Source organism: Amycolatopsis bartoniae (genome assembly GCF_014191255.1).
Taxonomy (GTDB): domain Bacteria; phylum Actinomycetota; class Actinomycetes; order Mycobacteriales; family Pseudonocardiaceae; genus Amycolatopsis_E; species Amycolatopsis_E bartoniae.
In genome coordinates, this window is sequence record NZ_JACHWH010000001.1 from 786707 (window position 1) to 844377 (window position 57671).

The window sequence follows — 57671 nt, forward strand, 5'->3', positions numbered from 1 at the left end:
CACCAACTACTCGGCCGTGGACCTCGACCTGATCGACGAGCTGTACCGGCGGGTGTACCGCGAAAAACTGCAGGGCAGGCAGCGGTTGCGGATCTTCAACACGTCCCGGCCGGTGGACGTCACCGAGGACGAGCGGGTGCGCGTCACGGTGGAGTCGCTGACCACAGGCGAGAAGACGGTGCTGGACGCGGACCTGCTCGTCTACGCGACCGGTTACCGCCCCGCGGACCCGACGGACCTGCTCGGCGAGCTGGCGCAGCAGGTGCGCCGCGACGAGCACGGGCGGCTGCGCGTCGAGCGGGACTACCGGCTCGTCGCCCCCTCGGTGGCCGGCGGGATCTACCTGCAGGGCGGCACCGAGCACACGCACGGGATCACGTCGTCGCTGCTGTCGAACACCGCGGTGCGCGTCGGCGAGATCCTCGCCTCGATCCTGGAACGCCGTCCGGCACGGGACTGGACGGCCGAGTACGCCGTGAAGGAGTGGGCGTGAGGGAGCTTGCGACCGAACCATCAAGCACCACGCCTGCCGACGTCATGACACAGCCGCGGCTTGCCGCGTCCGGAGAGGAGGCCGCGTGAGGGAGCTTGCCCTGGTCACGGCGCTGGCGCGCGCCGGGTTCGAGGACTACGTGGTGTACGAGCGGGACGGTGCCTGGACGTTCGCGGGCGGTGCGCTGGCCACGGTCACCCTGGACGCGACGCACGTGCGGGTGCGCGGGGTGATCGAGTCGGACACCGAGTGGAGTGGCTCGCCGGGCGCGGCGCTGCAGAGTGCGCTGGATTCGTTGCCGCTGACCGCGTGGCGGGCGTACGGAACTGTCCACTTCGGATTCTCGAACCTGCTGACGGGACTGAGCCTGCGTGGCGCGGCGGCACCGGCGGGCGAGCTGGTGCGGCTGATCGTGCCCCGCACGGAGGTCCGGATCGCCCCCGGCGAGGTCACCATGCGCGGCGAGGAGCAGGAGCGGGTGCGGGAAATCCTGGCCGCGCCGGTGACCCACGGGACGCCCGAGCCGCAGCCGATCGACGTGCGGGTGGACGGGGCGAGCTACCGCGAGCGGGTCGCGCAGGCGGTGAAGGAGATCCGGCAGGGGCAGTATCAGAAGGTGATCCTGTCGCGGACGGTGCGCGTCCCGTACGAGGCCGATCTGGTGGCGACGTACGAGGTCGGGCGCAGGGCGAACACCCCGGCGCGCTCGTTCGTGCTGCGGCTCGGGGGCGCGGCGGCGGCGGGGTTCAGCCCGGAGATCGTGGCGACGGTGGACACCGCGGGCGAGGTGACGACGCAGCCGCTGGCGGGCACGCGGGCGTTCGGCCGCGGCGCGGCGCAGGACGCGGCGGCGCGCGCGGAGCTGGAGTCGAACCCGAAGGAGGTCTTCGAGCACGCCGTTTCGGTGCGCACGTCACAGGCCGAGCTGCGGCGCGTGTGCCGCCCGGGTTCGGTGCGGGTCGGGGACTTCATGGGGATCAAGGAGCGGGGGAGCGTGCAGCACCTGGCTTCACTGGTGAGCGGCACGCTCGCGGAGGGCCGCACGGCGTGGGACGCGCTGGAGGCGGTGTTCCCGGCGGTGACGGCGTCGGGCATCCCGAAGCGCGAGTCGCTGGACGCGATCGCGCGCATGGACGAGGCGCGGGGCCTGTACTCGGGCGCGGTGGTGACGGCCGCGAGCGACGGCTCCCTGGACGCGGCGCTCGTGCTGCGGGCGGTGTACCAGGAGGACGGCGTGACGTGGCTCCGCGCGGGGGCGGGCATCGTCGCGGACTCCACGCCGGAGCGTGAGCTGGAGGAGACCTGCGAAAAGCTCAGCAGCGTGGCGCCGTACGTGGTACCGGCGTGAGAGACCCTGGCTCCCATCAGAGAGCCAGCTCCTCCAGCACACCCCGCAGCTCCTCCGGCTGTGCGAAGGATCCGGTGAAGCTGTTGCGTGCCAGCGTCTTCACCTCGGCTTCGGTCAGGCCGAGCGCGTCGGTCACGGCCGCGTAGTTCTCGTTGACGTAGCCGCCGAAGTAGGACGGGTCGTCGGAGTTGACCGTCACCGGGACGCCGGCGTCCATCAGCGCCTTCAGCGGGTACTCCGTGAGGTCGTCGGTGACGTGCAGGCGCAGGTTGGACAGTGGGCACATCGTCAGCGTCACCTGTTCCTCCGCCAGGCGGGTGACGAGGTCGGGGACTTCGGCCGCGGCGTAGCCGTGGTCGATCCGCTCCACCTGGCACACGTCCAGTGCCTCCCGGACGTAGGAGGCGGGGCCTTCCTCACCCGCGTGGCAAGTCGTGCGGTAGCCCTCACCGCGCGCGGCGGCGAAATAGCGCGCGAACTTCGACGGCGGATTCCCGCGCTCGGCGCTGCCAAGGCCGACGCCGAGGATCCGGTCCCGCCACGGCCGGACCAGGTCGAGCAGCTCCAGTGCGTCGGCCTCGGTGCGGTGGCGGTGCGCGCTGACCAGCAGGGCGCCCTCGATGTCCCGCGATTCACGGGCCTCGTCGATCGCGTCGGTGATCCCACCGAGCTGGTCGTCGATCGGGACACCGTGGTCGAGGAACGCCTGCGGTCCGAACAACATCTCCGCGCGTCGCACGCCCTGCGCGGCGGCGCGGTGGAGGTACGCGGTGGTCAGATCGTGGAAGTCCGCGCGTGTGCGCAGCACGCGGCAACCCTGGAAATACACCGAGAGGAAGTTCTCCAACCCGGTGAACGCGTACGCAGCCCGCAGCTCGTCGGGGCTCCGCCACGGGAGCTCCAGGCCGTTGCGGGCGGCGAAGCGCATCATGTCCTCGGGCTCCAGCGTGCCTTCGAGGTGGACGTGCAGTTCTGCCTTGGGCAGCGTGGTCATGAGAATCCTTTCAGCGGCGCGTCCGGCGGAGCAGCCACGCCAGGTACGCCCCGCCCAAGGCGGCAGTCGCCACCCCGACCGGCAAGGTCCCGCTTCCCGCGACGCGTTGCGCCACGAAGTCCGCCGCCAGCACGAGCAGCGCGCCCATCCACGCCGACGGCAGCAGGCCCGCCCCCGGGGCTCGCGTCAGGCGCTTCGCCAGTTGCGGCGCCGTCAGGGACACGAACGCGATCGGGCCCGCTACTGCCGTCGCCGCGGCGCAGGCCGCCGTTCCCACGATCACCAGGTACAGCCGGCTGCGCTCGACCCGCACCCCCAGCGCTGCCGCGGCGTCGTCGCCCATCTCCAGGATGTTCAGCCACCGCACGCCCGCCAGCAGCAGCGGCCCCACCACCGCCAGCGCGACCACCACCGGCCACACGTGCTCCCAGCCGAGGTTGTTCAGGCTCCCCGTCAACCACACCGTCGCGCGCGCGACGTCGGCCAGCTTCGCGTTCACGATGAGGTAGAAGTTCACCGCCTGCAGCACCGCGCTGACCCCGATCCCCACCAGCACCAGCCGCGACCCGCGCACCCCGCGTTGCCACGCCAGCAGGTACACCGCGAGCGCCGTCACCACGCCGCCCCCGAGCGCGCCCAGCGACACGCCCAGCAGGCTCCCGCCGCCGACGAGGATCACCAACAGGCCGCCGGTCGTCGCACCGTAGTTGAAGCCGATGATGTCCGGACTGCCCAACGGGTTGCGTGACAGGCTCTGGAACACCGCGCCGCTCATCCCGAGCGCCGCTCCGACGCACACGGCGATCAGCACCCGCGGCAACCGCAGGTCGAGCACCGCGAAGTTGGTCAGCCTGCTGCCGTTGCCCAGCAGCGTGCGCACGACGTCCAGCGGCGCCACGGAAATCGAGCCCACGCCCAGCGCGATCACCGCGAGCACGACGATGACCACGACTAGCGCGGCGGACACCGAGAAAGACCGCCGCGTGATCACGCCGTCGCCGCCTTGTTCCGCCGCACCAGCCAGATGAACACCGGTGCTCCCAGCAACGCCGTCACCACGCCCACGTCGATCTCCTCGCGTGCGATCACCCGCCCCACGATGTCCGCCGCCAGCAGCAACGCCGGCGCCAGCACCGCGCAGTACGGCAGCACCCACCGCTGGTCCGGCCCGGTCAGCGCTCGCACCATGTGCGGCACCGCGAGCCCCACGAACACCAGCGGCCCCACCGCCGCCGTCGCCGCGCCCGCCAGCAACGTCACCGCCAGCAGCGACAACAGGCGTGTCCGCCCCAGGTGCGCGCCGAGCGACTTTCCGGCGTCGTCCCCAAGCGCCAGCGCGTTCAGCGGCCGCGCGAGCAGCAACGCCAGCACCAGGCCCACCGCGAGGAACGGCAGCACACGCACGAGCGTCGCGCCGTCGGCCCGCGACAGCGAACCGACCGTCCAGAATCGCATCTGGTCCAGGGTCTGCTGGTTCAGCAAGGTCAGGCCCTGCGTGACCCCGGTCAGCGCGGCCGAAACCGCGGTGCCGGCGAGCGCCAGTCGCACCGGCGTGGCACCGCCCCGGCCCGCGATCACGTACAGCACCGTGCCGGCGATCGCCGCGCCCGCGAACGCGAACCACACGAATGCCCGCAGATCGGTCAACCCCAGCACGGTCACCGACAACGCCGCCGCGGCCGAAGCACCCGCGTTGACGCCGAGCAGCCCCGGATCGGCCAGCGGGTTGCGGGTCAGGGCCTGCATGACCGCGCCCGCCACCCCGAGCGACGCGCCCACCGCGACGCCGATCAACGTGCGTGGAATCCTCAAGTCCCACACCACGAACGACGCATCCGACCCGTCGCGGCCGGACAACAGGTGGACCACAGTGGACAGTGGGATCGACCGGGCGCCGATGGCGACGCTCAGCAGCGCGAGAACGACCAGCGCCACGAAGGCGGCGAGCAGACCGAGGGCACGCGACCTCACTCCGCTTCACCGGCGAGGCGCCGGGCGAGCTCGGTCTTGCTGACCTTGCCGACCTTCGTGAGCGGGAAGGCGTCGAGCACCTCGATCCGGTCCGGCAGCTTGTACTCGGCGACCCCGCGCTCACGCAGGAACGCCGCGATCTCCCGCAGTTTCGGCGCTTCGCCCCGGACCACGAGGAAGGCGCACGTCCGCTCGCCCATCACCGGATCCGCCATGCCGACCACCGCCGCGTCGTGCACGGCGGGGTGCGCCAGCAGGTGGTTCTCCAGCTCCTCGGCGGGAATCTTCTCGCCGCCGCGGTTGATCTGGTCCTTGACGCGTCCCTCGACGATCAGGTGCCCGGTCGGCAGCTGCCGCACCACATCCCCGCTGCGGTAGAAGCCGTCCTCGGTGAACGAGCGCGCGTTGTGCTCCTCCGCCCGGTAGTAGCCGCGCAGCGTGTACGGGCCGCGGGTCAGCAGCTCGCCGTTCTCCAGCACGCGCACCTCGTCGGCCGGTGCCAGTGGGCGGCCCTGCGTCGTCACGATCAGCTCTTCGGGGTCGTCGAGGCGCGTGAAGTTCAGCAGCCCTTCGGCCATCCCGAACACCTGCTGCAGCCCACACCCCAGCGCCTCCCGCACGCGGCCCGCGGGTTCCGCGCTCAGTTTCGCGCCGCCGACCTGCAGCAACTCCAGGCTCGACAGGTCCTCGTCGGCGAACTCCGCCGCGTCCATCCACAGCAGGACGACCGGCGGCACGGCCGCGGTGACCGTGACCTTCTCGCGCTCGATCAACGCGAACGCGGTGTCCGGACTGGGGTCCGGGGCGAGCACGACGGTGCCGCCCGCGGCGAAGGCGCCGAGCAGACCCGGCGAGGCGAGCGCGAAGTTGTGGGACGCGGGCAGCACCACCAGGTACACAGTGGACTCGTCGAAGCCGGAGACCTCGGCGCTGGCGCGCGCGTTGTAGAGGTAGTCGTTGTGGGTGCGCGGAATCAGCTTCGGCGTGCCCGTCGTGCCGCCGGAGAGCAGGAACAACGCGACGTCACCTGGGTCCGGCTCGGGCAGCTCGACCGGGTCCGCGGTGGGCAGGTCCTCCACCGCGATCACGTGCCGCAGGCCGGGCACGGCCTTGGTGACCACGCGCGACAGCTCGCGGTAGTCCTCGGTGATGAAGTACGCGACCGCTTCGGACAGCTCGCACAGCGGGACGATCTCGGCCTCGCGATGGGCGGGCAGCGCGAGCACGGGCAGCGCGCCGACCCGCAGCAACGCGAACAGCAGCACGACGAACTCGGGCACGTTCGGCAGCTGCACCACGACGCGTTCCCGCGGCGAGAGCAGCGTCGAGAGCCCCGCCGCCACGCGCGCGGTCCACGCGTCCAGCTCCGCGTACGTCCACCGCCGCCCGTCGCCGCTCACCAGCGCGACCCGGTCCGGATGCCGCTCGACGCCGTTCCGCAGCAGCTGGTCGAGCGGTTCCCCCGTCCAGTAACCCTCCGCCCGATAGCGTTCGGCCAGGTCTTCCGGCCAGGGCACACACCCGTCCAGCATCCGCAGCTCCTTGGGTCCGGCAACGAACTTAGGTTAGGCTAGCCGAGGTTCTGGAAGGGATGGTGCTCGTGCGGCTGGGTGAGCTGGTCATCGACGTCACACCGCTCCGCACCAGCCCGGGCTACCGGCGTGTGTTCACCGCGCAGACGCTGACGGTGCTCACCACGGCGCTGACGAACGTCGCCATCAACGTGCACGTCTACCAGGTCACGGGATCCTCGGTCCAGGTCGGGCTCGTCAGCCTCGCGTTCGGCCTCGCCCTGCTGGCCGGGTTGCTCGTGGGCGGCGTGCTGGCCGACCGGCTCGACCGGCGGCGACTGATCCTCGGCACCCGCGCGCTCGTCAGCCTCGTCCTCGCCGGGCTGGCGGTCAACGCGGCGATGCCGCATCCGGTGCTGGCCGTCGTGTACGTCGCGGCAGTGCTGGCGGGCGCGATCAACGGGCTCGGCGGTTCGGCGCTGATGGCCGCGGTGCCCGCGCTCGTCGAACCCGCGCAGCTCGCCGCCGCGGGTGCGTTGTTCACGGTGACCAGCCAGTTCGGCGCGATGGTCGGGCCGACGGTGGCGGGTTTCCTCGCCGCCGGTCCCGGTGTCGCGGCCTGCTTCGCGATCGACGCCGTCGGCTATCTCGTCGGGGTCGCGCTCATGTGGACGATCCCGCCGCTGCCGTCGGAGCAGGAGCCGCAGCACCCGTTGCGCGCGCTCGCCGAAGGCTTCCGCTTCGTGCGGCGTGACCAGATCGTCGGCGGCCTGCTGCTGATCGACGTGTGGGCCATGCTGTTCGCGATGCCCTACTCGCTGTTCCCGCAGTTCGCCGACGAGGAGTTCGGCGGCGGCCCGGCCACCGTCGGGATCCTCTACACGGCGCCCGCAGTGGGCGCGTTCCTCGGCGCGCTGGCGAGCGGCTGGACCGGCCACTTCCGGCACAGCGGCCGCGCGCTGATCGCGTCGGTCCTGTTGTGGGGCTTGGCGATCACCGCCTTCGGCCTGTCCGGGCACCTGTGGCTCGGCCTGCTGTGCCTGGCGGTCGCGGGCCTCGCCGACACCAGTTCGGAGATCCTGCGGCGCGCGCTGCTGCAGCACTACACACCGGACCACCTGCAGGGCCGCGTGTCCAGCCTGTGGCTGGCGCAGGCCACGAGCGGGACCGCCGTCGGCAACGCCGAGGCCGGGCTCGCCGCCCGCCTGTTCGGTGGTTCCACCGCGGTCGTCGGTGGTGGCATCGTGTGCGTGCTGGGCGTGTGCCTGGTCGCGGTCACCCTGCCCGGTCTGCGCCGGGCGAGTTTGCAAGGAGAACGATGCCGCCCCTCGCAGCCGTCAACGGCGTGAAGATTCCCTACCAGGACACCGGTTCCGGCGAACCCGTCGTGCTCGTGATGGGCACCGGGGCGACGGGTCGCGTGTGGCACCTGCACCAGGTGCCCGCGCTCGTCGACGCCGGCTACCGCGTGATCACGTTCGACAACCGGGGAACTTCCGGCGACGACACGGACTTCACGATCGACGACCTGGTGGCCGACACCGCGGCGCTCATCGAGCACCTGGAGCTGGGGCCGTGCCGCCTCGTCGGCACCTCGATGGGCGCCCAGGTGGTCACGGAGCTGGCGCTGGCCAGGCCGGAACTGGTCACGCAGGCGGTGCTGATGGCCACCCGCGGCCGGTCCGACGTGATGCGGCGGACGATGAACGAGGCGGAGCGCGAGCTGCGCGACACCGGCCTGGAGCTGCCGCCGAAGTACGAGGCCGTCTCCCGCGCGCTGCAGAACCTCTCGCCGCGCACGCTCAACGACGATGTGGCGGTGCGGGACTGGCTCGAACTGTTCACGATGTCGCCGACGATCTGGACGCCCGGCCTGCGAGCGCAGTTGCGGCTGAGCATCGAGGGAAACCGCTTGCCGGCGTACCGCGCCATCGACGTGCCGTGCCTGGTGATCGGGTTCGCCGACGACGTGCGCCTGCCCGCGTACCTGGCGAAGGAGGTCGCGGACGCGATCCCGTCCGCGCGTTACGTGGAGCTGCCGGACTGCGGGCACTACGGCTACCTGGAACGGCCGGACGCGGTCAACGCCGCGATCGTCACCTTTTTCGCCGCTGGACACTCGTAGCTTCTCGACTAAGGTAAGCCTCAGCTAACAAGGATCGGGAGGCTTACGTGACGAACCCCTTCGACGACGACAGCGGCCGCTTCTACGCCCTGGTCAACGACGAGGGCCAGTACTCCCTGTGGCCCACGTTCGCCGAGGTCCCGTCGGGCTGGACCGTCGTGTTCGGCGAGGACACCCGGCAGGCGTGCCTCGACCACATCGAGGCGAACTGGACGGACATGCGGCCGCTGAGCCTGGTCCGGGCGATGGATGCCGAGTCCTGACGGTGGCTTCGAGCGTCGAGGACGTCCTCCCGCTCACCCCGTTGCAGCAGGGCATGGTGTTCCACGCCCTGCTCGGCGACCGGGTGGACGTCTACACCGTCCAGACCGTCCTGTGCCTCACCGAGGACGTCGAACCCGAGCGGCTCAGGCAGGCGGCCGAGGCGCTCGTGCGCCGGCACGCCAACCTCCGCGTCGCGTTCCGCACGCAGGCTTCGGGCCAGTTCGTGCAGGTCGTCCGACGTGCGGTCGAGGTGCCGTTCCGGGTGGTCGAGGAGCTGGACCTCGACGCCGAGCGGGCGGCACCGTTCGACCTCGCGCGCCCGCCGCTGCTGCGCTTCACGCTGGTGGGCAGGCGGCAGCTGGTTCTGACGGCGCACCACCTGCTGTGGGACGGCTGGTCCGCGCCGATCCTGATCCGCGAGCTGCTGGCGTTGTACCGGGGTGAGCCGCTGCCCGCGGTGCGGCCGTTCCGCGACCACCTGGCGTGGCTGTCCAAACAGGACACTGCGGCCGCGGAGCGGGCATGGGCGGAGGCGCTGGCCGACCTGGACGGGCCGACGCTGGTGGGCGCCCCGGCTCGGGGTTTTCCGCGCCGGAGCGAGTTCCGGGTGCCGGGGGCGCCGCTGGAGGAGGCCGCGCGGCGGCACGGCGTAACCGTGAACGCCGTGGTGCAGGGCGCGTGGGCGCTCACGCTGTCGACGCTGACCGGCCGCGACGACCTGGTGTTCGGCGCGACGGTGTCCGGCCGCAGCGCCGACGTGCCGGGTGCCGAGTCGATGGTCGGCATGTTCATCAACACCGTGCCCGTGCGGGTGCGGCTGTCGCCGCGCGAGACGCTCGCGCAGCTGTTCGCGCGCCTGCAGGCCGAGCAGGCGCGGTTGCTGGAGCACCAGCACCTCGGGCTCGCCGACATCCAGCGCGCGAGCGGGCACGCGAACCTGTTCGACACGCTCGTCGTCTTCGAAAGCTATCCGATGGACGGCGAGATTCCGTTGCTGGCGGACGTTTCCGTGCGCGACGCCACGCACTACCCGCTCACGCTGCTGGTCGTGCCGGGCGAGAGTTTCACGCTGCGGATCGATCACGACGTGCGGCAGTTCCCGGACGTTTCGGTGCTCGCGGACCGGTTCCTCGACGTGCTGGGCCGGTTCGCCGCCACGCCGGAGACGCCGGTGGCGCGGCTCGACCTGCTCGCGGAGGAGCTGCCGTTCTTCCCGGCGGAGGTGCCGGAGACCACGCTGGCGGAGCTGTTCGAGGCGCAGGTCGCCCGCACGCCGGACGCGACGGCGGTGGTGTTCGAGGGTGTCTCGCTCACCTACGCCGAGTTGGAGGCCCGTGCTTCGGGCCTCGCGCGGCAGCTGGCGGCGGCAGGCGTCGGCCCGGATCGCGTGGTGGGTATCCGGTTGGACCGGTCGCTGGAGCTGGTCGTTTCGCTGCTGGCGGTGCTCAAAGCCGGTGGCGCGTACCTGCCGCTCGACCCCTCCTATCCGGAGGAACGGCTGGAGTTCATGATCTCCGACGCCCAACCGGCGGTGGTCCTTCCGGCGCGGCTCGATGGCACCGCGGAGGTTCGCCCGGCGGGTCCGGACAACGCGGCGTACGTGATCTACACGTCGGGCTCGACCGGTCGTCCGAAGGGTGTGGTGGTTTCCCACCGGGCGATCGTGAACCGTCTACTGTGGATGCAGCACGAGTATCGGCTGACGGCCGAGGACGCGGTGTTGCAGAAGACTCCGTCGAGTTTCGACGTGTCGGTGTGGGAGTTCTTCTGGCCGCTGATCACTGGCGCGAAGCTGGTGGTCGCGAAGCCGGAGGGGCATAAGGACCCGGACTACCTGGCGTCGCTGATGCCGCAGGTCACGACTGTCCATTTCGTCCCGTCGATGCTGCGCGCGTACGGTGACCGGCCGTTGCCGAAGCGGGTGATCACTTCTGGGGAAGCGCTCTCTGCGGACATCGCGAAGCCGGGGGTCCACAACCTGTACGGCCCGACCGAGGCCGCGGTGGACGTCACGCATTTCACGGTGACCGATGAGGTCGCCATTGGCCGCCCGGTGTGGAACACGAGTGTGCACGTGCTCGATCGGTTCCTGCGTCCGGCGGACGTGGGCGAGCTGTACCTCGGGGGTGTGCAGCTCGCCCGCGGTTACCTCAACCGGCCCGGGCTCACGGCGTCCAGGTTCGTCGCGGGTCCGGACGGGCAGCGGTTGTATCGCACCGGGGATCTCGTGCGCCAGAAGGACGGGGTGCTGTACTACCTCGGCCGCACCGACGACCAGGTCAAGATCCGGGGCTTCCGCGTTGAGCTGGGCGAGGTGGAGGCGGTCCTGCGCGCGCTGCCCGGCGTCCGGGCGGCCGCCGTCGCCGTGCGGGCCGAGCAGCAGCAGCTCATCGGCTACGTCGTGCCGGAAACCGGGGCGCACGTGGACACCTCGGCGCTCCGCCTGCCCGAGCACCTCACGCCGTCGGTGATCGTTCCCCTCGACGAGCTGCCGCTGACGCCGAGCGGCAAGCTCGACCGCAAGGCCCTGCCCGAACCGGTCGCGGTGACCGGCAAAGCACCCGCGGCCGACCCGCGCGAGCAAATCCTGTGCGAGCTGTTCGCTGACGTTCTCGGGCTCGACGCAGTCGGGCCGCACGACGACTTCTTCGCGCTGGGCGGGCATTCGCTGCTCGCGACCAAGCTCGTCAGCCGCGTCCGCCGGACGTTCGGCGCCGACCTGTCGCTGCGTGCCGTGTTCGACGCGCCGACCGCCGCACGCCTGGCCCGGCTCGTCGACTCGGGAACCCGTCGCCCGGCGTTGACCCCGCGTGAGCGTCCCGCCGAGATACCGCTTTCTCCCGCGCAGCGCAGCCTGTGGTTCCTCTACCGGCTGGAAGGCCCGAACCCGACCTACAACATCCCGTTCGCCGCCCGCCTGCGTGGTCCGCTCGACCCCGATGCGCTCGACGTGGCGCTCCGGGATGTCGTGGCACGGCACGAATCCCTGCGCACGATCTTCCCCGGCGCCGAGCCACGGCAGGAGATCCTCGAACCCGGCCCGATCGCGCGAGGCACGGCCGAGCACTCCTTCCGCCTCGACGAGGAACTGCCGATCCGCTACGACCTGCGCCGGATCGGGCCCGAGGAGTACGAGTTCTCCCTGGTCGTGCACCACATCGCAGCGGACGAGTGGTCCGCGCGGCCGCTGCTGGCCGACCTCGCCACCGCCTACGCTGCCCGCGTGGAGGGCCGCGCGCCGGAGTGGCCGCCGCTGCCCGTGCAGTACGCGGACTACACCCTCTGGCAGCTGGAGAACGCCGACGACGACACCGAGTACTGGCGCGAAAAGCTCGCGGGCCTGCCCGAGGAGCTGCCGCTGCCGACCGACCGGCCGCGCCCGCAGTTCCCGACCCACCGCGGCGGCAGCGTCCGCCTCGACCTGCCCGACGTCCGCCCGCTCGCGCGGAAGCTCGGCGTCACCGACCTGATGGTGGGGCAGGCCGCGGTCGCCGTGCTGCTGCACCGGCTCGGCGCCGGTGAGGACATCCCGCTCGGCACGCCGACCGCGGGGCGCACCGACGAGGTGCTCGAAGACCTGGTCGGCTACTTCGTCAACAGCCTGGTGCTGCGCACGGACCTGTCCGGCAACCCGACGTTCCGCGAGCTGCTGGCGCGCGTCCGCGAGACGAACCTCGACGCCTACGCCCACCAGGACCTGCCGTTCGAGCGGGTGGTCGAGGCGGTGAACCCGCCGCGCTCGCCCGCCCGGCACCCGCTGTTCCAGACGATGGTGTCCTATCAGGACTCGGACGCGGCGCTGACGCTGCCCGGCATCGAGGCGACTCCCGTCGAGACAGCGGACACCGGGGCGAAGTTCGACCTCGCGTTCCGCTTCGCGCCTGGTGAGTGCTCGATCTCCTACAGTGCGGACCTGTTCGACGAGTCCACTGTGGAGCGCTTCGGGCAGCGGCTCGCCCTGCTGCTGAACGCCTTCGTGGCTGATCCGAACCGCCCGGTCGGGCTGGTCGACGTGCTTTCCGAAGCCGAGCACGCGCAGCTGCGCGCCTTCAACGACACCGCCGAGACCCGTCCGGTCACGACGTTGACCGCGATGGTCGAGGAGCAGGTCGCGCGGACGCCGGACGGCATCGCCGTCGAGTTCCACGACGTGCAGCTCACCTACGCCGAGCTGGACGCGCGGGCCAACCACATTGCCCACACGCTGCGAAACCTCGGCGTCGGGCCGGAGCAGACCGTCGGGATGCACTGGGAGCGCTCGATCGAGCTGGTCGCCGGGCTGCTGGGCGTGGAGAAGGCCGGGGCGGCGTTCGTGCCGCTGGAGCCGTCGTGGCCGCAGCGCCGAATCGCCGACGTGTGCGCGAGCGCGGGCCTGGCCGCGATCCTGTCCGGGCCGGAGCACGACGAACCGGTGCGGGACCTCGGCGTTCCGGTCGTACACGTCGGCGAAGGGTCCACTCCGGACAAGCCGGACGTCCACATCGAGCCGGAAAGCCTGGCCTACGTCATCTACACCTCCGGCTCCACCGGCACCCCGAAGGGTGCGATGATCCGGCACCGTGCGATCACGCACCGGATGCTGTGGCAGCGCGAGATGCTCGGCTTCGGGCCCGGCGACGCAACGCTGTTCAAGGCGCCGCTCGGGTTCGACATCTCGATCAACGAGATCTTCCTGGCGCTGGTCACCGGCGCGAAGCTCGTCATCGCCGAACCCGGCGGCGAGCGCGACATCGACTACCTGCTCGGCCTGATCGAGCGGCACGAGGTCACGTTCACCTACCTGCCGTCGTCGATCCTGGACCTCCTGCTGCAGCTGGACGACTTCGAGCAGCGGGGCCGGTCGCTCCGGCACGTGTGGTGCGGCGGCGAGGTGCTCACGCCGGAGCTGTTCCAGCGGTTCCGCCGCGCCAGTGACGCGATCATGTACCACGGTTACGGGCCCGCCGAGGCGACCATCGGCGTCAGCCACGTCGTGTACCGGGACGCGGTGCGCACCGCGGTGTCCATCGGGAAGCCGAACGGCAACACCCAGCTGCATGTGCTGGACACCAACCTGCTGCCGGTGCCCGTCGGCGTGGCGGGCGAGCTGTACGCGGGCGGCGTCTACCTCGGCCGTGGCTACCTCAACGACCCCAAGCGCACGGCCGACCACTTCGTCGCCGACCCGTTCGGCCCGCCCGGCTCCCGCCTGTATCGCACCGGCGACCTCGCGCGCTGGCAGGAGGACGGCAGCCTCGAATTTCTCGGCCGCGCTGACAACCAGGTCAAGATCCGCGGGATGCGCGTCGAGCTGGAGGAGATCGAGGCGGTACTGGAACAACACGAGCAGGTCCGCCGAGCCGTCGTGCTGCTGCGTGACGACCGGCCGGGGCTGACCGGCTACTGCGTCGGCCCGCGGGTCGAGGACCTCGGCGACTGGCTGCGGCGCAGGCTGCCGGAGTACATGGTGCCGTCGCGGTTCGTGTTCCTCGACGAGTTCCCGCTCCTGCCCTCGGGCAAGGTGAACCGGCGCGCGCTGCCGGCCCCGCCGGAGGAGGAGAAGACCACCCGGAAACCGGTCACCGAGACCGAGAAGATCCTTTGCAGACTGATGGCCGAGCTGCTGCGGTTACCCGAGGTCGGCGCGGACGACAACTTCTTCGCCCTCGGCGGCGACAGCATCCTGTCGATCCGGTTCGTGAGCAAGGCACGCGCGGCGGGGCTCCAGCTCTCGCCGCGGCAGGTGTTCGAGCACCAGACCGCCGCCGCCCTCGCGCGGACGGTCGACGCGGCCACCGTCGTCCGGCACGACGACGGCGTGGGCGAGGTGCCGTTCACGCCGATCATGCGCTGGTGGGCGGGCACCGGGGACGAGCGGATGCACCAGGCCGCGCTGCTGCGGGTGCCCGAGCCGTTCGCGCCGGACGCGTTCGAGCAGGTCCTGCAGGACCTGCTCGACCACCACGACGTGCTGCGTGCGCGGCTGGGCGACGGGGCGTTGCACGTGCCCCCGCCCGGTTCCGTGTGCGCGGAAGTGGAGCACGTCGAAGGCCCGTACCGGCCGGAGAAGTACGCCGAAGCGGTCGCCGCGCTCGACCCGGCCGAGGGCATGGTCCGCGCCGTGGCCTTCGACGGCAGGCTGCTGCTCGTCCTGCACCACCTCGTGGTCGACGGCGTGTCGTGGCGGATCCTCGCCGAGGACCTGGCCGAGGCGTGGGACGCGCGCGCCGCCGGCCGCGCGCCCGAGCTGGCTCCCGTGCCGACGTCGTTCCGCAGCTGGGCGCTCGCCACCGCGCGGCCCACGCCCGTGCACCCGCGCAAGGCCGAGCCCGTCGAGGGCCGGTTGACCGTCGAGCTGACCGTGGCCGAGACCCGCAAGGTGCTCGAAGGGCAGCGTGCACGGGTCAACGAGGTGCTGGTGGCGGCGCTGGGCAGCGCGCTCGGTCCGGCGACCGTGGCGCTGGAAGGGCACGGCCGCGAGGAACACCTGGTGCCCGGCGCGGACCTGTCGCGGACCATCGGCTGGTTCACCACCGTGTTCCCGTTCGAGCTGGCGAAGGAACCGTTGGCGCGGACCAAGGAACGGCTGCGCGCGATTCCGGACTCCGGCTTCGGCCTGGAAATCCCGGACGCGGAAATCGGCTTCAACTACCTCGGCCGGTTCGACCTGACCGACGCGTACTGGACGCCCGGGCCGGAGAAGCTGCCGGAACCCGAGCTGCAGGACCGGCCGCTGCAGGTCAACGCGCTCACCGAGGACGGCGCCGCCGGCCCGGTGCTCAAGGCGACGTGGTCGTGGACCGGAAAGCACACCGAGGCCGAGGTGCGCGGGTTCGCTCGGGCCTGGCGGCAGGTGCTGGTGGCGGACCAGGACGCGGGCCTCACCCCGTCCGACGTGCCGCTGGTATCGCTGAACCAGGGCCAGCTCGACCGGTTGGCCGCGAAGTGGGGGAAGAAGTGATCGAGGACATCCTGCCGCTTTCCCCGCTCCAGCAGGGAATGCTGTTCCACGCGTTGTTCGACGCCGGAGCCGAGGACGTCTACACCGTCCAGTTCGTGCTGGGCCTCGAAGGCGCCGTGGACGGGAAGCGCTTACAAACGGCGGCGGAACGCGTGCTGGCGCGGCACGCGAACCTGCGGGCCGCCTTCGTACACGAGGAAGTCGACGATCCGGTGCAGGTGGTGCTGGACGAGGTCGAGCTGCCGTGGGCGGAGTCCGACGGGGACCTCGACGGCGTGCTCGCGCGCGACCGCGCCGCCCGGTTCGACCTGTCCGAGCCGCCGCTGCTGCGGATGACGCTGGTGAAGCTGGGGGAGACCGACTTCCGGCTCGTGTTGACCAATCACCACATCCTGCTCGACGGCTGGTCCCTGCCGTTGCTGATCGGCGAGCTGCTCGCGTTGTACGGCGGCACCGAGCCGCCCCGCCCGCGCCCGTACCGGGACTACCTGTCGTGGCTGTCCACAAGGGACGTTGCCGCCTCCACCGACGCATGGCTGCGTGAACTCGACGGTGCCGAGCCCACGTTGCTCGCGCCGCAGGCTTCCCGCGTGCCGACGCGTCCGGGGAAGCTCCGCATCGACCTGCCCGCCGAGCGGCTCTACGCCCGCGCCCGCGAACAGGGGCTGACGGTGAACACCGTGGTGCAGGCGCTGTGGGGGCAGGTGCTCGGGCGCCTGACCGGCCGCGAGGACGTGGTGTTCGGCGCGACGGTTTCCGGACGCCCGGCGGACCTGCCGGGTGTGGACTCGATGATCGGGCTGTTCATCAACACCGTGCCCGTGCGCGTGCGGACCGAGGAGCCGTTGTCCGCGTTGCAAGCCGCGCAGTCCGGGCTGCTCGACCACCAGTACCTCGGGCTCACCGAGATCCAGCGCGCCGCGGGCGGGGGAGACCTGTTCGACACGCTCGTCGTGTTCGAGAACTACCCGATCGACTCGGCCGCCGTCGGCGAGAGCGAGCGGCACGCGGGCCTGCGAATCACGCAGGTCGACGTCGACGACGCCACGCACTATCCGCTGACGCTGGCGGTCGCGGCCGAGGAAGCGCTTTCCGTCACCTTCGAGTACCGGCCGGACGTGTTCGACCGGGCGTGGATCGAGTCGGTCGCGAGCTACTTCACCCGTGCCGCCGAAGCCTTCGCCGAGGGCTGTCCGCTCGACCTGCTGTCCTCGGCCGAAAAGCAGCAGCTGGCGGACTTCGGCACCGGCAAACGGCTCGACGTGCCCGCGCGGACGATGTCCGAGGTCTTCGAGGAGCAGGCCCGCCGCACGCCCGACGCGACCGCGATCGTCGACGGGCACCGCACGCTGACCTTCGTCCAGGTCAACCGGCGTGCGAACCACGTCGCCCGGCTACTCGTGGCCGAGGGCGCCGGGCCGGAACGGATCGTCGCGCTCAAGCTGCCCGCGGGCGCGGACATGATCATCGCGTTGCTCGCGGTGTTCAAGGCCGGTGCCGCGTACCTGCCGCTGGACCCGGACTGGCCCGCGGCGCGGCTCGACGTCATGCTGGCCGACGCGCGGCCGGTCGCGGTGCTGACCGAGGTGCCGGAGGGCGAGGCCGCCGACCTGCCACCGCGCGCCCGGCCAGAACACCCGGCGTACGTCATCTACACCTCCGGCTCGACGGGCACCCCGAAGGCCGTCGTGGTGCCGCACCGGGCGATCACGAACCTGCTGGTCAGCCACCGCACCGACCTGTTCGACCCGGCCCGCGAGCGCGTCGGGCGCCCGCTGCGGGTGGCACACGCCTGGCCGATGGCCTTCGACGCGTCGTGGCAGCCGATGCTGTGGCTGTTCGCCGGGCACGAGCTGCACCTCGTGCCGCCGGACGTCCGCCGCGACGCCGATCTGCTGCGTACTTTCCTTGCCGGACACCGGATCGAGTTCGTCGAGCTGTCGCCGTCGCTGTTGGCGCAGGTGGCGACCGAGCCGTGGCGCGGCGAGCTCAAGGTGCTCGGCGTCGGCGGCGAAGCGGTGCCGGGGGAACTGTGGCGGATGCTGCGCGCGGAGACCGACCTCGCCGTCTACAACCTCTACGGCCCGACCGAGTGCACTGTGGACTCGGTGGCGACCAACTTTGCCGACAGCGACACGCCTTCGATTGGTTCGCCCGTGGGCAACGCCCGCGCGTACATCCTCGACCAGCGGCTGCGACCCTGCCCGGTCGGCGTGGAGGGTGAGCTGTACCTCGCCGGCGCCGGGCTCGCCCGCGGTTACCTCGGCCGCCCCGGCACGACCGCCGAGCGGTTCGTCGCCGACCCGTTCCACCCTGGCCGCATGTACCGCACCGGCGATGTCGCGCGCTGGACCGCCGACGGCCGGATCGAAAGCCTCGGGCGCGTCGACGACCAGGTCAAGATCCGCGGCTACCGCATCGAGCCCGGTGAGATCGAGGCCGTGCTCGCGCGGGAGGAGTGCGTGGAGCGGGTGGTCGTGGTGCCGCGCGAGGACACCCCGGGCGTGCGACGGCTGGTCGCCTACGTCGTCCTGCGGCACGGTGGTGTCGAAGGGCTGCGGGAGCGCGTCGCGGCGAGCCTGCCCGACTACCTGGTGCCCGCCGCGGTCGTGGCTGTCGACAGCTTCCCGTTGACCCGCAACGACAAGCTCGACGTGAAAGCGCTTCCCGCGCCCGACTACCGAGGCACCACGCGCGCGCCCCGCACGGACACCGAGGTGCGGCTCGCGGAGCTGTTCGCCGAGGTCCTCGGGGTGCGGCAGGTCGGCGCGGACGACAGCTTCTTCGCGCTCGGCGGGGACAGCATCGTGTCGATGCGCCTGGTCAGCAAGGCCCGCGCGGCCGGTTTCGGTTTCAGCCCGCGAGACGTGTTCGAGCGCCGCACGGTCGCGGAACTCGCCCAGGTGGCCGGAGAGGCGAAGGCCGCCACGGACCCGGACGCCGGTATCGGCGAGGTGCCGCTGACCCCGATGCTGCACTGGCTGACCCGCAACAAACCGTACGACCGGCTCAGCCAGGCACGACTGCTGTGCACGCCCGCCGGGCTCGACCTCGACCGGCTCACCGGCATGCTGCGGACACTGCTCGACCGGCACGACGTGCTTCGGTCCACTTTCGACAGGGCCTTGGTCGTGCACCCCCGCGGTGCCGAACCCGCCGTGCGCCGAGTCGAGCTGACCGATGTGGCGGCCCAGCTGCCGGACGTGCTGGAGGAGGAGCTGCGCGAGCTGTCCCCGGCGGACGGGAAGATGGCTCGCTTCGTCTGGTTCGACCGGCCCGGCGGAGACGGGCGGCTGCTGATCCTGTTGCACCACCTGGTCGTTGACGGCGCATCTTGGGGCGTGCTGGTGCCGGAGCTGGCCGACCTGTGGGCCGGCCGCGAACTACCGCCTGTTGGCACGTCCTTCCGCGAGTGGGCGAAAGCGCTTCCCGAGGTGGCGCAAGCGAAGGCGCCCGAGCTGGACCTGTGGCGCGACATCCTGTCCGGCCCCGATCCCGTGTTGGGCAGGCGGCGGCTCGATCCGGCCGTCGACACCCGCTCGACCATGCGAGCCGAGCGGACGTTCCTCGACGCGGACCTCACGCGGGCGCTGCTCACGACCGTGCCCGAACGGCTCGGCGTGACGGTCAACGACGTGCTGCTCACCGCGTTCGCCCGCGCGGTCGCGCGCTGGCGCGGCGAGGAAGGCTCGGTGCTGATCGCGCTGGAGGGGCACGGCCGCGAGGAGCAGCTGGTGCCCGGCGCGGACCTGTCCGGCACCGTCGGCTGGTTCACCGACGTGCACCCGGTCCGCATCGACCCCACCGACGTGCGGAAGGTGTCGCAGCAGCTCGCCCTGCCCGACAGCGGCCTGGGTTACGGCCTGCTGCGCTACCTCAACCCGGACACCGCGCCCGAGCTCGCGCGGCTGCCCGAACCGCAGGTCGAGTTCAACTACCTCGGCAGGCTCACGGTCGGCGAGACCGACGGCGAGCCGTGGTCCGGCGCGCCCGAGGTCGGCGCGATGGGTGGTGGCGTCGACGACGCCATGCCGGCGCCGTACTGCCTGGTGCTCAACGCGCTCGTCCGCGGCTCGGTGCTGGAGGCCGACTGGCAGTGGGCCGAGGGCGTCTTCCCGGGCGACCGCATCCACGACCTGTCGCGCGAGTGGTTCGCCGCGCTGAAGGAGATCTCCGATGAGTGACCTGGCCGCCCGCAAGCGCGAGCTGTTGCGCCGCCGCCTCGCGCAGGCCGGGCTCGCGCGCACCGACCAGATCCCGAAGCGGGACCGCGAGGACGACCTGCCGCTGTCGTACGCGCAGTCGCGCATGTGGTTCCTGCAGCAGCTCGAACCGGACAGCCCGGCGTACAACGTGTGCCTGGCGATCAGCCTGCGCGGCGACCTCGATACCGCGGCGTTGCAGCGCTCCTTCCAGCGGCTTGTCGACCGGCACGAGGTCCTGCGCACCCGTTACGTGCCCGGGCCGGACGGCGAGCCGCGGCAGGTGGTCGACCGGTTCGCCGTCGTGCGGATGCCGGAGTCGGACCTGCGGGGCCTGCCCGAGGACGAACGCGACCGGACGGTGGAAGCGCTTTCCCGGGAGGAGTCGGCGCACGCCTTCGACCTCGAACGCGAGCACTCGCTGCGGTTGCGGCTGCTGCGCCGCGCGGACGACGACCACGTACTCGTGCTGACCGTGCACCACATCGCGTGGGACGGCTTCACCTTCAACGCGCTGTCGCACGAGATCAGCGCGCTCTACCGCGAGGACACCACCGGCCGCCCGGCCGCGCTGGAACCGTTGCCGGTGCAGTACGCGGACTTCGCGCTGTGGCAACGGAAGACGCTCACGGACGAACGGCTGTCCGGTGACCTCGACTACTGGCGCCGGGAACTCGACCCGATGCCCGAGCACCTGCCGCTACCAACGGACTTCCCCCGTGCGGCAACCCGGTCGAGCCGCGGCGACCGTCGCTTTCGGACGTTCGACGTCGCGCTCACCGAACGTGCGACGGCGTTCGCCCAGTCCCGTGGCGTCACGCCGTTCATGGTCGTGTTCGCGGCCTACGCGGCCCTGCTGCACCGCTACACCGGTGCCACCGACGTGCCGATCGGGTCGGCGTCGATGAACCGCGACGCGGGCGAGGTCGAGCGGCTCATCGGCAACTTCGGCAACACCCTCGTGCTGCGGGCCGACCTCACCGGGAACCCGTCGTTCGCCGAGCTGGTGGCCCGCGTCCAGCGCGTGTGCACCGACGGCTACGCCCACCAGGACCTGCCGTTCGACCTGCTCGTCGAGCGGCTGCGGCCGCCACGGGTGGCCGGGCGGTCGGTGTTGTTCGACGTGATGCTGCTGTTCCTGACCCAGGGGCTGCGGGGCTTCGACCTGCCCGGCGTGACCGCGAGCTGGGAGACGGTGCACAACGACACCACGCAGTTCGACCTCGCGCTGGAGGCGTTCCTGACCGACGGCCGGATGCGGATCGAGGCCACGTACTCGACCGACCTGTTCGCGCCCGCCACGGTGGACCGGTTCCTCGCACACCTGGAGTCGCTGCTGGAAAGCGCTCTCAACGCGCCGGAGCAGAGCATCTCTCAGCTGGAGTACCACTCGGCCGCGTTGCCCGCGGGCTCGGCGGTCGAGGTCCCCGAAACGACCCTGCCCGAGCTGTTCGCCGCGCAGGTCGCCCGCACGCCCGGCGCCACCGCGGTCGTCTTCGAGGGCGAGCGGCTGACGTACGCCGAGCTGGACACCCGTGCGTCGAAGCTGGCCCGGCAGCTGGCGGCGGCGGGCGTGGGGCCGGACCGGATCGTCGGCATCCGGCACGACCGCTCACTGGACCTGGTGGTGTCACTGCTGGCGGTGCACAAGGCGGGCGGCGCGTACCTGCCGCTCGATCCGTCCTATCCGGACGAACGCCTGGAGTTCATGATCTCCGACGCCGGGCCGACGGTGGTGCTGCCTGCCGCGCTCGCCGGAGAAGCCGAGCCTCGCCCGGCGAGCCCGGACAATGCCGCGTACGTGATCTACACGTCGGGCTCTACCGGCCGCCCCAAAGGGGTCGTGGTTTCCCATCGGGCGATCGTCAACCGTCTACTATGGATGCAGCACGAGTACGGCCTGACCGCCGAGGACGCCGTGCTACAGAAGACGCCCTCCAGCTTCGACGTGTCGGTGTGGGAGTTCTTCTGGCCGCTGATCACCGGCGCCACGCTGGTGCTGGCGAAGCCGGGCGGGCACAAGGACCCCGACTACCTGGCCTCACTCATGCCGCAGGTCACCACGGTCCACTTCGTCCCCTCGATGCTGCGGGCGTACGGTGACCGGCCGTTGCCGAAGCGCGTGATCTGCAGTGGTGAAGCACTGCCATCGGATCTTGCGCGCCCGCAGGTGCACAACCTGTACGGCCCGACCGAGGCCGCGGTCGACGTCACCTACTGGCCCGCCGCGGAGGACGCCGGAAACGGCAGCGTCCCTATTGGACGTCCGGTGTGGAACACCCAGGTGCACGTCCTCGACCGCTTCCTGCGGCCCGTACCGCCCGGCGTGCCGGGGGAGCTGTACCTCGGCGGCGTGCAACTGGCCCGGGGGTACCTCGACCGGCCCGGCCTGACGGCGTCGCGGTTCGTGGCCGCTCCGGACGGAGGCAGGCTCTACCGCACCGGCGATCTCGTGCGCTGGAACGAGGACGGCGTGCTCGAATTCCTCGGCCGCGCCGACGACCAGGTCAAGATCCGCGGCTTCCGCGTCGAGCTGGGCGAGATCGAGGCGGCGCTGACGGCACTGCCCGGCGTGCGGGAAGCCGCCGTGGTCGTGCGGCCGGAACAGCAGCAGCTCGTCGGTTACGTCGTCGGCGACGTATCGGACGTCAAGCGGCAGCTGGCCCGGACCCTGCCCGAGCACCTGGTGCCGTCGGTGCTCGTCGAGCTGGCCGCGCTTCCGTTGTCGCCCAGCGGGAAGCTCGACCGCAGGGCGCTGCCGGAACCCGAAGTGACCGTCAGCGACGCCGAACCGGCCACCGAACGGGAGCGCACGCTGGCCGCGTTGTTCGCCGACCTGCTCGGCCTCGACCGCGTCGGCGTGTGCGACGACTTCTTCGCCCTCGGCGGGCATTCCCTGCTGGCGACCCGGCTCGTCGGCAGGATCCGCGCGGAACTGGGCGTGGAGCTGACCATCGGCACGGTCTTCGACGCGCCCACGGTGTCGCGCCTGGCCGCCGCGCTCGACGGGGGCGGGCAGAAGCGGCCCGCCCTCACACCGATGCCGAAGCCGCGCCGCGTGCCGTTGTCGTTCGCACAGCAGCGGTTGTGGTTCCTCTACCGGCTCGAAGGCCCGAGCCCGACGTACAACGTCCCGCTCGCGGTGCGGCTCGATGGACCGGTCGATCTCGACGCCCTGCGTGCCGCACTGTCCGATGTGGTCGGTCGGCACGAGGTCCTGCGCACGGTGTACCCGGAGTCCGAAGGGCGGCCGTACCAGCGGGTGCTGGAGTGGGCGCCCACGCTGCACCTCGGCGGTACTCCCGAAGAGGCCGCGCGGCGGGCGTTCGAGCTGGACCGCGAACCGCCGTTCGAGGCGCGACTGTGCGACGGGCAGGTGTTGTCGCTGCTGACGCACCACATCGCGAGCGACGGCTGGTCCGGCGAACGCCTCATCGCCGACCTCAGCACCGCGTACGCCGCGCGCGCCCGAGGTCGTCGGCCGGACTGGGCTCCACTGCCGGTGCAGTACGCGGACTACGCGCTCTGGCAACGTGACCTGCTCGGCAACGACGCGGATCCGGACAGCCTGGCCGCGACGCAGCTGGAGTACTGGCGCAACCAGCTCGCCGAGTTGCCCGAGCAGCTGTCCCTGCCGACCGACCGGCCCCGGCCCGCGACGCCGACCTTCGAGGGCGACGCCGTGAAGTTCCGGCTCGACGCCTCGACGCGGGAAGCGCTTGCGGCGCTGGCCCGCGAGACCGGCTCGACGGTGTTCATGACCGTGCAGGCCGCGCTCGCCGCGTTGCTCGACCACCTCGGCGCGGGCACGGACATCCCGCTCGGCACGCCGGTCGCCGGCCGGACCGACGCCGCGCTCGACGGGCTCGTCGGGTTCTTCGTCAACACCCTTGTGCTGCGCACCGACGTCTCCGGCAACCCGACGTTCCGGCAGCTCGTCGACCGGGTCCGGCGGACGGACCTCGACGCGTTCGCGCACCAGGACCTGCCGTTCGAGCGGCTCGTGGACGCGGTGAACCCGGCGCGGTCCCTGGGGCGGCACCCGCTGTGCCAGGTGATGCTGGCCTACCAGCAGGCGCCCGCGGCGGCGACACCGTTCGGAGCGGCGTCACTGCGGGAGCAGCACGTCGAGTTCTACGCGGCGCGGCTGGATCTGTCGTTCCACCTCTTCGAGGACGAGACGGGCATCGACTGCTGGCTCGTCTACAGCAAGGACCTGTTCGATCGGTCCACGGTGGACTCGGTCGTGGCGCGCTTCGTCCGGCTCGCGAACGAGTTGGCCATGCACCCGGACCGCCCGTTGGCAGCGCTACCGGCCCTGGCCGGTGAGTTGCCGTACTTCCCGGCGGAGGTGCCGGAAACGACGCTGGCGGAGCTGTTCGAATCGCAGGTCACCCGCACGCCCGACGCCACGGCGGTGGTGTTCGAGGGTACGGGGTTGACCTACGCCGAGCTGGACGCGAGGGCTGCGGAGCTGGCCCACCACCTGGCAGCGGCAGGCGTCGGCCCCGACCGCGTGGTGGGCATCCGGCAGGACAGGTCGCTGGAGCTGGTCGTCTCGCTGCTGGCGGTGCTCAAGGCGGGCGGCGCGTATCTGCCGCTCGACCCGTCGTATCCCGCGGACCGCCTCGACTTCATGATCGAGGACGCCCAGCCGGTGACCGTGCTTCCCGCCGACCTGACCGGCGAGGCCGAGATCCGCCCGGCAGGCCCGGACAACGCGGCCTACGTGATCTACACCTCGGGCTCCACCGGCCGCCCGAAGGGTGTCGTGGTCTCCCACCGGGCGATCGTCAACCGTCTACTGTGGATGCAGCACGAGTACCGGCTGACCGCCGAAGACGCGGTGTTGCAGAAGACTCCGTCGAGTTTCGACGTGTCGGTGTGGGAGTTCTTCTGGCCCCTCATCACCGGCGCCAAGCTGGTGGTCGCCAAGCCGGAGGGCCACAAGGACCCGGACCACCTGGCGTCGCTCATGCCCCAGGTCACAACCGTCCACTTCGTCCCGTCGATGCTCCGTGCGTACGGCGACCGTCCGCTGCCGAAGCGAGTGATCACGTCCGGGGAAGCGCTTTCTGCGGACATCGCCAAGCCGGGGATACACAACCTGTACGGCCCCACCGAAGCCGCCGTGGACGTCACGCATTTCACCGTCACCGATGAAGTCGCCATCGGCCGCCCGGTGTGGAACACCAGCGTGCACGTCCTCGACCGCCTCCTGCGTCCGGCCGACGTGGGCGAGCTGTACCTCGGCGGCGTCCAGCTGGCCCGTGGCTACCTCAACCGCCCCGGGCTGACGGCCTCGCGGTTCGTCGCGGGACCCCACGGCGAACGCCTGTACCGCACCGGTGACCTCGTGCGCCAGAAGGACGGGGTGCTCTATTACCTCGGCCGCGCCGACGACCAGGTCAAGATCCGCGGCTTCCGCGTCGAGCTGGGCGAGATCGAAGCCGCCATCGGGCAGCAGGCCGTCGTCGTCGTGCGGGACCAGCGGCTCGTCGCCTATGTCGTGGGAAAGGCCGACGGCGTCCGGGAGAGAGTGGCCGCGTCGCTGCCCGAGCACATGGTGCCCGCGGCCGTCGTCGAACTGCCCGAGCTGCCGCTGACCCCCAGCGGAAAGCTGGACCGGAAAGCGCTTCCCGACCCGGACTTCGGCGCGCTCGCGGGCGACGCGAAACCCCGTGACGAGCGGGAACGCGTGCTGTGCCGGCTCTTCGCGGGGATCCTCAAGCTCCCCGAGGTCGGCGTGCACGACAGCTTCTTCGCGCTCGGCGGCGACAGCATCGTCTCGGTGCAGCTGGTCAGCCGCGCCCGCAAGGCCGGCATCACGCTGACCCCGCGGCAGATCTTCGAGCTCCGCACACCCGCCGCCCTCACCGCGGCCGGCGAGTTCACCGTGGACCCCGACGATGTTCCGTTCGGCCGCGTCGAGCCCACGCCGATCATGCGTTACCGCGGCCTGTTCCAGGCGATGCTGCTGGTCGCCCCACCCGGCCTCACCGACGCCGAGCTGGAGCGCACGCTGCAAGCGGTGCTCGACCGGCACGAACTGCTGCGCGCGCGGTGGGACGGCAGCGGTCTCGTAGTGCCCGAAAAGTCGTTTCCCGCGAGGGAAATCCTCCGGGAAGCGACCGGCTCCCTCGACGACGAGCTGCTCGCCGCGCGCGACCGGATCACCGCCGAGCGGCTGCTGCAGGTCGTGCGGTTCCCGGACCGGGTGCTGATCGTCGCCGACCACCTCGTCGTCGACGGCGTCTCGTGGCGGATCCTGCTCGACGACCTGGCCGAGGCGTGGCAGGGACACGAGCTGTTCCGCCGCGGCACGTCGTTTCGCCGGTGGAGCGAGCTGCTCCGGCAGCAGGACCGCAGCGGCGAGGAGGAGCTGTGGCGCGGCATCCTCGACGGCCCGGTGCTCTCGCTGACCACTGCCGAGCACATGACCAGCGACTTCACCGTCCCGCTGCCCGGCGGTGACGTGCAGCAGGCGCTGCAGAACGCCCTGGGCAAGGTGCTCGGTGACGTGGTGCTCGCGGTGGAGGGGCACGGCCGGGAGGAGCAGATCGCGCCGGGTGTGGACCTGTCCGCCACCATCGGCTGGTTCACGACGATCTTCCCGCTGCGCCCGGGCATGCGCGTGCAGGACCTGCCCGATTCCGGGCTGGGCTACGGCCTGTTGCCACCGCTGGGCCTGCCCGAGCCGACCGTGGTGCTCAACTACCTCGGCCGCGTCGACACCGGCGACGGTTCGCCGTGGTCGGTGGCCCCGGAGGCGCCGATGCTGCGCGTGCCACCGCGGCCCGGTAGGCGCCCGGACTGGGCGCTGGAAGTGAACGCCGCCGCGGTCGGCGACGAGCTGCGGGTGAGCGTGACCACGCAGGACCCCGCGCTGGCCGAGCGGCTGCGGCGGGCACTGGAGGGGACCGGCCCGGCGCCGGACCTCGTGGACATCAGCCAGGACGAGATCGACGAGTTCGAAGAGGAGCTGGGCACGTGGTGAGTCAGCAACCGACGGCGGGGGAACTGCTGCGGGAGGTCACCGACCTGCTGGGCCCCGACGCCGCTGAACTGTCCGAAGAGGACAGTCTCATCGAGTGGGGGCTGGACTCGATCCAGCTCATGCAGGTCGCCAACAAGTGGCGCCGCCGCGGGATCAAGGTCGGCTTCGCACAGCTGGCGAAGCGCCCGACGCTCGCGGGCTGGCGTGAGGTGCTGGCCGAGGCGGCCGGAGTCGCGCCCGAGCCGGCGGTGACTGTGAAGGTCGACGAGACCGAGCCGTTCCCGCTCGCGCTCATGCAGCACGCGTACTGGATCGGCCGTGACGAGGAGACCAACCTCGGTTCCGTCGCCGCGCACCTGTACGTCGAGTTCGACGGCCGCGACGTCGACCCGGCCCGGCTGCAGCGCGCCGTCCAGGCCCTCGTCGAGCGGCACGGGATGTTGCGCGCGAAGTTCACCGACGACGGCCGTCAGCAGATCCTGCCCGCGCGCACCCAGCCCGCGCTCGTCGTGCACGACATCGCCGACGAGCAGGAGCTGGAGCGCATCCGCGACCGGTCTTCACACGCGCGCCTCGACGTCGCCGAGGGCGAGGTGTTCTGGATCCAGCTCAGCCGCCTGCCCGACGGCCGCACCCGGTTGCACGTGGACGTCGACATGCTCGCCGCCGACGCGCTGAGCTACCGGATCCTGCTGTCGGACCTCGCGCGCTTCTACGACAACCCCGAGTTCGAGCCGATCGGCTACAGCTACCCGCGTTACCTGGCCGAACACGAGCTGACGCGCAAGGTCGACCGCGAGCGCGCCCGCGAGTGGTGGCAGCAGCGGGTTCCCGAGCTGCCTGCCGCCCCGGACCTGCCGCTGGTGCCCGAGAGCGAGCGCGGCGACGCCACCCGCGTCACCCGGCGGCACCACTGGCTCGCGCCCGAAGACCGCAAGCGCCTCGGCGCCCGCGCCCACGAGCACGGGCTCACCCCGGCGATGGTGGTGGCGACCGCGTTCGCGGAGTCGCTCGCGGCGTGGAGCGCGCAGCCGCGGTTCCTGCTCAACCTGCCGATGTTCGATCGCGAGACCACGCACCCGGAGGTGGAGAAGCTCGTCGGCGACTTCACCAGCTCCGTGCTGCTGGAGGTCGATTTCACCGAGGAAGCGTCCTTTGTGGACCACGCCCGTGCGTTGCAGGACCGGATGCACGCCGATGCCGCGCACGCCGCGTACTCCGGCGTCGAGGTGCTGCGGGACCTCTCGCGCCACCAGGGCGAACAGGTGCTCGCGCCGGTCGTGTTCACCAGCGCGCTCAACCTCGGCGAGCTGTTCGACGCCGAGGTCCGCCGCTGCTTCGGCGAGGCGGTGTGGATCATCTCGCAGGGCCCGCAGGTGCTGCTCGACGCGCAGGTCACCGAGGTCAACGAGGGCCTGCTGATCAACTGGGACGTGCGTGAAAACGCTTTCCCAGCCGGGATGATCGACGAGATGTTCGCGGCCTTCCACCGGCTGATCACGCGGCTCGGCCAGGAGGACGACGCGTGGGACCAGCCGGTCGGCGGTCTCCTGCCCGCCGCGCAGGCCGCGGTGCGCGCCAAGGCCAACGACACCGCGGGCCCGCGCAGCGGCAAGCTCCTGCACGACGGGTTCTTCGAGCACGCGCGGCAGAACCCGGAGGCGACCGCGCTCGTCTGGTCCGAGGGCTCGATGAGTTACGGCGAGCTGGCCGACAAGGCGCTGCGCATCGCGGCGACGTTGAAGCCGCACGACATCGTCGGCGTGAGCCTGCCGAAGGGGCCGGACCAGATCGCCGCCGTGCTCGGTGTGCTCGCGGCCGGGGGCACGTACGTGCCGATCGGCATCGACCAGCCGCGGGCGCGGGCCGAGCGCATCCGCCGTATCGCGGGCATCGAACACACCCTGACCAGCGCGGACGTGGCCGCCGAACCGCTGGCCGAGCCGGTGCGCGTGGACGAGGAGTCGATCGCGTACGTGCTGTTCACCTCCGGCTCCACGGGCGAGCCGAAGGGCGTCGAGGTGCCGCACCGCGCGGCGATGAACACCATCGAGGACCTCAATGAGCGCTTCGGCGTCGGCCCGTCGGACCGCTGCCTCGCGGTGTCCGCTTTGGACTTCGACCTGTCGGTGTACGACATCTTCGGCCTGCTCAGCGCCGGTGGCGCGGTGGCGCTCGTCGAGGAGGGCGACCGGCGGGACGCGCGGGCGTGGGCCGAGCTGGTCGCGAGCCGGGGCGTCACGCTGGTGAACTGCGTGCCCGCGTTGCTGGACATGCTGCTCGTCTCCGCCCGGCCGGGTGAGCTGACCGGGCTGCGCACGGTGCTGCTCGGCGGCGACTGGGTGGGCACGGACCTGCCCGGCCGCGTCGCCGCGCACGCGCCACGCTGCCGGTTCGCCGGCCTGGGCGGCACGACGGAGACGGCGATCCACTCGACGGTGTGCGAGGTGCACGGCGTGCCCGCGCACTGGCGGTCGGTGCCGTACGGCACACCGCTGCGCAACGTCGCGTGCCGCGTGGTGGACGCGCGCGGCCGCGACTGCTCGGACTGGGTGGGCGGCGAGCTGTGGATCGGCGGGGACGGCGTCGCCCGGGGATATCGAGGCGACCCGGAACGCACTGCGGACCGGTTCGTCGAGTACGAGGGGCGCCGCTGGTATCGCACAGGTGACCTGGCGCGGTACTGGCCGGACGGCACGCTGGAATTTCTCGGTCGCCGCGACCACCAGGTGAAGGTGCGCGGCGTGCGGATCGAGCTGGGCGAGGTCGAGGCCGCGCTGGCCGAGCACCCGGCCGTGCGGCGCGGGGTCGCCGGGGTGGCGGGCAACCAGCTCGTCGCGGCCGTCGCGGGCGCCGTGACGCCGGAGGAGGTGCGCGAGTTCGCGCGGGGCCTGCTGCCGCCGCACATGGTGCCCGCACGCGTGGTGGTGCTCGACGAGCTGCCGCTGACCGCGAACGGCAAGGTCGACCGCCGCACGGTGGCCACGCACTGGGCCACGGGCGCGGACGACTACGTGCCGCCGAAGTCGCCGCTGGAGCAGGTGATCGCGAAGGTGTGGGCCGAGGTGCTGGGAGTCGAGCGCGTCGGCCTGGAGGACCCGTTCTTCGCACGGGGCGGGGATTCCGTGCTGGCGACCATGATCGTCGGGCGTCTCCGGGAAGCCTTGGACACCACGGAGGTCACGGTCCGCACGCTGTTCGCGACACTGACGGTGAGCGCGATGGCGGCGCGCCTGACGGCCGACGAAAGCACCCCGGGCCGCCTCGACCAGGTCGCGGAGATCTACCTGGAGGTCGACGCACTGTCCGAAGAGGACCTGGAGTCCGAGCTGAGCTGAGGCACGAAGAAGGCCCCCTCCGCGCTCGGAGGGGGCCTTTTCGTTGCTACGTCAGAACTTCGCCAGCGCAGGCTTCAGCTTGTCCAGCACCCACGGGATGTCGTACACCGTCGGGTAGCGCAGGGCCGAGATGGTCTCCATGTCGGTCACCAGGTAGTTCCCCGACTTGACGTTCGCCACCAGCTGGTTGCTCTCGAATGCCTGCCGCAGGTCCGGCGAGGTGAACGCGATGACCACCAGGTCGGCCGCCAGCTTGTCGTACTGCTCAGGCGACAGCGAGCCCGTCGGACTGCCCGAGTCGTTCTGGCCCAGGTTCGCCACGTTCGGCGACAACTTCAGGCCCAGCGACTGGATCAGCTGCACCGCGAAGTCCTGCTGCGACACCAGGGTGAAGACCTTGCCCGCGGTGTTGCCCACCGAGGCGGTGAACGTCTTGCCTCCCGCCTTCGGGTAGTCGGCCTTCACCTTGTCGATGGCCGCCTGCGTGGTGTCGATGACCTGCTGTGCCTGCGCCGACTTGCCCAGCGCCTTCGCCGTCACCTGCACGTGTTCCTGCCACGACTGCGCGCCCCACTCGGTGGCGTAACCGACCGTCGGCGCGATCTTCGACAGGTTCGCGTACTCCTGGTCCAGCCCGTAGTCCGCGGTGGCCAGGATCAGGTCCGGCGTGAGGGCGCCGACCTCCTCGGCGTTCACGCCGTTGGTCGCGTCGACGATCTTCGTCTTCGCGGTGTCCACCTTGCCCTGCAGGTACGTCGGCACGCCGGAGACGCCGGACTTGTTGAAGAACGCGACCGGCGTCACGCCCAGCGCCAGCGCCGCGTCCAGGTCGTCACTCGAAGTGCCGATCACGACCACCCGCGAGGGTGCCTTGTCGATCGTCGTCGAACCGAACTTGTGAGTGATCGTCACCGGGAACGCCGAAGCGTCCGCCGCGGCGGCAGAGGACGACGGCGCGGACGACGAGTCCTGCACGTCACCGCACGCGACGAGGCCGAAGACGGCACCCGCGAGCAGCAGTGCGCCGAGGATTCTCTTACGGGACATGGACTGCCTTTCAGGAGGTGGCGGGGTTGCCGTCGACAGCCGCGGCGAGCTGGGGGACGAGCTTGTCGAGCAGGTACGGCAGGCTGAGCACGGACACGAACGACATGGCGCTGCCGTAGTCCGTGCCGTCGGGGACGAGGACCTCACGCTTCTGCTTCGCCACGTCGAGACCCGAGTAGAGCTTGTCGGCGTCGAGCGACGCGCGGCCCTCGGCCTCCGACTTCACCAGCCACACGAGGGCCTTGACGTTGAGCAGATCCGTGCGCTCGGCGGAGATGTTGGCGCCGTACTTGTTGCCGATGACCTGGTCGAGGTCGCCGGGCAGGGTGAAACCGAGCTCCGCGAGCACCCGCGAGCGCGGGTCCTCGCTGCCGTAGACGAAGTAGCCCTGGTAGATGGTGGCCACCAGCGCCGTCGCGCCGGCGAACGACGGGTTGTCCGCCTTGGCCTTCGCGAAACGAGCCTCCACATCGGACACCAGCTGCTCGGCCTGCGCCGACTTGCCGAGCACCTTGCCGACCGTGCGCGTCTCCTCCTGCCACGGGATGCCGTAGTCGCTGTACTCCTTCGGCTGCGCGACGACCGGCGCGATCTTCGACAGCGTGTCGTACTGCTCCTGCGTGAGCGCTGAGTACAGGCCGAGGATCAGGTCCGGCTTGAGCGCCGCGATCTTCTCGTACTGCGGGCCGTCGGTGCTGGTCAGCACCTCGGGCTTCGCCGCGTTGCCCAGCTTGTCCTGCGCCCACGGACCGATCGCGCCCGGGTAGTTGCCGAGGAACTCGGTCGTGCCCACCGGCACCACGCCGAGCGCGAGCAGCGAGTCCTGGTCGGTCAGCCCGACCGTGACGACGCGCTTGGGCGCGGACTTGATCGTGGTGCTGCCGTACTTGTGGGTGATGGTCACCGGGTACGCACCGTTGTTGGCGGCGCCGCCGGACGTCGACGGCGCGCTGTCGTCGCTGCCGCCACAACCGGTCACGACGAGTAGCGCCGAGGCCAGGGCACCGGCCAGGAACGCGCGCCGGCGCGGGAAGGAAGAGATCATAGGGTTAGGTTTGCCTAACCGAACTCCCTAGTCAAGACAGGGTTGCGTCACGTGACTCCGACCAAACGGACCACAACTGCGCGTAACGGCCGCCCGCGCTGACCAGGTCGGCATGGGTGCCCGACTCGACGACCCGCCCATCCTCCAGCACCACGACCCGGTCCGCATTCGCTGCCTGCGTCAGCCGGTGTGCGATGACCAGCGCCGTCCGGCCCCGCAACGCCGCGTCCGCCGCGGCTTCCAGTGCCTTCGCGCCCGCGCTGCCCGCTTCGGCGGTCGCCTCGTCGAGGATCGCCACCGCCGGGTCGGCGAGCACCAGCCGGGCGAGCGCGAGCTGCTGCGACTGCGTGGCCGTGAGCCGGTGTCCGCCCTCACCGACCACTGTGGACAGTCCGGCCGGGAGTGCCTCGGCCCAGCCCAGTGCGCCGACTCGGGCCAGCGACTGCGTGAGGTCCTCGTCGGTGGCGTCCGGCTTCGCCAGCCGGAGGTCGTCGGCGAGCCGTCCGGCGAACACGTGCACCTCCTGGCTGACCAGCGCCACCGTGCGGCGGTCCAGGTCCTCCAGCGGCAGGCCGCCGACGAGGATCGAGCCCATGGACGGGCGTTGCAGCCCTGCCACCAGCCTTCCCAGCGTCGTTTTCCCGGCGCCGCTCGCGCCCACCAGCGCCACCCGTTCACCCGGCGCGATCGCGAGGTCGATCTCACGCAGCACCGGTGCACCCGGCACGTACGCGTGGTGCACTCCGGCGATCTTGACCGAGCCGTCGAGCGGCACCGCGGCGCCTTCGCCGGGCGGCTGCAGTTCGGCCACCCCGACCAGCCGGGACAGGCTCGCGGCCGCCTGCTGTGCGTCGTCGGCCAGCGCCAGCGCGGAGTTGATCGGGCCGAACAGGCTGTGGAAGTACAGCGCCGCCGCGGTCGCGGTGCCCAGCGAGACGCTCCCGCCGCGGACCAGCAGGAATCCCGTGACCAGCACGGCGGCGAGGCCGATGTACTCAGCGAGGTTGAGCCGCGCGAAGAACCGGGTCAGCAGCCGCACGCCACGCAGGGTGAGCCCGACAGCGTGCTCCGAGGCGTCGGTGACCCGCGCGAGGTGGCGTTCGGTCAGCCCGAACGCGCGCACCGTCTTCGCGCCGCCGATGGTGTCGAGCAGCTGTTGCTGCTGCGCCCCGACGGCGACGCGCTGCTCGGCGTAGACGGGCACGGCGCGACGGCCGTACCAGCGAACCGTGTGCAGCTGCACCGGCGCGGCGAGCAGCGCGGCGACGAGGAACCGCCAGTCCAGCACGGCCAGCCCGCCGAAGGTGAGCGCGATCGTCAGCACCGAGCCGCCCAGCTCGGGAAGCGCTTCCCGGGCGGCGCGGGCGATCACGGACACGTCGTTCGTCACCCGGGCGGTCAGGTCCCCGGAACCGGCCTTCTCCACTGTGGACAGTGGCAGGCTCAGCGCGCGCGAGACGAACCGTTCCCGCAGCGTCGCGAGCATGCCTTCGCCCAGCTTCGCGACGAGGAACCGGCCGACCGCCTGCGTGAGCCCGCGAGCCACCGCGACTCCGACCAGCAGCACGACGGGTACGGCGATGGACCGGTGCGCCGCGACGAGGTCGACGACGCGGCCGAGCAGGGGAGCGGTGAACATCCCGATCCCGGTCGCGGCGACCAGGACGGCGAACGCGCAGGCGGCGAGCGGGCGGCGCGGGCGCAACAGGTCGGCGAGGGCCTTCCTGACGCTGCCCGCGGTGGGGAGGAGGTCGGTCACGAGAGCACCGCCGCGCGGTAGTTCTCGTTGTGCCGCAACAGTTCGTCGTGGGTCGCTGCGAGATTCCCGAAGACGACACGGTCGGTCACGGCGAGCAGAGCCGGGCTGGTGGTGATCAGGATCGTGGCGCGGCCGCGGCGGTGTTCGGCGATACCGGCGGCGATGCGGGCCTCGGTGACGGGGTCGACGGCGGTGGTCGGTTCGTGCAGCGCGAGGACCGGCGCTTCGGCGGCGAGCGCGCGGGCGAGGGCGACGCGCTGGCGCTGACCACCGGAGAGGGACTTGCCGCCCTCGGCGAGCACGGCGTCGGCCGGCACGTCCACCGCGGCGGCGGCCATGGCGCGTTCGACGTCGCCACCGACGTTGTCCGCGACGGTGCCGGTGAACAGGTCCGCGTCGTGCGGGGCGAGGAGCACGCCGGGGTGTTGTTCGAGCGCGGTGAGCAGGTCGTGCGGGTCGGTGGTGACGATACCCAGCAGGCCGCGGTCCGGTAGGTCCATTGTGGACTCGGTTGGCTTGGCCGGTGCGTCTTGGAGCACGTCGGCGATGCGGGCGGCCGAAGCCCGGCCCTGGGCGAGCTGGCCGTTGACCCAGGCGAAGATCTGGAACGGCGTGAGGAGGAACTGGGCGAGCCCGACGGCGGCGACGAGTTCACCGATCGTGAGGTGCCCGTCGAGCGCGAGCTTCCCGCCGACGAGGGCGACGAGCGCGATGAAGGCGCCGGTGAGGGCGAGGATGGCGCCGTCGTGCCCGGCCTCGGCCCGCGCGGCGCGGAGCGTGGCGCGCAGGCTGGCGCGGCTGGTCCGCCGGTAGCGGGCGACGGCCGCCGCTTCGGCGCCGAGGCCCTTGAGCACGCGCAACCCGCTGACCAGATCGACGGCGACGGCGGACGCGTGGGCGGCGCGGTCCTGCTCGACCTGGCTGCGGCGTTCGAGCGGGCGCCCGATGAGGTGGGCCAGCCACAGCAGCGGAGGGGTGCCGAGGAGAACCAGCAGCCCGAGCGGAACGGACATCCGGAGCAGACTCACGGCGGCGACGAGCAACCCGGCGAGCGCGGCGATCCCGAAGGGCAGCGCGGAGTTCACGGCACCGACGCGCTGCGCGTCCCCGGTCGCGACGGCGACCAGTTCCCCGGACAGCCGCCCCGTCCCGTCAACGCCTTTCGCGGCGACCGCCGTGCGCAGCCGGTGAGCCGCCCACTCGGCGGTCCCCTCGGCGACTCGCGCGGCGAAGCGGTAGCACGTGGAGAGCCCCGCGAACACGACGGCGAGGATCAGCAGCCAGACGAGCAACCCGGTGACCGAGTGATCAGCCACAGCGCGGTCGATCACGATGCCGATGACCACGGGAACGAGCGCCTCGCCCCCCTGATGCCCAGCCGCCAGCAGCGAGGCCAGCACCACCCGCCGCCGATCCACGGCGGTCCAGAGGCTGGGGATGGTTCGAGTGCCACTGCGACCTCGTTCCGTCACAGCGCCCGCCTCCTCCTGAGCATGTAGGTAAGGCTAGTCTAAGTCCGTGGCCGTGAGCACCCAGCAACCTTCCGCGCAGCGCACCGGCGCGAAGGGGTCCGGCCTGGTCATCGCCCTCGCGGTACTCGCATTCGCCTGCCTCGCGAGCCTGTGGGTCGGCGCGAAGGGCATCCCGTTCACCGCCACCTGGCACCTGTTGTGGCACAACGACGGCTCCAGCGAAGCCGTCATCATCCACGACCTCCGCCTGCCACGGACCGTCCTCGGCCTGCTCGTCGGCGCCGGGCTCGGGCTGGGCGGCGCGCTCATGCAGGCGCTGACCCGCAACCCCCTCGCCGACCCCGGGCTGCTCGGCGTGAACATGGGCGCCGCGGCCGCGGTGGTCGTCGCGATCGGCTTCCTCGGCATCGGCACCCTCACCGGCTACCTGTGGTTCGCCCTCGCCGGGGCCGCGGTCGCCGCCGTCCTCGCGTACACCCTCGGCACCGCGGGCCGCGGCTCCGCCACCCCCGAACGGCTCGTGCTCGCCGGCGCCGCCATCACCGCCGTGCTGTTCGCGTTCGTGCAGGGCGTGCTGCTGCTGAACCCGATGACGTTCAACCAGTTCCGCTTCTGGGACGTCGGTTCGCTCGCCTCCCGCCGGATGGACGTCGTCGTGCAGGTCGCGCCCGTGATCGCCGTCGGGATAGTCCTCGCGCTCTCGCAGGCCCGCGCCCTCAACGCGCTCGCCCTCGGCGACCAGGCGGGCCGGGCGCTCGGCGCGCACATCGGCCGCACCCGCGCGCTGGTCGCCATCGCCGTGACCCTGTTGTGCGGCGCGGCGACCGCGGCCGCGGGGCCGATCACGTTCGTCGGACTGGCCGTGCCGCACGTCGCGCGTCTCCTCGTCGGGCCGGACCAGCGGTGGGTGCTGCCGTACTCGATGGTGCTCGCGCCGATCCTGCTGCTCGGCTCGGACATCGTGGGCCGCGTCATCGGCGGGGCCGAGGAGGTCGAGGTCGGCATCGTCACCGCGTTCATCGGCGCACCGGTCTTCGTCCTGTTGTGCCGCAGGCGAAAGCTGGCCCGGCTGTGACCGCTGTCCTCCGCGCGGGCCCCGTGTCGCTGCGCGTGCACCCGCGGGCCGTCGTCGTCGCGGTCGCGCTGCTCGTCGCCACCTTCGCGATCAGCGTCCTGGCGCTCACCACCGGCGACTACCCGCTGTCGGTGCCGGACGTGCTGAAAACCCTCGCCGGTGACGGGCCGCCCGGCGCGGATTTCGTGGTCACCACGCTCCGGTTGCCCCGCCTGCTCACCGGCCTGTTCGTCGGCGCGGCGCTCGCGGTCAGCGGCGGGATCCTGCAGAGCATCTCCGGCAACGCGCTGGGCAGCCCGGACGTCATCGGTTTCACGCAGGGTTCGGCGGTCGGCGCGTTCTTCGTGATTCTCGTGCTCGACGGCGGGATGTTCGCCACCTCGGTGGGCGCGCTGGTCGGCGGGCTCGTGACCGCGGCCGTGCTGTACCTGCTGTCCTACCGCGGCGGGGTGCTCGGGCTGCGGCTGATCCTGATGGGCATCGGCGTCAGCGCACTGCTGCTGGCGGTCAACTCGTACCTGATCACGCGCGCCTCGCTGCAGGACGCGATCGTCGCGCAGTCGTGGCGCGTCGGCGGCCTCAACGGGCGGGAGTGGGAGCACGTCACGGTGTCGGGCGTGACCGTCGCGGTGCTGTTGCCGGTCGCGTTGCTGCTGGGGCGCCGCCTGTCGCTGCTGGAACTGGGCGACGACAAGGCGCGGGCGCTCGGCGTGCGCACCGAACAGACGCGGCTCGCGTTGCTGGTGGTCAGCGTCCTGCTGGCAGCCTTCGCGGTCGCCGTCGCCGGGCCGATCGCGTTCCTCGCGCTGGCGGCGCCGCAGGTCGCGCGGCGCCTGTCGGGCAGCGCCGGCCCCGCCCTGCTGACCACCGCGCTGACCGGCGCTTTCCTGCTGGTGGCCAGCGATTTCGTGGTGCAGCGGGTCTTCGCGTCACGCCTGCCGGTCGGCGTGGTGACGGGCGCACTGGGCGGGTTGTACCTGGCGTGGCTGCTCGTGCACCAGTGGCGTCGCCGGGTGTGAACGCACAGAGGCCCCTCACCCACGAGGGATGAGGGGCCTCCGAACTCAGGCCGCCTGCGCGACCGGTGTCGACGCCGGGGCGAGGGCCAGCTCCAGCACCTCGCGGACGTTCGACACCGGGTGCACGTCGAGCTCCGCGAGGACGTCCGCCGGGACGTCGTCCAGGTCCGGCTCGTTGCGCTGCGGGATGATGATCGTCTTCAGGCCCGCCCGGTGCGCCGCCAGCAGCTTCTGCTTCACGCCACCGATCGGCAGCACCCGGCCGGTCAGCGACACCTCACCGGTCATCGCCACGTCCGCCCGGACCACCCGGCCCGACAGCAGCGACGCCAGCGCCGTGGTCATCGTGACCCCGGCCGACGGGCCGTCCTTCGGCACCGCACCGGCGGGAACGTGCACGTGGATCCCGCGCTCCTTCAGGTCACCGACCGGCAGCTCCAGCTCCGCGCCGTGCGACCGCAGGTACGACAGCGCGATCTGCGCCGACTCCTTCATCACGTCACCCAGCTGACCCGTCAACGTCAGGCCGGTGCCGCCGGACTCCGGGTCCGCCAGCGACGCCTCCACGTAGAGGACGTCACCACCGGCACCGGTCACCGCGAGGCCCGTCGCCACACCCGGGGTCGCGGTCCGCTGGGTCGACGCGGGCAGCGACGACTCCGGCAGGTGCCGCGGCCGGCCGAGGTAACCCGGCAGGTCCTCGGCGTCGATCGTCACCGGCAGCGACACCTCGTCCAGCGCCACCCGCGTCGCGATCTTGCGCAGCACCTTCGCCAGCGTCCGGTTCGCGTTGCGGACGCCCGCTTCCCGCGTGTACTCGGCGGCGATCCGGCTCAGCGCGGCGTCGGTGAACACCACGTCACCCGGCGCCATGCCCGCCCGCTCCAGCTCACGTGGCAGCAGGTGGTCGCGGCCGATGGTCACCTTCTCCTGCTCGGTGTAGCCGTCGAGGGTCACCAGTTCCATGCGGTCCAGCAGCGGACCGGGGATGGTCTCCAGCGCGTTGGCCGTCGCCAGGAACACCACGTCCGACAGGTCGAGCTCGACCTCCAGGTAGTGGTCGCGGAACGTGTGGTTCTGCTCCGGGTCCAGCACCTCCAGCAGGGCGGCCGTCGGGTCGCCGCGGTAGTCGGCGCCCACCTTGTCCACCTCGTCGAGCAGCACCACCGGGTTCATCGACCCGGCTTCCTTGATCGCACGGACGATCCGGCCGGGCAACGCGCCGACGTACGTGCGCCGGTGCCCGCGGATCTCCGCCTCGTCCCGGATACCGCCGAGCGCGACGCGGACGAACTTGCGGCCCATCGCCTTCGCGACCGACTCGCCGAGCGACGTCTTGCCGACACCCGGAGGGCCGACCAGTGCCAGCACCGCGCCGGAGTGACGCCCGCCGACCTGGCCCTTGCCCGCCTCGGATCGCCGGGCGCGCACGGCCAGGTACTCGATGATGCGTTCCTTCACGTCGTCCAGGCCCGCGTGGTCGGCGTCGAGGATCGCTCGCGCCGCCGCGATGTCCAGGATGTCGCTCGTCCGTGTCTCCCAAGGCATTTCCAGCACGGTGTCCAGCCACGTGCGGATCCAGCCGCCCTCGGGGGACTGGTCGGAGGTCCGCTCCAGCTTGTCTACCTCGGCCAGCGCGGCCTTGCGGACGTGCTCGGGCAGGTCGGCCTTCTCGACGCGGGCGCGGTAGTCGTCCTCGCCGTCGCCGCTGCCGTCCAGCTCGCCGAGCTCCTTGCGGATCGCCTCCAGCTGGCGGCGCAGCAGGAACTCCTTCTGCTGCTTCTCCATGCCCTCGGCCACGTCCTTGCGGATGGTGTCGCTGACCTCCAGCTCGGCCAGGTACTCCCGGCTCCACTCCAGCGCGCGCTCCAGCCGGGCCGCGACGTCGAGCGTGCGCAGCAGTTCGAGCTTCTGGTCCAGGTCGAGGTACGGCGCGTTGCCCGCCAGGTCCGCGATGGCGGACGGGTCCTCCAGCTCCTGGACGGCGTCGATCATCTGCCAGCCGCCACGCTGCTGGAGGATCGAGATCACCACGGTCTTGTACTCGGCGGCAAGCGTTTGCGCGCGCTCGCCGCGCAGCTCCGGAGCCTCCTCGGCGCGGACCCACCGCGCCGCGCCGGGCCCTTCGCCGGTCTCGCCGACCGCGGCCCGCCCGGTGCCGCGCAGCAGCACCGCGGCCTTGCCGCCGGGGATGCGGCCGATCCGCTCGATGGTGGCGACGGTGCCCAGCTCGGCGTACTCGCCGTGCACCCGCGGCACGATCAGGACCTCGGCCTTCGCGGCAGGCAGCGAACGGATGCCCGGGAACGACGGCGTGCTCGGCGCCTTCGCCTGCGCGGACTCCACCGCCGCACGGGTCTCGGCGTCGTCGAGCTCCAGCGGGACGATCATGCCGGGCAGCACGACATCGTCGTCGAGGGGAAGCAGGGGCAGGAGCCTGATTTCGGTCATCGGGGCGCTCCTTCGTAGTTGAGTCTGCACAGCTCAACTTCGTCGGGAGCGGTTTTGTTTCCGCAGGTCGTTCGCTATGAGCGAGCGGTTTTCGGGAATAGGCTCACTCGGGTCCGCGGGCGACTCCGGCGACGCCGAAGGGCCTCGTCCGCGCGGTCGGCGGGCTCACCGGTTCGGTCGGCCGCCAGTCGGCGGGCGGCACGAGCCCGGGGTCGAGCAGCGGCCAGCCGCCGAACCACGACTCGATTTCCGCGCTCTTCCGTGGCCACATCGGGTTGCTCGTCTTCCGGTACGACTGCACGGCGTCGCGGATGGGCGCCGCCTCGTCGGTGTCGAGGTGGTCGGACGTGGAGTGCGAGATCGCGAGCCAGCTGCCCGGCACGAGCTGGTCCCGGTAGCGGGCCACGAGGTCGGCGGGGCGGTCGTCGTCGCCGATGAAGTGCAGCACGGCGACCATCAGCAGGCACACCGGCTGCCCGAAGTCGATCAGCCGCTCGGTCTCGGGATGCGTCAGCACGCCGTCGACGTTCCGCAGGTCGGCCTGGATCATCGCGGCCCAGTCGGTCGCTTCCTCCTGTTCGAGCAGCACGGTGGCGTGGGCCGTGGCGACGGGCTCGTAGTCGACGTACACGACCGACGCCCGCTCGCCCTCGGGCAGGTGGTCGCGGACGATCTCGTGGACGTTGCCGACTGTCGGCACCCCCGAGCCGAGGTCGAGGAACTGCCGGATCCCGGCCTCCACCGCCGCCCGCACGAGCCGCCCGAGGAACGCCCGGTTCTGCCTCGCCAGCTCCCCGGCCACGGGGAACAGCTCCAGCGCCCGCTTGCCGAACTCGCGGTCCACCGCCCAGTTCTGGTCGCCGCCCAGGTACCAGTCGTAGATCCGCGCCGCGGACGGCTTCTCGACGTCGACGCCGGCCGGAGCCGCCGGTGCTGCTTCCCCAGTGTCACCCATTCGTGTGTTCTACCGCACAGCCGGCCTTCGGTACCAGTAGGTCCAGAGCGGGCGGTAGCCGTGGCCGTACCAGAACGGCGTCGACTGGGGGCTCGCCAGCGCGTGGTGCAGGAGCACGGCGTCCACGCCCATCTCGTCGAACAGCTGGTGGGCGTGTGCGGTGAGCGCCGTGCCGACGCCGGAGGACTGCGCGGCCTCGGAAATCTGCAGAGAAGCGAGGTAGCCGACGCGCTCCGCGTTGACGTACCGCGCGACCCAGTCCGTCTCCGGCGGGTACTCCAGCAGCAGCGACCCGAGCGGCCTGCCGTAGAGCTCGGCGAGCCAGACCGTCGGCTCGGTCCGGTTCAGCTGCTCGGTGAGTTCCGCGCGCAGCAGCTCCTCGGCGTTGGCCCGCAAGGTGACCAGGCCGAACTGGGAGTCGTACCGCTGCAGCTCGGTGAACAGCCGGGTCGCGGTGTCGAGGTCGGCGGTCTCGGCCGCGCGGATCCGCACCCCGGGTTCGGCGGGCGGTCCCGCCGCGGTCAGCCGGTCCGCCGGGCGCACGGCCAGCACCCGCGTCGGGGCGAAGCCGTGCCGCAGCAGCTCGGCGGAGCCCGCGGGGTCGCGGCTCGGCCGCGGCACCACGGCCGCGGTCTCCCAGTCGCCGGGGCTCGCGAGCCCGCTGAGATGTTCATCCCATCGCGTGAGAATCTCCGCGAGGGCTTCGCCCGGCGCCGGACCGCTCAGCCGGACAGTCAGCCGGTGCTCGACGAGCGGCCGCCACAGAGAGTCACTTGAACGTTCGTCTACGGCACTGCGCCACGCGTGCCCCTCCGCGCCGGAGCCGTTGGCGTCGGCCCGGAAAACGGTTACCGGCTCGGGTGGTCGGGCGAAGGGGTCTGACGAGGGCAGCAGTGGGTCGGCGCCGGTGAGCCGGGCGGCGTGCGCCGTTGCGATCGCCTCCGTGTCCATGGCGGTATTGAAGCCCCCTTGTTCGATCAAGGCCACCGCAGGGCTGGTTACCGCTCGTCATCGGAAAAAGAAAACGAAGCGACCTTCCGTTTCACCCGGTAAGTCGCCGCAGCTCACCACCGTTGGCGGATTGTTAACTATGGGGTGATCTCATGGTGGCTGGAAAGAGGCTGAAGTACGCCCTCCGGGGTACAGTGACACCCTCATTCGTGCGGAGATCAAGTTTTCCGCACGCAGGAGCGCTGCGGGCCACTGGTGGGAAGGAGGGCGCATGCCGGGCACAGGCGGCACGCCGGACGCATCAGATCCGGCGGAGGCCGACTCCGCCCGCCCGCCCTCCGCGGAGGCGCGCGGCGACGAGCGGCGCTTCCGCGTCTACACCCTCGCCGTCCTGACTTCCGGCATCGTGACGGCGACCCTGGTGTCGCTGCTGTGGCAGCCGTTCCACGGTCGCGCCGAGCTGTGGTGGATCGGCCCGGTGCTGGCGCTGTCGTTCCTGCTCGCCGAGCAGCTGGGCATCAACGTCGACGTCCGCAGCGGCATCTCGTGGACCATCTCCTTCACCGAGATCCCGCTGGTCATCGGCTTCTTCGTGGCGCCGTTCGAGGTCGTGCTGGCCGCGCACCTGGTCGCCGGCATCAGCACACTGCTGGTCCGGCGGGTGTCGGGCCGTGTCCTCTACAACGCGGGCGCGTTCCTGCTGGAGATCACCAGCGCGTTCGCCGTCGCCGGGCTCGTCCAGCACGCCGCGGGCACCACGGAGATGACGTGGCCCGCCGCGCTCGCCGGCACGCTGACCGCCCCGCTGGCCAGCACCCTGCTGGCGCTCGCGGCCGTGCGCGTGCTGCGCCGCCGGATGCGGATCGGCACCGCGCTGCGGCTGACCGGGCGGATCCTCGTCGTCGGGTTCGTCAACGCCTCCGTCGGCCTGAGCGGGTACCTCGTCATCGTCGGCACCAGCAACGCCTGGCCGCTCGTCGTCGCCGTGTTCCTCGGGCTTTCCGCGCTGTACTGGGCCTACTCGGACCTGCTGCGCGAGCAGCGGGACATGGAAGCGCTTTCCGACGTCAGCCTCATGGTCGCCCGGTCCGGGCAGCAGGCCGCCGCGCGGCCCGCGAGCCGGATCGACGACCTGACCGGCGGGGTGAACGCGAACGACTGGTCCACCATCGCGGAACGGATCAAGGACCAGCTCTCGGCCGCGAGGGTCGTGCTGCGCCTGCGCCTCGAACCGACCGCCGCCATGACCACCGTCGTGGCGGGGGAGCCGCTGCCCGGCGCGGGCCAGGTGGGGGAGGACGCGCTGGTCCGCCTGCCCGGCTCGCACGTGCGGCACTTCCGCAGCACCGAGGCGAACGCCGACGTCGCGGACGCGCTGCTCGACCGCGGTGCGCAGGAGGCGCTGGTGGTGCCGCTGCGCAGCGCCAACCAGCTGCTCGGCGTCGTCGAGGCGCACGACCGGCTGTCGCGCTGGCGCGGGTTCGGCAAGTACGACGTGCAGCTGCTCGGCACGATGGCCAGCCACCTCGCGACCGCGCTCGACAACCGGCGCCTGCTGGCGACCCTGCGCCACGACGCGTACCACGATCCGCTCACCGGCCTGCTCAACCGGCCGGGTTTCCGCCAGGTGGCGAGGGAACCGTTGCGGGAGCGGCAGGACGCCGCCGTGCTGCGCGTGGACCTCGACGTGTTCTCCACCGTCAGCGACGCGCTCGGCTACACGTGGGCCGACCGGATGGTGATCGCCGCCGGCCGCCGCCTCCGCGACGCGCTCGGCCAGGACGTCCCGCTGGCCCGGCTGGAAGGCGCGTCGTTCGCGGCGCTGCTCACGGGTTATCCCAGCAACCGCATCCACGAGGTGGCGGAGCGGTTGCGCGCCCAGCTGTCCGCGCCGTACCCGGTGGACCGTCTCACGGTCGAGGCGAACGCCATGGTGGGCTACGCGACCCAGGGCGGCGAGGAAGCGGACAGCGCCGATATCGACGCCCTCCTGCAGCGTGCGGACGTCGCCGTGCGGGCCACGCGTGGCGGCGAGGAGGTCCGGGCCTACGTGCCCAGCATGGGCCAGATCTTCCTGCGCCGCTTCCAGATGGTCACCCAGTTCCGGCAGGCGCTGGAAGAGGGCCAGCTGAGCGTGCACTACCAGCCGAAGATCTCGCTGCCGAGCAAGCAGGTGCTGGGCGTCGAGGCGCTCGTGCGGTGGGTGCACCCGGAGTTCGGGAAGCTCGACCCCGACGAGTTCGTGCCCGCCGTCGAGGCCGCGGGGCTGATCGGTGTGCTGACCGGGTTCGTGCTGGAGGAGTCGCTCAAGCGGGTGCGCAAGTGGATGGACGAGGGGCTGCGGATCTCGGTGGCCGTGAACCTGTCCGTGCGCAACCTGGCGGACGAGGACTTCCCGGCGAAGGTCGTGGAGTCCCTGCGCCGCTTCGACGTGCCGTCCGAGCTGCTGACGTTCGAGCTGACCGAGTCCGGTGTGATGGCCGATCCGCAGAAGGCGCTGCCGATCCTGCAGGAGCTGCACGCGCTGGGCATCGTGCTGGCGGTGGACGACTTCGGCACGGGCTACTCGTCGCTCGCGTACCTGCGGCGCCTGCCGGTGGACGAGGTCAAGATCGACAAGAGCTTCGTCCTTGGCATGGGCACGGATCTCGGGGATCTCGCGGTGGTGCGGTCGATCGTCGAGCTGGGGCACTCGCTGGGCCTGACAGTGGTCGCCGAGGGTGTCGAGGAGGACATCGCGAGGGACCAGCTGGAGGCGATGGGCTGCGATGTGGCGCAGGGCTACCTGATCTCGCGCCCGCTCGCGGAGGACCGGCTGGAGGCGTGGTTGCAGGCGCGTACGGCCAGGTCAGCGGGTCGGCACCGGGAGACCGTCCTGACGCTGCTGACTTAAGGGACCCCCGTGCACGGGCTGGTCGGCTCGTTGTGTAATCTCTTCGAGGCTTCAACGTTGAGGCGTTGATCCCGCCCCTTTAGCTCAGTCGGCAGAGCGTCTCCATGGTAAGGAGAAGGTCTACGGTTCGATTCCGTAAAGGGGCTCGCGAGTGGGTGTAGTCTGTCCAGAGCAAGCGTGGACCTGACTCGCTTCGCAGTGTCCTCTGGGGGCCTGGCCCCCAGACCCCCGCCGGGGGCGAGCCCCCCGGACCCCCACTGGCGGTGGTGGGTTTGCGGGGCCGGGGCGCGAACAGGGCGGTGTAGCTCAGTTGGCAGAGCAAGCGGCTCATAATCGCTGTGTCGCCGGTTCAAGTCCGGCCACCGCTACCGGGATTCGAGTTTTGTAGAGAAAGGCGTAGCCGTGGCTGCCACCGACGTGCGACCGAAGATCACCCTGGCGTGCGAGGAGTGCAAGCACCGCAACTACATCACCAAGAAGAACCGGCGCAACGACCCGGACCGCTTGGAGATGAAGAAGTTCTGCCCGAACTGCGGTACGCACCGGGTGCACAAGGAAACCCGCTAAGACCAGACCAACAGGACCGCCTCCGGACACACACGGAGGCGGTCCTGTTTTTTGTGGCACCACCCACACAACGGTCACCCGGTGACGAAGGCCGCCCGGAACACGCCCAGGCCGACCACGGCTCACGCGCGAAGGCGCGGGTTCAAAGATCAAAAGATGCCTCGCCGGCGGGCAGGCTCCAGGATGAGCCAGGGGATGCCGTCCACCTCACCTCATGCAGGTGGTCGAGTCGTGTGGTCATCCCGTCGCCTGCGGTTTGTGCATATCACTTTGAGGACCAGCCGCAAGGTTGGCATGTCAAGCTCCGGCGAGCACGGATGTTGCGGCTGCTCCTCAAAGTGATCGTCCGGTGTCAGGCGACGGGATGACCACCCAACTCTGGGGTTTGTTCAACCCGTTCCCCGCCGTGCGAAGACCACGTCCCGTGCTGTCCGCAACGCCGTTGCTATCGCTCCCGTCAGCGCCGCCTCCTCGCCCAGTTCCCCGGGCACGATCACCGGTCTCAACGGTGTCGCGTGGGTCAACGCGCGGGTCAGGGGCTCGGCCAGCAGGTCCGTGTTCTTCCCGATCCCGCCGCCCAGTACGACCAGTGCCGGGTCGATCACCGCCGCCACCGAGGCCACCATGAAGGCCAGGCGGGTCGCCTCCTCATCCACCGCCGCCAGCGCACGCCGGTCGCCCTCGCGGGCCAGGCGGAAGACATCCTTCGCGGTTTCGACGTCCAGGCCACGGGACGCCGCCATCTCCACCACCGAGTGGCCCGCCGCGGACGACTCCAGCATTCCTTCCCGCGGGGGCGAGTCGGGCGGCGGCCAGCCGTACGGGAGGTAACCCACCTCTCCCGCCGCCCCGTGGGCGCCGCGGAACAGGGCGCCGTCGACCACGATGCCCATGCCGATACCGGTGCCGACGGTCACGCACACGAACACGTCCACACCCCGCGCGGCGCCCGCCTCGTACTCGCCGACCGCCGTCAGGTTCGCGTCGTTCTCCACCACCACGTCCGGGCCCAGCGCCGACGACAGCTCGTTCAGCAGCCCCTTGCGCTCCCAGCCCGGCAGGTTCGGCGCCCGCCGCACCGTGCCTTCCCGCGGGTCCGGCACACCCGGGGTGCTGACGACCTTCGACACGACGTCCGCCATCCGCAGGCCCGCCCGCGCGACCGCGTCCTCCGCCGTCGCCCGCACGGACTGCAGCAGGGCACCCGCCGAGCGCGCCCGGTTCGGCGCGTCCAGCCTGGCCACGACCGTGCCGCTCAGGTCCGCCACCGCGACCCGGATCAACCCGCGCCCGATGTCGATGCCCAGCACGTGCCCGGCCGCCGGGTTGACCTCGTACACCACCGCCGACCGGCCAGGACCCGAGATCGTGCGGCCCGCCGTGCGCACCAGCCCGTGCTGTTCGAGGTCGAGCAGCGCCTGGCCGACCGTCGGCTTGGACAAGCCCGTGTCGGCCGCGATCTGCGGCCTCGTCGCGGGCCCGCTGTCCCGCAACCGCTCCAGCACGGCGCGCTGGTTCAGCTCGCGCATGCCCGCGGGAGTGCCGACCGTCACCGCTCCATCCCCCTGCCTTCGAACCGAGTAATCGCCAGTTTACGGAGAAGCCCTTCCCTCCACGTCAGGCTTCTGTTAAGAAACCTTCTTAACAAATCCGGGACGGAGGCGCGCCATGAGCTCTCCCACAAGATCCGAGACGACCGGCCTGCAACGGCAGATCGGCCCCCTGCAGGCGACCGCGATCAACATGACCCAGATGTGCGGCATCGGGCCGTTCGTCACCATCCCCGCGATGGTGGCGACGATGGGCGGCCCGCAGGCGATGTTCGGCTGGGTCATTGGCGCGATCATCGCGCTGGCCGACGGGCTGATCTGGGCCGAGCTGGGCGCCGCCATGCCCGGCGCCGGCGGCACCTACATCTACCTGCGGGAGGCGTTCCAGTACCGCACCGGGCGGCTCATGCCGTTCCTGTTCGCGTGGAGCGCCGTGCTGTTCATCCCGCTGATCATGTCCACCGGCGCGATCGGCATGGTCAGCTACCTCGGCTACCTCGTGCCGGGACTGGTCGACGCCGACGGCGGCACCACCGTGCTGGGCCACGTCGTGGGCATCGCGATCGTGGCGGTCGTCGTCTTCGCACTGTGGCGGCGGATCGGCGAGATCGGCAAGCTCACGACCGTCCTGTTCGGCGTGATGCTGTTCTCCGTCTTCGCCGTGATCATCGCCGCGTTCACGCACTTCGACGGCGGCCAGGCGTTCGGGTTCACGCCCGGCGCGTTCGGCTCCGGCGGCGCGTTCTGGACCGGCCTCGGCGCCGGTCTCGTCATCGCGATCTACGACTACCTCGGCTACAACACCACGGCCTACCTCGGCGCCGAGCTGCGCGACCCGGGCCGGACGCTGCCGCGCTCGGTGATCTACTCCGTGCTCGGCATCATGGCCCTGTACTTCCTGCTGCAGGTCGGCGTGCTCGGCGCGGTGCCGTGGCAGGAGGTGCAGAACTCGTCGTCCATCGCGTCGCTCGTGCTGGAGCGGACGTGGGGCGGGGTGGCCGCGAAGATCATCTCGGTCGCGATCGTGATCACCGCCTTCGGTTCGGTGTTCGCCGGGCTGCTCGGCGGCTCGCGCGTGCCGTACGAGGCCGCACGCGACAAGCTGTTCCTGCCGTGGTTCGCGAAGCTGCACCCACGGTTGAACTTCCCGACCGTCGGGCTGCTGGCGATGGGCGTGATCACCGCGATCGGCTCGCTGTTCACGCTCACCGACGTGATCAACATGGCGCTGGCCGTGCTGGTGATCGTGCAGTCGGTCGCGCAGGTCGCGGCGATCGTGGTCCTGCGGCGGCGCCAGCCGAACCTCCGGCGCCCGTACCGCCAGTGGCTCTACCCGGTGCCGACGGTCCTCGCGCTCGTCGGCTGGGGCTACATCTTCTACTCCGCCAGCCCGCTGTCGAAGTGGCTGACGCTGGCGTGGGTGGTCGTGGGCGTCGTCGCGTACCTGATCTGGGCGAAGGTCGAGCGGACCTGGCCCTTCGGGGAGAAGGAGATCCGGGAGGCGTACGCAGCATGAAACTCGCACTGGGAGCCGTGGTACTGGCCGCGACCGCACTGCTCACCCCGACCGCCGCGGCGCAACCGCACGACACCGGGCTGATCACCGTCGGCAAGCAGGGCTGGCAGGTGCAGAGCAGCGCTGTCGCGACCGACCCGGCCGAGCAGATCTCCAACCCCGCCTACCGCACGACGAACTGGCTGCCGGTCAGGCCCGACGACGCCGGCGCGCCCGGCACCGAGATCAACGCGCTACTGCAGAACGGCGCGTGCCCGGACGTCTTCTACTCCGACAACATGCGCAAGTGCTTCGGGTACGTCGACAAGCTCGGCCCGGTCACCGTGCCGCGCTTCGCCGTGCCGTGGTGGTTCCGCACCGACTTCACGCTGGCCACCAAGCCCGGGCAGGACGTGAAGCTGACCATCCCGGGTGTCGTGGGCGAGGCCGACGTCTGGGTCGACGGGCAGCAGGTCGCGACGCGTGACGAGGTCAGCGGCGCCTTCGCCGCGCACACCTTCGACGTCACTCCGTTCGTGCGCCAGGGCAAGAACTCGCTGGCGGTCAAGGTGTACCCGAACGACCCGACGAAGATGTACACCCTCGACCAAGTCGACTGGAACCAGTTCCCGCCGGACAACAACACCGGCATCCAGTACCCGGTCCAGCTGCAGATCTCCGACGCGCTCACCGGCTCCAACGCACACGTCCTGCAGCAGAACGCGGCCGACCTGTCCAGCTCGAAGCTGACCGCGAAGCTCGACCTCACCAACAACGCGAGCCGCGCCCAGACCGGCGACGTCACCGCCACGATCACCCCACCGGACGGCGGGAAACCGGTGGTCGTGCGGCAGACCGTGACCGTGCCCGCGAACACCACGAAGACCGTGACGTTCGCCCCGGTGACGATCAACCACCCGAAGGTCTGGTGGCCGTATTCGATGGGTGACCAGCCGCTGTACACGCTGAGCACCGCGGTTTCGCAGGACGGCAAGGTGTCCACCACCTCCAGCGACACCTTCGGCATCCGCACCGTCACCACACGGCTCGTCGGCGGCTCGCCGCAGCTGCCCGACGGCGCGCGCATCTTCGCCGTCAACGGCAAGGAGTTCGTGTTCCGCGGCGGCGGGTACGCGCCGGACCTGTTCCTGCGCTACTCGAAGACCGACGTGGCCCACCAGGTCCAGCTGATCAAGAACCTGGGCCTGTCCGGCGTCCGCCTCGAAGGCCACGACATGCCGCAGGACTTCTACGACCAGATGGACCGCGCGGGCCTGCTCGTGCTGGGCGGGTTCCTGTGCTGCGACGCGTGGCAGCCCGACAGCGAGGCCAACCTGACCGAGCGCGACTTCCGGATCATGCACGACTCGGCTCGCAGCATCGGCGAGATGGAGCGCAACCACCCGAGCGTGATCACCTACGGCTGGAGCGACAACGAGCCGCTGCCGCGCCAGGAGCGGGAATCGCTCGCCGGGTTCGCCGAGGCGGACTTCCAGGTGCCGATCATCGCGTCGGCCGAGTACAAGAGCACGCCGACGCTCGGCCCGGCGGGGGAGAAGGAAGGCCCGTACGACTGGGTTCCGCCGACGTACTGGTACGACACCACGCACTACGACCCGGACGACCCGAGCCGCAGCAACGCGGGCGGCTCGTGGGGCTTCGCGAGCGAGCAGAGCGCCGGCGACACCGTGCCCACGCTCGACTCGATCAAGCGGTTCCTCTCCCCGGAGGAGCAGGCGAAGCTCTGGCAGGACCCGGCGTACAACCAGTACCACGCGAACTTCGAGCCCGGGCACGGCGGCTACGCCTTCGGCACGCTGTACACGTTCGACACCGCGCTGAAGGCCCGCTACGGCAGTTGGTCCGATTTGGACAGTTACGTGCAGCTGGCCCAGGTGCAGAACTACGAGAACACCCGCTCGCAGTTCGAGGCCTTCCTGGACCACTCGACGGACAAGGCCAACCCCTCGACGGGCGTCGTGTACTGGCAGCTCAACAAGGGCTGGCCGACGCTGCTGTGGTCGCTCTACAACTACGACGGCGACCAGCCCGGCTCGTACTACGGCGCGCAGAAGGCGAACAAGCCGCTGCACGCGCTGCTGGGCTACGACGACAACCAGGTCACGGTGGACAACCTCGGCGGGGCGAAGCAGGACGGCGTGAGCGTCGAAGCCAAGGTGTACGACCTGAGCGGCAAGCTCCTCGACGACCAGAAGGCCGGCGGGATCGCGCTGAACAGCCAGCAGGTCCGCAACGACGTGCTGCGTCCGAAGCTGCCCACCAGCGGGGTCTCCTTCGTCGAGCTGCTCCTGTCGCAGCACGGCAAGGTCGTCGACCGCAACGTCTACTGGCGCTCGGCGAAGCCCGACGTCGTGGACTGGCCCGCCACCCTGGGCAACCCGCAGGCGACGATGAAGCAGTACGCGGACTTCTCGGCGCTGCAGTCGTTGCCGCCGTCGTCGGTGCGTGCGGTCGCGAGCACGCCGCGGCCGGGCGTCACCCAGGTCACCGTCACCAACACGTCGGACAAGGTCGCGTTCTTCCTGCGTGCCGACGTCCGGCAGGCGGACGGGTCGCAGGTCGCGTCGGCGACGTGGGACGACAACGACATCACGTTGTGGCCCGGGGAGTCGCAGACACTCACCGCCACCTACGACCCGGTGGCCGCACCGCACGTGAGCCTCGACGGGTTCAACACGGCGGCGATCACGGTGATCGGGTGAGCGGTTTCGTACTGGGCATCGACTTCGGCGGCACGAAGGTCGCCGTCGGAGTCGCCGACCGGGCGGGGAACCTGGTGCGCCAGGCGAGGCTGGACACCGAGGCCGAACTCGGGGCCGGGCAGGTCGTGTCGCGGGCGCTGGCCGCCGCGCGCGACCTGCTCGACGGCGCCGAGCCAGCCGCGGTCGGCGTCGTGAGCCCCGGCATCGTCCTGCCCGAGAAGATCCTGCTCGCACCGAACGTGCCGGGCTGGGAGAACCTGCGGCTGCACGACCTGGTGGCCGCGGAGTTCGCCGCGCCGATCACCGTGGGCACGGACGTGAAGGCGGCCGGGCTCGCGGAGGCGCGATGGGGTGCGCTCGCGGGCGCCGATCCGGCGGTGTTCCTGTCACTGGGCACGGGTATCGCCGCCGCGCTCGTCGTCGGCGGCCGGGTGCTGACCGGGGCGAACGGGGCGGCGGGCGAGATCGGTTACCACCTGGTGGCGGGGGTCGACGAGGGTTTCGCCTCGGGCGCGGCGCCGCTGGAGGACGTGGTCGGCGGGCGGGCGCTGGGGCTGCGGGCGAGCGCGGCGCTGGGCCGCCCGGTGACCGCGGCCGAGCTGTTCGCGTTGGCACGGCGGGATCCGGCGGCGAAGGAGCTGGTGTCGCAGGCCCTCGACGAGCTGTCCCGGCACGTCGCGAACCTCGCGATCACCCTCGACCCGCGCCGGATCGCCGTGGGCGGCGGCCTGTCGGGCTCGAACGACGTCATCCTGCCCGCGTTGCGGGATCGGCTGGCCCACGCCGTGCCGTTCCCGCCGGAGGTGGTGGCGGCCCGCTTCCCGCACGACGGCGCCCTGCGCGGGGCGATCGCGCTCGCTGGGTAATGTGCCTTCCGTGCCACTCGACCAGTCGTTCATCGGGCGTAGCTATCCGCCGACCAGCACCTACGAGGTCGGCCGCGAGAAGATCCGGGAGTTCGCCGACGCGATCGGCGACGACAACCCGGTGTACCGCGACCCGGAGGCGGCGCGGGCCGCGGGCCACCCCGACGTCATCGCCCCGCCCACGTTCCTCACGGTGATCAACCTGGCGGCGATCAACACGATCGTCGCGGACCCGGAGCTGGGGCTGGACTACTCGCGGATGGTGCACGGCGACCAGAGCTTCCGCCACACCCGCCCGGTGCGCGCGGGCGACCGCCTGCGGCTGACGACGTACGTCGAGGACATCATGGCCCGTGCGGGCAACGACTTCCTGACCGTGCGCGCGGAGATCACCGACGAGGACGGCGAACCGGTGTGCACCACGCGCGCGCAGCTCGTGGTCCGGGGGGAGGCGTGATGGCGTACACCGTGGGCGAGGAGCTGCCGGCGCTGAACGTGCGCGTGACGCGGGAGAGGCTGGTCCGGTACGCGGGCGCGTCGCTGGACTTCAACCCGATCCACTGGAACGAGCGGTTCGCCAAGGATGTCGGGCTGCCGGACGTGATCGCGCACGGGATGCTCACGATGGCGCTGGGCGGCCGGCTGGTCACCGACTGGCTGGGCGACCCGTCCCGGCTGCTCGAATACGGCGTCCGGTTCACGCGCCCGGTCGTGGTGCCGGACGACGAGGAGGGCGCGCTCGTCGAGTTCACCGGCAAGGTGGGCGAGGTCCGCGAAGACGGCACGGCGAGGGTGGACATCACGGCCAAGTTCGCGGGGAAGACCGTGCTGGGCAAGGCGACCGCCGTCGTGCGGTGACGGGGTTCCGTAAAACCGGTTGGCCTGGCACGCGGCCGCTGCTACTTTTCCGGAGGCCGTGCGAGAGACCGAGGAGGTGGTACCCGTGAACGTTTTGACATGGGTGCTCCCCTCAGGGGTCACGGTCGGGCGATAGGTCGTCCGGGAGCGCCGTTTCACGAGCACTCCCGAAAGGCACGACCATGCAGTTCACTTCCGAACGGCGCCTCGACGACGGCGTCCTCGAACGCGAGTTCACCCTCGGCGAGATCCCCGGCATCCTGTGGACGCCCGCGTCCGCACCGGCCCCGCTGATCCTGCTCGGCCACCCCGGCGGCCTGGGCAGGATGTATCCCCGGCTGGTGGGCCGGGCCCGGCACGCCGCGAAGGACGGCTTAGCCTCGGCCACCATCGAGCTCCCCGGAAGCGGTGACCGGCCCCGTTCCGCCGCGCTGGAGGAGGCTCGCGCCGACCTGCGCCGGGCGATGGCGGCCGGAGAGCCACTGGACGAGATCGTCGACCGGCTGATCCTCCCGCTGGTCGAGAAGGCGGTCCCGGAATGGCAGGCGACCCTGGACGCCCTCCTCGCGCTGCCCGAGATCGGCGGCCCGGTCGGGTTCTCGGGAGGGGTGATCGCCATCGGCACCCGGCTGGCGGTGGTGGAGCCACGCATCTCGGCCGCCGTCCTGTTCGCCGGGAGCTTCGTGCCCCGCAGCATGTTCGAGGAAGCCCGGCAGGTCGGCATCCCGCTGCTGGTCCTGCTCCAGTGGGACGACGAGGGCAACGACCGGCAGGCGGCGCTGGATCTGTTCGACGCGTTCGGCTCGAAGGAGAAGACGCTGCACGCGAACCTGGGCGGGCACACCGGCGTCCCACAGTTCGAGGGCGACGACGGAGGACGGTTCTTCGCGCGGCATCTGAAGTGAGGTTGGGGCGGGCGGCAGGTTGATAGCACGCTGCGCGATGCCTGGGGTTGCCTCGTGCGCGGACTCGACCGGGCGCTGGGCGACCTCGACTGACCCGCTTCAACCTGCCGCCCGCACCACCGCGTCCGCCATTGCCTTCTCGCCGTTGGCGTTCGGGTGCAGGGCTGCCGCCGGGGCGGACGGGACCAGGTCTTCGACCCACTTGACCGTCGCCTTCTGGCACAGGTCGTGGCCCTTGCTCGGCGTCGCCGTGTCGACGTAGTCCGCGCCGTGTGTCTTCGCCTGCTCCGCGAGCATCGCGTTCAGCCGGTCCGCCGTGTCGCGCAGGTACGCCACGTCGGCCGGGACCAGGGGCAGGAACGGGAAACACCCGTCGCCGTCGGGGAGGACCGTCGGGTAACCCACCAGCAGCACCCGGGCGTTCGGGGTCTTTCCGTGGATCGCCGTCAGCGCGCTGCCGACCTTCGCCGCCGTCTGGTCGATCCGCTGCGCCAGCTGGTCCCGGCCGCCCGCGGTCAACCTGTTCCGGCACGGCGTCGCGTTCACGTCGTCGGTGCCGCACTGCTGGATCAGGCCGATGAGCCCGACGTCGTTGCCCCCGATGCCGAGCGTCACCAGCACCGTGTCCGGGGTGAGGGCGTCGAGCTGCGGCGGGTTGGTGCCGTCGTTCGTGCGCTGCGACTCGTACAGGTGCTCGGTGGTCGCCCCGGCGCAGCTGACGTCCACGAACTGCACCGGGTGCAACTCGGCCGCCACGAGGTGCGGGTAGTTGTTGTCCGAACGCTGGCAGCCCACCGGCTGCCCGGCCGCGTTCCCGGTCCGCGGCGCCGACGTGTACGAGTCGCCCAGCGCGACATAACGGCCCGACTGCACGGGAACCGCGGGCGGTGACGCCGACGTGTTCTGCTGCGACCGGGAATACGCGAACGCGCCCGCGGCGACGATCACCGCGAGCGCGATCAGCCCGACGAGGAGTTTCCTGACCACCCCTCCAGGGTGCGCTACTTGGCCTCGGACAGCAGGTTGCCGACCCGCTGCACGCCCTCGACCAGGTCGGACTCCGCCAGCGCGTACGAGAACCGGAAGTAACCGGGCGTGCCGAACGCCTCACCCGGCACCACGGCCACCTCGGCCTCGCGCAGGATCAGGTCCGCCAGCTCCAGTGAGTCCTTCGGCCGCTCGCCGCGGATCTCCTTGCCCAGCGCGCCCTTCACCGACGGGTACGCGTAGAACGCGCCCTTCGGCGTCGGGCACTCGAAGCCGGGGACCTCCGACAGCATCGACACGATCTTCTTTCGGCGCACGTCGAACGCGGCGCGCATCTCGTGCACGATGTCCAGCGGCCCGGCCACGGCGGCCAGCGCGGCGCGCTGCGCCACGTTCGCCACGTTGCCGCACAGGTGCGTCTGGTAGCTCGACGCGGCCTTGACCACGTCCTGCGGGCCGATGATCCAGCCGACGCGCCAGCCCGTCATCGAGTACGTCTTCGCGACGCCGTTGAGCACCAGGGTCCGGTCGGCCATCTCGGGGACCACGACGGGCAGCGAGTAGTTCTTCGCCTCGTCGTACACCAGGTGCTCGTAGATCTCGTCGGTGACGACCCAGATGCCGTGCTCGTAGGCCCACTTGCCGATCGCCTCGATCTGCTCACGCGGGTACACCGAGCCGGTCGGGTTGGACGGCGAGTTGAACAGCAGCACCTTCGTGCGCTCGGTGCGCGCGGCCTCCAGCTGCTCGACCGAGACCAGGTAGTCGGTGGACTCGTCCGCGGTGACCTGCACCGGAACGCCACCGGCGAGCTTGATCGACTCCGGGTACGTGGTCCAGTACGGGGCCAGCAGCAGCACCTCGTCGCCCGGGTCGAGCAGCGTGGCGAACGCCGAGTAGACGGCCTGCTTGCCGCCGTTGGTGACGAGGATCTGCGAGGGCTGGACCTCGAAGCCGGAGTCGCGCAGCGTCTTCTCGGCGAGGGCCTCGCGGAACTCCGGCAGGCCGGCGGCGGCGGTGTACCCGTGGTTCGCGCGGTCGCGCACGGCGGCCGCGGCGGCCTCGACGACGTGGTCCGGCGTCGGGAAGTCGGGCTGCCCCGCGCCGAAGCCGATCACCGGGCGGCCCTCGGCCTTGAGCGCCTTGACCTTCGCATCCACCGCGAGGGTCGCCGACGGCGTGATGCCGGCGATGCGGGCCGAGATGCGCGGGCGGGTGACGGTTGCGGGAGAGGTCATGGCTTCATGGTGGCACGGCCGCCCTGTGATCAAACGCGCAGGGCAGGGCCTCGGGAGGGCTCGGTTGCGGGCCCACCCAGGGCTTGCCGTAGACTGCCGAACTTGGAACGTCCGGCGCGTGACCCCGCACGGGATGCGGGGTTGGTGAAGGGTGTCCGGCGAGCGGTGGTTCAGCTCGAAGGGGTGTAGCTCAGTTGGTAGAGCAGCGGTCTCCAAAACCGCAGGTCGCAGGTTCGAGTCCTGTCGCCCCTGCTTCGGCATAGGTGGTCCAAGCGGAGGAGTGGTCGTGAGCGACAGCGACGCCGGCGGCGAGAAGGAGCAGGAGTCCAAGCGGGCTTCGCGTCCGGTCACCGCCGCGGCTCGGCGCGAGCGCCGCGCCTCCGCCCGCCCTGCGGGCAAGGCCACGGCCAAGGACGCCGACAAGGCGCGCCCGGCCGCGAAGGCCGCGTCGAGCACCGAGGGTGCGACGAAGGCCGATGCCAAGAAGGGCCGGGCGACCCCGAAGCGGGACCGCAAGGAGAAGAAGCCGTCGCTGGTGGCGCGGCTGACGCGGTTCGTCCGCGAGGTGTGGGCCGAGCTGCGCAAGGTCATCTGGCCGACGCGCAACCAGATGGTCACCTACACCACCGTGGTGCTGGTCTTCGTGGCTTTCATGGTCGCGTTGGTCTACTTGCTGGACTTCGTGTTCCGCAAGGGCGTGTTCTGGCTGTTCGGCTGAGGCGCGCCGGGCGCGCGGGCAGGCACCAGACACGACAAGCGATCAAGTGAGAGGACGGAACGTGACCTCCGAGAACGGTCTGACAGCCGGCGACGAGTTTGACGAGCCGGTGGACCCCGCGAACGAGGCGGGCGAGGCCGCCGACACCGCGGAGACCGGCGCCGAGGCGCAGGCCGACCTCGAGCCGACCGCGGCGGACACCGCCGACGACGACGCCACCGAGGACGCCGCCGCCACCGAGGCCACCGAGCCCGAGGCGGACGACGAGGACCCGGTCGCCAAGCTCCGCAAGGAGCTGCAGTCGCTGCCCGGCGAGTGGTACGTCGTGCACTCCTACGCCGGGTACGAGAACAAGGTCAAGAACAACCTCGAGACCCGGACGCAGACCCTGGACGTCGAGGACTTCATCTTCCAGATCGAGGTGCCCACCGAGGAGGTCACCGAGATCAAGAACGGCCAGCGCAAGCAGGTGCAGCGCAAGGTGCTGCCCGGTTACATCCTGGTCCGGATGGAGCTCAACGACGCGTCGTGGGGCGCGGTGCGCAACACCCCGGGTGTCACCGGCTTCGTCGGCGCCACCTCCAAGCCGTCGCCGCTGACCGTCGACGAGGTGCTGAAGTTCCTGGCGCCGAAGGTCGAGAAGCCGGCCCCGGCGAAGGCCAAGGGCGAGGCGGCCGCGGCCGAGACCAGCCTGGGCGGCGCGCCGGTCGAGGTGGACTTCGAGGTCGGCGAGTCGGTCACCGTCATGGACGGCCCGTTCGCCACCCTGCCCGCGACGATCAGCGAGGTCAACGCGGACGCGCAGAAGCTGAAGGTGCTGGTGTCGATCTTCGGCCGCGAGACGCCGGTCGAGCTGTCGTTCAACCAGGTCTCCAAGATCTGACGGCCCGGTAGACTGGGACGTTGGCCCTCGG

35 protein-coding genes and 3 tRNA genes (1 of these 38 cut by a window edge) are annotated in these 57671 nt (G+C 71.2%); 24 read left to right on the plus strand and 14 right to left on the minus strand.

The window, feature by feature from the left end:
• A protein-coding gene (locus FHX82_RS03970; RefSeq protein ID WP_183176466.1) for a lysine N(6)-hydroxylase/L-ornithine N(5)-oxygenase family protein crosses the window boundary here: on the plus strand, positions 1 to 493 show its 3' end. It extends 788 nt beyond the left edge of the window; 493 of the gene's 1281 nt are visible here — the last part of the coding sequence; the start codon falls outside the window, past its left edge; its stop codon occupies positions 491 to 493.
• An 85-nt stretch (positions 494 to 578) separates the two neighbouring features.
• A complete protein-coding gene (locus tag FHX82_RS03975; protein WP_183176467.1) occupies positions 579 to 1841 on the plus strand; it encodes a salicylate synthase in 1263 nt (420 codons plus the stop codon).
• 16 nt (positions 1842 to 1857) lie between these two features.
• Here FHX82_RS03975 and FHX82_RS03980 read toward each other — a convergent pair whose 3' ends face one another.
• Genes FHX82_RS03980 through FHX82_RS03995 form a run of 4 tightly spaced genes read right to left on the minus strand, consistent with a single transcriptional unit; the run spans position 1858 to position 6338 of the window.
• The gene (locus FHX82_RS03980) at positions 1858 to 2835 is read right to left on the minus strand and encodes an adenosine deaminase (protein WP_145933242.1); all 978 of its coding nucleotides are present in this window, start codon (positions 2833 to 2835) and stop codon (positions 1858 to 1860) included.
• A gap of 10 nt (positions 2836 to 2845) precedes the next feature.
• A complete protein-coding gene (locus FHX82_RS03985; RefSeq protein WP_229881181.1) occupies positions 2846 to 3802 on the minus strand; it encodes a FecCD family ABC transporter permease in 957 nt (318 codons plus the stop codon).
• A gap of 20 nt (positions 3803 to 3822) precedes the next feature.
• Positions 3823 to 4806 carry a FecCD family ABC transporter permease gene (locus tag FHX82_RS03990; RefSeq protein ID WP_145933240.1) on the minus strand — a complete coding sequence of 328 codons (984 nt, stop codon included), beginning with the start codon at positions 4804 to 4806 and terminating at the stop codon, positions 3823 to 3825.
• Positions 4803 to 6338 carry a (2,3-dihydroxybenzoyl)adenylate synthase gene (locus tag FHX82_RS03995; RefSeq protein ID WP_145933239.1) on the minus strand — a complete coding sequence of 512 codons (1536 nt, stop codon included), beginning with the start codon at positions 6336 to 6338 and terminating at the stop codon, positions 4803 to 4805. The genes FHX82_RS03990 and FHX82_RS03995 overlap by 4 nt, the downstream gene beginning before the upstream one ends.
• Before the next feature lie 59 nt (positions 6339 to 6397).
• Here FHX82_RS03995 and entS point away from each other — a divergent pair, with 59 nt between their 5' ends.
• Genes entS through FHX82_RS04030 form a run of 7 tightly spaced genes read left to right on the plus strand, consistent with a single transcriptional unit; the run spans position 6398 to position 30183 of the window.
• A complete protein-coding gene (gene entS, locus FHX82_RS04000) occupies positions 6398 to 7666 on the plus strand; it encodes an enterobactin transporter EntS (RefSeq protein WP_183176468.1) in 1269 nt (422 codons plus the stop codon).
• Positions 7636 to 8442, plus strand: a complete 807-nt coding sequence (locus FHX82_RS04005) for an alpha/beta fold hydrolase (RefSeq protein ID WP_145933238.1) — start codon at positions 7636 to 7638, stop codon at positions 8440 to 8442. Before entS ends, FHX82_RS04005 begins: the two co-directional genes overlap by 31 nt.
• Positions 8443 to 8489: 47 nt before the next feature.
• A complete protein-coding gene (locus FHX82_RS04010) occupies positions 8490 to 8705 on the plus strand; it encodes an MbtH family protein (RefSeq protein WP_145933237.1) in 216 nt (71 codons plus the stop codon).
• A 2-nt stretch (positions 8706 to 8707) separates the two neighbouring features.
• Positions 8708 to 15646 carry a non-ribosomal peptide synthetase gene (locus FHX82_RS04015; RefSeq protein WP_145933236.1) on the plus strand — a complete coding sequence of 2313 codons (6939 nt, stop codon included), beginning with the start codon at positions 8708 to 8710 and terminating at the stop codon, positions 15644 to 15646.
• Positions 15643 to 19830 (plus strand): non-ribosomal peptide synthetase, encoded by a 4188-nt coding sequence (locus tag FHX82_RS04020; protein ID WP_222425932.1) that lies wholly within the window; start codon positions 15643 to 15645, stop codon positions 19828 to 19830. Before FHX82_RS04015 ends, FHX82_RS04020 begins: the two co-directional genes overlap by 4 nt.
• Complete coding sequence (locus FHX82_RS04025) at positions 19823 to 26845, plus strand: non-ribosomal peptide synthetase (RefSeq protein ID WP_145933234.1); 7023 nt, start codon at positions 19823 to 19825, stop codon at positions 26843 to 26845. The genes FHX82_RS04020 and FHX82_RS04025 overlap by 8 nt, the downstream gene beginning before the upstream one ends.
• A complete protein-coding gene (locus FHX82_RS04030) occupies positions 26839 to 30183 on the plus strand; it encodes a non-ribosomal peptide synthetase (protein ID WP_145933233.1) in 3345 nt (1114 codons plus the stop codon). The genes FHX82_RS04025 and FHX82_RS04030 overlap by 7 nt, the downstream gene beginning before the upstream one ends.
• A gap of 51 nt (positions 30184 to 30234) precedes the next feature.
• Here the strand turns inward: FHX82_RS04030 and FHX82_RS04035 are convergent, their stop codons facing one another.
• The 4 genes from FHX82_RS04035 to FHX82_RS04050 are packed head-to-tail and all read right to left on the minus strand — an operon-like array spanning position 30235 to position 35452.
• The gene (locus FHX82_RS04035; protein WP_145933232.1) at positions 30235 to 31230 is read right to left on the minus strand and encodes an ABC transporter substrate-binding protein; all 996 of its coding nucleotides are present in this window, start codon (positions 31228 to 31230) and stop codon (positions 30235 to 30237) included.
• A gap of 10 nt (positions 31231 to 31240) precedes the next feature.
• Entirely contained in the window at positions 31241 to 32275 is a 1035-nt protein-coding gene (locus tag FHX82_RS04040; RefSeq protein ID WP_145933231.1) for an iron-siderophore ABC transporter substrate-binding protein, read from the minus strand.
• Between the two features lie 31 nt (positions 32276 to 32306).
• Positions 32307 to 34034, minus strand: coding sequence for an ABC transporter ATP-binding protein (locus tag FHX82_RS04045; protein WP_145933230.1), 1728 nt, complete (start codon positions 34032 to 34034; stop codon positions 32307 to 32309).
• On the minus strand, positions 34031 to 35452 hold the full coding sequence (locus FHX82_RS04050; RefSeq protein ID WP_229881175.1) for an ABC transporter transmembrane domain-containing protein: 1422 nt from the start codon (positions 35450 to 35452) through the stop codon (positions 34031 to 34033). Before FHX82_RS04050 ends, FHX82_RS04045 begins: the two co-directional genes overlap by 4 nt.
• Positions 35453 to 35552: 100 nt before the next feature.
• Here FHX82_RS04050 and FHX82_RS04055 point away from each other — a divergent pair, with 100 nt between their 5' ends.
• On the plus strand, positions 35553 to 36581 hold the full coding sequence (locus FHX82_RS04055; protein ID WP_145933229.1) for a FecCD family ABC transporter permease: 1029 nt from the start codon (positions 35553 to 35555) through the stop codon (positions 36579 to 36581).
• Positions 36578 to 37600, plus strand: coding sequence for a FecCD family ABC transporter permease (locus tag FHX82_RS04060; protein ID WP_145933228.1), 1023 nt, complete (start codon positions 36578 to 36580; stop codon positions 37598 to 37600). Before FHX82_RS04055 ends, FHX82_RS04060 begins: the two co-directional genes overlap by 4 nt.
• A gap of 45 nt (positions 37601 to 37645) precedes the next feature.
• Here the strand turns inward: FHX82_RS04060 and lon are convergent, their stop codons facing one another.
• The 3 genes from lon to FHX82_RS04075 form a co-directional block, all read right to left on the minus strand.
• Complete coding sequence (gene lon / locus FHX82_RS04065) at positions 37646 to 40051, minus strand: endopeptidase La (protein WP_145933227.1); 2406 nt, start codon at positions 40049 to 40051, stop codon at positions 37646 to 37648.
• Positions 40052 to 40154: 103 nt separating this feature from the next.
• A complete protein-coding gene (locus FHX82_RS04070) occupies positions 40155 to 41006 on the minus strand; it encodes an SAM-dependent methyltransferase (protein ID WP_145933226.1) in 852 nt (283 codons plus the stop codon).
• Between the two features lie 9 nt (positions 41007 to 41015).
• The gene (locus tag FHX82_RS04075) at positions 41016 to 41957 is read right to left on the minus strand and encodes a GNAT family N-acetyltransferase (RefSeq protein ID WP_145933225.1); all 942 of its coding nucleotides are present in this window, start codon (positions 41955 to 41957) and stop codon (positions 41016 to 41018) included.
• 271 nt (positions 41958 to 42228) lie between these two features.
• Between FHX82_RS04075 and FHX82_RS04080 the strand changes: the two genes are divergently transcribed.
• The 4 genes from FHX82_RS04080 (at position 42229) to rpmG (ending at position 45417) form a co-directional block, all read left to right on the plus strand.
• Entirely contained in the window at positions 42229 to 44850 is a 2622-nt protein-coding gene (locus FHX82_RS04080) for a putative bifunctional diguanylate cyclase/phosphodiesterase (protein ID WP_145933224.1), read from the plus strand.
• A gap of 73 nt (positions 44851 to 44923) precedes the next feature.
• Positions 44924 to 44996 (plus strand) — tRNA-Thr (locus FHX82_RS04085).
• Between the two features lie 149 nt (positions 44997 to 45145).
• Positions 45146 to 45218 (plus strand) — tRNA-Met (locus FHX82_RS04090).
• A 34-nt stretch (positions 45219 to 45252) separates the two neighbouring features.
• Positions 45253 to 45417: a 50S ribosomal protein L33 gene (gene rpmG / locus FHX82_RS36775; protein WP_091505072.1), complete on the plus strand. Its 165-nt coding sequence runs from the start codon at positions 45253 to 45255 to the stop codon at positions 45415 to 45417.
• A gap of 389 nt (positions 45418 to 45806) precedes the next feature.
• On the opposite strand, the gene FHX82_RS04100 is transcribed toward rpmG, so the two are convergent.
• The gene (locus tag FHX82_RS04100) at positions 45807 to 46946 is read right to left on the minus strand and encodes an ROK family transcriptional regulator (protein ID WP_145933304.1); all 1140 of its coding nucleotides are present in this window, start codon (positions 46944 to 46946) and stop codon (positions 45807 to 45809) included.
• A gap of 139 nt (positions 46947 to 47085) precedes the next feature.
• Between FHX82_RS04100 and FHX82_RS04105 the strand changes: the two genes are divergently transcribed.
• The 6 genes from FHX82_RS04105 (at position 47086) to FHX82_RS04130 (ending at position 53814) form a co-directional block, all read left to right on the plus strand.
• Positions 47086 to 48483, plus strand: a complete 1398-nt coding sequence (locus FHX82_RS04105; RefSeq protein WP_145933223.1) for an APC family permease — start codon at positions 47086 to 47088, stop codon at positions 48481 to 48483.
• On the plus strand, positions 48480 to 51185 hold the full coding sequence (locus FHX82_RS04110) for a glycoside hydrolase family 2 protein (RefSeq protein ID WP_145933222.1): 2706 nt from the start codon (positions 48480 to 48482) through the stop codon (positions 51183 to 51185). Before FHX82_RS04105 ends, FHX82_RS04110 begins: the two co-directional genes overlap by 4 nt.
• A complete protein-coding gene (locus FHX82_RS04115; RefSeq protein WP_145933221.1) occupies positions 51182 to 52051 on the plus strand; it encodes an ROK family protein in 870 nt (289 codons plus the stop codon). The genes FHX82_RS04110 and FHX82_RS04115 overlap by 4 nt, the downstream gene beginning before the upstream one ends.
• 10 nt (positions 52052 to 52061) lie before the next feature.
• The gene (locus tag FHX82_RS04120; RefSeq protein WP_145933220.1) at positions 52062 to 52508 is read left to right on the plus strand and encodes a MaoC family dehydratase N-terminal domain-containing protein; all 447 of its coding nucleotides are present in this window, start codon (positions 52062 to 52064) and stop codon (positions 52506 to 52508) included.
• A complete protein-coding gene (locus FHX82_RS04125; protein WP_145933219.1) occupies positions 52508 to 52909 on the plus strand; it encodes a MaoC family dehydratase in 402 nt (133 codons plus the stop codon). The genes FHX82_RS04120 and FHX82_RS04125 overlap by 1 nt, the downstream gene beginning before the upstream one ends.
• Before the next feature lie 182 nt (positions 52910 to 53091).
• A complete protein-coding gene (locus FHX82_RS04130; protein ID WP_145933218.1) occupies positions 53092 to 53814 on the plus strand; it encodes a dienelactone hydrolase family protein in 723 nt (240 codons plus the stop codon).
• Positions 53815 to 53913: 99 nt separating this feature from the next.
• Here FHX82_RS04130 and FHX82_RS04135 read toward each other — a convergent pair whose 3' ends face one another.
• Positions 53914 to 54801: an SGNH/GDSL hydrolase family protein gene (locus FHX82_RS04135; protein ID WP_145933217.1), complete on the minus strand. Its 888-nt coding sequence runs from the start codon at positions 54799 to 54801 to the stop codon at positions 53914 to 53916.
• Between the two features lie 14 nt (positions 54802 to 54815).
• On the minus strand, positions 54816 to 56039 hold the full coding sequence (locus tag FHX82_RS04140; RefSeq protein ID WP_145933216.1) for a pyridoxal phosphate-dependent aminotransferase: 1224 nt from the start codon (positions 56037 to 56039) through the stop codon (positions 54816 to 54818).
• 179 nt (positions 56040 to 56218) lie between these two features.
• Here FHX82_RS04140 and FHX82_RS04145 point away from each other — a divergent pair.
• The 3 genes from FHX82_RS04145 (at position 56219) to nusG (ending at position 57640) form a co-directional block, all read left to right on the plus strand.
• Positions 56219 to 56291 (plus strand) — tRNA-Trp (locus tag FHX82_RS04145).
• A gap of 34 nt (positions 56292 to 56325) precedes the next feature.
• Positions 56326 to 56757 carry a preprotein translocase subunit SecE gene (secE, locus tag FHX82_RS37620; RefSeq protein ID WP_183176469.1) on the plus strand — a complete coding sequence of 144 codons (432 nt, stop codon included), beginning with the start codon at positions 56326 to 56328 and terminating at the stop codon, positions 56755 to 56757.
• Between the two features lie 61 nt (positions 56758 to 56818).
• Positions 56819 to 57640: a transcription termination/antitermination protein NusG gene (gene nusG, locus FHX82_RS04155; RefSeq protein WP_145933215.1), complete on the plus strand. Its 822-nt coding sequence runs from the start codon at positions 56819 to 56821 to the stop codon at positions 57638 to 57640.
• The last annotated feature ends 31 nt before the right edge of the window (positions 57641 to 57671 follow it).

Excerpts from the sequence above, each read along its gene's own strand:
- FHX82_RS03980 (WP_145933242.1), bottom strand. The coding sequence starts at position 2,835 with ATGACCACGCTGCCCAAGGCAGAACTGCACGTCCACCTCGAAGGCACG.
- FHX82_RS04125 (WP_145933219.1), top strand. The coding sequence starts at position 52,508 with ATGGCGTACACCGTGGGCGAGGAGCTGCCGGCGCTGAACGTGCGCGTG.
- FHX82_RS04040 (WP_145933231.1), bottom strand. The coding sequence starts at position 32,275 with ATGATCTCTTCCTTCCCGCGCCGGCGCGCGTTCCTGGCCGGTGCCCTG.
- lon (WP_145933227.1), bottom strand. The coding sequence starts at position 40,051 with ATGACCGAAATCAGGCTCCTGCCCCTGCTTCCCCTCGACGACGATGTC.
- FHX82_RS03995 (WP_145933239.1), bottom strand. The coding sequence starts at position 6,338 with ATGCTGGACGGGTGTGTGCCCTGGCCGGAAGACCTGGCCGAACGCTAT.
- FHX82_RS04025 (WP_145933234.1), top strand. The coding sequence starts at position 19,823 with ATGAGTGACCTGGCCGCCCGCAAGCGCGAGCTGTTGCGCCGCCGCCTC.
- FHX82_RS04005 (WP_145933238.1), top strand. The coding sequence starts at position 7,636 with ATGCCGCCCCTCGCAGCCGTCAACGGCGTGAAGATTCCCTACCAGGAC.
- FHX82_RS04080 (WP_145933224.1), top strand. The coding sequence starts at position 42,229 with ATGCCGGGCACAGGCGGCACGCCGGACGCATCAGATCCGGCGGAGGCC.
- FHX82_RS04035 (WP_145933232.1), bottom strand. The coding sequence starts at position 31,230 with ATGTCCCGTAAGAGAATCCTCGGCGCACTGCTGCTCGCGGGTGCCGTC.
- FHX82_RS04070 (WP_145933226.1), bottom strand. The coding sequence starts at position 41,006 with ATGGGTGACACTGGGGAAGCAGCACCGGCGGCTCCGGCCGGCGTCGAC.
- FHX82_RS04100 (WP_145933304.1), bottom strand. The coding sequence starts at position 46,946 with ATGCGCGAGCTGAACCAGCGCGCCGTGCTGGAGCGGTTGCGGGACAGC.
- FHX82_RS04075 (WP_145933225.1), bottom strand. The coding sequence starts at position 41,957 with ATGGACACGGAGGCGATCGCAACGGCGCACGCCGCCCGGCTCACCGGC.
- FHX82_RS04130 (WP_145933218.1), top strand. The coding sequence starts at position 53,092 with ATGCAGTTCACTTCCGAACGGCGCCTCGACGACGGCGTCCTCGAACGC.
- FHX82_RS04140 (WP_145933216.1), bottom strand. The coding sequence starts at position 56,039 with ATGACCTCTCCCGCAACCGTCACCCGCCCGCGCATCTCGGCCCGCATC.
- FHX82_RS04110 (WP_145933222.1), top strand. The coding sequence starts at position 48,480 with ATGAAACTCGCACTGGGAGCCGTGGTACTGGCCGCGACCGCACTGCTC.
- FHX82_RS04105 (WP_145933223.1), top strand. The coding sequence starts at position 47,086 with ATGAGCTCTCCCACAAGATCCGAGACGACCGGCCTGCAACGGCAGATC.
- entS (WP_183176468.1), top strand. The coding sequence starts at position 6,398 with ATGGTGCTCGTGCGGCTGGGTGAGCTGGTCATCGACGTCACACCGCTC.